The sequence below is a fragment of the Sulfitobacter sp. 1A13679 genome, assembly GCF_043557115.1.
Classification (GTDB): Bacteria; Pseudomonadota; Alphaproteobacteria; order Rhodobacterales; family Rhodobacteraceae; genus Sulfitobacter; species Sulfitobacter faviae.
Genome location: NZ_JBIFFO010000011.1, coordinates 1 through 55,094, shown reverse-complemented (window position 1 = coordinate 55,094; position 55,094 = coordinate 1). Strand labels below are relative to the sequence as shown.

Here is a 55,094-nt window from a genome sequence, read left to right as displayed (position 1 = left end):
TTACGGATATAAAAAGGGGGCCGCGCGGCCCCCTTTTTCATTGTCGCTCAAAGCGTCTGCATTTCCTGCACCTTACCGTCATGGCGCCCGGTCACGGCTGCTTCGGCCAGTACCGCGGCCACATCGGCGCGGTGCGCCTCGCCTTTCTGATCGACGCCGTCCCCCAGATTAACCGCATTAGTCTTTGGGTCATCCGTCAACGCCACGGGCCGCAGGATCGAATGGGTCAGGCCAGAGCCTTGCAGATGTTCATCCGCCGCCTGTTTCGCCTTGAGGTAATGGGTCATCTCGTGATCCTCCGGCGGGTTGTCGGCGCCCACGGAACTCAGCATCACAAAGCGGTCGACCTCGGCCTCGCGGGCCAGATCGACCAGACGCTGCGCGCCTTCGCGGTCGACCTTCTCAGTCATCTCCGGCCCCGTGCTGCCGCCCGACCCGGCGGCGAAAACAACGGCGTCTACACCGTCGCACACACCCGCTTGCAGGTTGGTCAGATCGCCCTTCCGCTCTTCGGTGCCCTCGGGCAGCACAGAGGTATCGGAGCCGTCGCGCACCAGTGCGATGGGCTCGGCCCCGCGATCTTTCAATTCACTGACGAGCAGACGCCCGGTTTTGCCGGTCGCACCGGCGACGAGTACTTTCATGGTCATATGGAACCTCTCGGAATTTAGTTTGATACGGGCGAGCGGCGCCTCGCGCCGCCCGCCTTTTGCCGGTTACGACGGCAGGAAAATCGACTTGGCGTTGACGAACTCTTTCATGCCAAAGCCGCCGTGTTCGCGCCCGTAGCCGGAATTTTTCACCCCGCCGAAGGGCATATTCGGATCGGCGGCGCCAAAGTTGTTGATCCGCACCATGCCGGTGTCGAACTCATCCCGCGCAAGGCGCAGGGCGTGTTCTTCATCCGTGCAGAAGATGCCGCCGCCCAGACCATAGCGGCTGTCATTGGCAATGCGCATCGCGTCTTCGTCATCCTTCGCCCGGATGACCGAGGCGACGGGGCCAAAGATTTCATCGTCATAGGCTGGCATGCCCGGCTTGATCTCGGCCAGAACGGTCGCGGGATAATAGGCACCCGTGCGGTCGGGCACTTCGCCACCGCAGAGCACCTTGGCGCCCTTCTCAACACTCTCTTTCACCTGATCGCGGACGGTTTCAAACTGTTCTTGGCTCGACAGCGGCCCGAGCTTGGTGTCTTCGTCCATCGGATCGCCCATCGGGATCGCCTTCATCGCATCGACATAGGCGCTCACGAAAGCGTCGTAATTCTTCTCGGTCACGATGAAACGCTTGGCCGACACGCAGGTCTGGCCGTTGTTATAAAGCCGCCCCATGGTCGAGAATCTCACCGCCGTTTCGATATCGGCGTCGTCGAGCACGAGATAGGCGTCGTTCGAGCCCAGTTCGAGCACGGACTTCTTCAGATGTTTCGCCGCCTCGGACCCGATATGGCTGCCCGCGCTGTCAGAGCCGGTCATGGTCACGCCGCGCACCAGCTCATGGCCGATCAGCTTGTCGGAGGTATCGTGGTCGATGATGATAACGTTGAACAGGTCTTTGGGCAGGCCCGCTTCTTCGCAAAGCTCTTTCAAACGCAGCCCGCTGCCGGTGCAGATTTCCGCGTGTTTCAGGACGCAGCCGTTGCCGGTCATCAGGTTCGCGGCCAGCACGCGCACGGGCTGGTAGAGGGGGAAGTTCCACGGCTGAATTTGATAGATCACACCGATGGGCTGATAGGTCACCACACCGCGCTTCTTGCCGCCGGCGTGTTTACGCTCTTCATCCTTCAGCATGTCGGGGCCGTTCTCGGCGGTATATTCGAAGATCTGGGCGCAGAGTTCGACCTCGGTCAGCCCGTCTTTGTAGAGCTTGCCGACCTCGCGGGTCATCAGTTCCGACAGGCTTTCCTTATTCTCGCGCAGCTTCTCGGCGATCTTTTTCAGATAGGGCGCGCGTTCGGCATGGGTCAGCTTGCGCCATTCCTTGAACGCCTCATGCGTGGCCTCGACCGCTTGGGTCGCTTCGGTTTCGGACATCACGTCATAGGTGTCGAGCACCTCTTCAGTGGCGGGATTTACCGTATTGATCTTGGGCATTCTAATCTCCTTTATGTCTCGTGAAGCCAACACCACCTGCCACTGCACCGTTCCATCACAGAACCTTGACCGCGACCTTCGCGCGCAGAGGATCGGCAAACCGCTTGCGCCGTATGGGCGTGCTGGCATACACCGGGGCTGCCAAAACAAAGGAGTGCTGCGCATGCGCCGCGTCGTCGTCACAGGGTTGGGGATTGTCTCATCCATCGGAAACAACGCCGAAGAAGTGCTCGAAGCACTGAAAAACGGCACCTCCGGGATCGAAGCCAGCCCGGAGATGGTCGAACACGGGTTCCGCAGCCGCGTGGCAGGGACGCTGAAGATCAATCTGGCCGATCACATCGACAAGCGGACCTTGCGTTTCATGGGGCCGGGCGCGGGCTATGCCTATGTCGCCATGGATCAGGCGATCAAGGATGCGGGCCTCGACGAGGCTCAAATCAGCAACCCGCGCACCGGTCTGGTGGCAGGCTCCGGCGGGCCGTCGACTTCGGCCATGTTCGCCGCGCATAACATTGTGAAAGACACGGGCGCCACCAAGCGCATCGGGCCCTTTGCCGTGCCGAAATGTATGTCCTCGACCGTCAGCGCGAACCTCTCGACCGCGTTCAAGATCAAGGGCATCAACTATTCCATCACCTCCGCCTGCTCCACCTCGCTGCATTGCATCGGCAACGCGGCCGAGCAGATCATGCTGGGCAAGCAAGACGTGATGTTCGCCGGCGGCGGCGAGGAGCTGGAGTGGACGCTTAGCTGCCTCTTCGACGCGATGGGGGCGATGTCGTCTAAATACAACGACGCGCCCGAGACGGCGAGCCGCGCCTTCGACGCGGACCGCGACGGTTTCGTGATCTCCGGCGGCGGCGGCATGCTGGTGCTGGAAGATCTCGACCACGCGCTGGCGCGCGGTGCAAAAATCTACGCCGAGGTGACCGGCTATGCCGCCACCAGCGACGGCCATGACATGGTGGCACCCTCCGGCGAGGGCGGTGAGCGCGCCATGCGTCTGGCGCTGGAAACCCTGCCCGAGGGCCGCAAGGTGGGCTACATCAACGCCCATGGCACCTCGACCCCGGTGGGCGACGTGGGCGAGATCGAAGCGGTGCGCCGTGTCTTCGGTGAGGGCAACACCCCGCCCGTCAGCTCCACCAAGTCGATGACTGGCCACGCGCAGGGTGCTGCCGGCGCGCTTGAGGCGATCTTCTCGCTGCTGATGCTCGACAACGATTTCATCGCCAAGTCGATCAACGTGCAAAACCTCGACCCCGCGCTCGATCCTTCCGAGATTGCGTTGGAGCGAGTGGACAATGCGGGGCTCGATTCCGTGATGACGAACTCCTTCGGGTTCGGCGGCACCAACGGGTCGATGATCCTGTCGAAATACAAGGACTGAGGGCGCGCTATGTCAGGATTGCTTGCAGGAAAACGCGGTCTCATCATGGGTGTGGCCAATGAACGCTCCATCGCTTGGGGCATCGCCAAGGCGATGGCCGAGGCCGGGGCCGAACTGGCCTTTACCTATCAGGGCGAGGCCTTTGGCAAGCGTCTTGAGCCGCTGGCGCAGAGCGTCGGCTCGGACTTCATGGTCGATGTCGATGTGACCGACGACGCCTCGCTCGACCGCGCGTTTGACGAATTGGGCGCGCGCTGGCCGACGATTGACTTCGTCGTGCATGCCATTGCTTTCTCGGACAAATCCGAATTGACGGGACGGTTTTTGAACACCAGCCGGGCGAACTTCAAAAACTCCATGGATATCTCGGCCTATTCCTTCATCGACGTGGCGCGCCGCGCGCATCCGCTGATGAAGGACAACGGCGGCACGCTGATGACGCTGACCTACATGGGCTCGAACCGGGTGACGCCGAATTACAACGTGATGGGCGTGGCCAAGGCGGCGCTTGAAAGTGCGACGCGTTATCTGGCGAATGATCTGGGGCCGGAAGGTATCCGCGTGAACGCGATCTCGCCGGGGCCGATGAAGACGCTGGCGGGGGCTGCCATCGGCGGCGCGCGCAAGACCTACAAGCACACGGATCAGAACGCGCCGCTGCGGTCCAATGCGACGCTCGAGGCTGTGGGCGGCACGGCGGTCTATCTGGCGTCTGACGCCGGCGCCTGCACAACAGGTGAGATCATCCGTGTGGATGGCGGCTTCCACGTGCTGGGGATGCCGCAGGCGGAGCATCTGTAACACGGGATTCGACTAGCCCCGGCCCGGAATCAAGCCGCAGGCGCCGGGCCATCGCCTGCCCGTCCCGTCGGGGAGGCGATTTGGTGAGGCTAGGCGCGCCTTTGCGAGGGCGCGCTCACTTTGCACCATAAAGTGGGACGCATCACCGTCAGGATCGCCACCCCACGGGCAGGCGCTCGCCCTCGATCTCTACCGCAACGCCTCGGTCTGCCAGAGCCACACTTTCATCCCGCCATGCGCAATCGCCGGCCCCTGCCCCTTCCACGGCAGCCCGGTGGCCTTCGCAAGCGGCGGCTCCGAGGTCACCAGCCCGACACGCCAGCCACGGAACCGCGCTTTCAGCGTCTCGCCCAGCGTTCCATAGAGCGGATAAAGCAGCTTCTTGTTGCCGATCCGCCCTCCGTAGGGCGGGTTCACGATCACCAGCCCGGGCGGGCCTTCGGGCGGCTGCACCTCCCCTGCCCCATGGCAGGCGAAGTGGCACCACGCCCCCACCCCGGCCCGGTCGGCATTGGCCGTGCTCATGCGGATCGCGCCCGCGTCCCGGTCAGAGCCGTGGAACCGCACAGCAGGCTCGGCCACCTCCCCCCCAGTGCGCATCGCTTCCCACACCCCGGCATCGAAACTCGCCAAATCCTCGAAGGCGAAGCGCCGCGAGCGCCCGGGCTTCAACCCCGCCGCGATCTCGGCGGCCTCAATCAGGAACGTGCCCGAGCCGCACATCGGGTCGACCACCGGCTCGCCGGGCGCATAGCCGCATGAGCGCAGCATCAGTGCCGCCATGTTCTCGCGCATCGGCGCCTTGCCCACGGCTTCCTTGTGACCGCGCTTGTGCAGCGCTTCGCCGGAGGTATCGAGGCTGAAGATCACCTGATTGTCGTGGATGCGCACCTTCAGCACCAGCGCGGCCTCGGCATCGACAGGGATGCCATGGCTCTCGCGCAGCGCCGTCTCGACCCGTTGGGCTGCCGCCCCGGCATGGTAGATCTTCGACGCCTTGCTGGTCACCTGCACCTTCACCGGCACATCGGTGCGCAGCACATCGGTAAAGGGAAATTTACGACAGCGTTTGTCCAACTGCGCCAGATGGAAGGCCATGAAACCGCCGATCCGCGCCAGCACACGCGCGGCGCCGCGCAGTTCCAGATTGGCGCGCCAGACCTCGGGCCAGCCGCCCTGAACGGTCACGCCACCGGGCTGGGCCTGCGCTGCTGCAAAACCTTTTTCCTGCGCTTCGGCGCAGAGCAAATCCTCAAGCCCGGGCGGGCAGACAAGGAAAATCTCGAATGTATCTGGGGTATCCATGGCCCCTGCATAAGCGCCAATGCGCGGGCGTGCGAGGGGAAAAGACGCCGGAGACGTCTTTGGGGCGTGCCGGGGGGGAAGCCCCCCCGGCCACCGATATCAGGCCGCCGGAGCGATCTTGACCAGTTCGATGTCGAACTGCAGATCCTTGCCCGCCAGCGGGTGGTTGGCGTCGAGCGTGACGGTGGTCTCGTCAACCTCAACCACGGTCACCGGCAGGGCCTGACCTTCGGGGGTCTGCATCTGCAGCTGCGTACCGGGATCGAGCGGGATGTCCGCCGGGATGCCTTCGCGCGGCACGGCCTGACGCATCTCGGGGTTCACGGGGCCATAGGCCTCTTCGCTGGGCACTTGAACGACCTTCTTGTCGCCCTCGGTCATGCCGGGCAGCGCGCTGTCGAGACCGGGGATGATTTGGCCCGAACCCACGACGAACTCAAGCGGGTCGCGGCCCTGCGAGCTGTCGAATGTGGTGCCGTCTTTCAACGTGCCGGTATAGTGAATCTGTACTGTGTCGCCGGATTTGACCTCAGCCATCGGGTGTCTCCAATCTGTAGGGGGAAAAAGGAAGGAGGCCGCGTATCTGCGCGGGTGCTCCAAATTCCGCGACAGCATGAAGATTGTGACTCCGAGAGTAAACCCCCCGTCCGGGTCGATCGCGGAATTCGCCCCTTTTCGCCGCCGCGCCTGCGTGCCACTCTGCCGCGACACGGAAAGGGAGAGCCTGTCAGATGCCCATTACCACCTGCGTTTTCGACGCCTATGGAACCCTCTTCGACGTGGCCGCCGCCGCCCGTGAAGCCGCAGCCGAACCCGCTTTTGCCGCCATCGCCGAGACTTGGCCGGAACTGGCAGAACACTGGCGCCTCAAGCAGTTGCAGTATTCCTGGCTAAGAGCCGTGACCGGGGCGCATGACGATTTCTGGCAAGTCACCCAAGAGGGGCTGGACTGGACGCTGGAAAAGATGAACCTCGCCGATGACCCTGCCCTGCGCGCGCGCCTGCTGGCGCTTTACTGGGAGCTTCGCGCCTATGACGAGGTGCCCGCCATGCTGCGCGCGCTGAAAGACGGGGGCCTGAACACCGCGATCCTGTCCAACGGCGCCCCCGCGATGCTGGACGGGGCGGTGCAATCGGCGGGAATCGGTGATCTTTTGGATGTCTCGCTTTCGGTCGAAAGCGTCGGCGTCTTCAAACCGCATGCGTCGGTCTATGACCTTGTCGGAAAACACTTCGGCTGTGCCAAGGACGAGGTGCTGTTCGTGTCCTCCAACGGCTGGGACGCAGCGGCGGCGACGGGCTATGGGTTCACCACCGCATGGGTAAACCGGGGCGGCGATCCGGTGGACCGGCTGCCGTGGAAACCCGCACATCAGTTGCGCGAGCTGAGCGGCATTCCCGCATTGGCGGGGCTCTGATGCCGCGTTTCACCACCTCCGACGGGCTGTCGCTGCATTACACGGATGAGGGCAGCGGCCTGCCGATCCTCTGCCTTGCCGGTCTTACCCGCACCGGCGCGGATTTCGACTACCTCGCCCCGCATTTGGCTGATCACCGGCTGATCCGCATGGACTACCGCGGGCGGGGCCGCTCGGATTTCGACGCGAACTGGCGGAACTACACGCTCTCGGTGGAATGCCGCGACGTGTTGGAATTGCTCGGGCATCTGGGGCTGGAACAGGTCGCCCTCATCGGCACCTCGCGTGGCGGGCTGAATGCCATGGCGCTGGCGATGATCGCCCATGATCACCTTTTGGGCGTGGCGCTGAATGACGTGGGCCCCGAGCTTGACCCCAAGGGCGTCGAGTTCATCATGGGCTATCTGGGCCGCAACCCCGCCGCCAAGACCTATGAAGAAGCCGCCGCCGCCATGGCCCGCGCCTTCCCCGAGTTTCACGGCGTGCCCGAAAGCCGCTGGCTTGAGGAGGTCAAACGCCATTACAGGGCGACCGAAGACGGGCTGAAAATCACCTATGATCCGCATCTGCGCGATGCCGTGGCCGCCGCAGGCCAGCAAGCTGTTGACCTGTGGCCGTTCTTCGATGCGCTGCAAGGGTTGCCGCTGGTCACGATCCGCGGAGCCAATTCCACCTTGTTCAGCCGCGAGACGCTGATGCAGATGCAGGCCCGCCGCCCCGATATGATCGTGGCCGAAGTGCCGGACCGCGGCCATGTGCCCTTTCTCGACGAACCCCAAGCGCTTGCCGCGCTGCACGAATGGATAGGACAAATCAAATGAACATCGACATGATCCGCGCCGCCGCCGACCGCGCCAAGGGCCATGTGCGGCGCACGCCGCTCTTGAACTCCCCCTTTCTGGACGAGATCGCGGGCCGCCGGGTATGGGTCAAACCCGAATGTTTGCAGCATACCGGCAGCTTCAAGTTCCGCGGCGCGTGGTCGGCCCTTTCGGCCCTACCAAGCGCGCAGCGCGCCAAGGGCGTCATCGCCTATTCCAGCGGCAATCATGCCCAAGGCGTGGCACTGGCGGCCAAGATGCACGGCGCGCCTGCCGTGATCGTCATGCCCGAGGACAGCCCGCGGCTGAAGATCGCCAACACCCGCGCCTATGGCGCCGAGGTGGTGCTCTATGACCGCGCGAATGAGAGCCGCGAGGAGATCGGTGCCGCACTGGCCGAGGAACGTGGGCTCACGCTAATTAAACCCTATGACGAGCCGCAGGTCATCGCGGGACAAGGCACCACGGGGCTGGAAATCGCCCAGCAGGCCGCCGAGGCCGGGATCGAAGCGGCCGAGGTGATCGTCTGCTGCGGCGGCGGTGGCCTGACCTCTGGCATCGCGCTGGCGCTGGAGGCCGAGGCGCCGGGGTTCCGCGTGCGCCCGGCGGAACCGGAAGGCTTCGACGATGCCGCCCGCTCGCTGGTTTCCGGCCGGATCGAGCGGAATGCGACGGCGCTCGGCTCGATCTGCGACGCCATCGTCACGCCTGCGCCGGGGGAGCTGACCTTTCCGATCATGCAGCGGTTGGTGGGGCCGGGGCTGGTGGTGAGCGACGATGAGGCCTTGCAAGCGATGGGTCATGCGTTCAACCGGTTGAAACTCGTGGCTGAGCCGGGCGGTGCCGTGGCGCTTGCCGCGGCGTTGTTCCGGGGCGGAGAGATTGACGGGGACGATGTGATCGTCACCATCTCCGGCGGGAACGTTGATGCGGATATGTTCGCCCGCGCGCTGCAGACGCTGGGGTAACGATTAGGGCAGCGCCGGCACGCGGGGTGGTGCTGAAAGCGCCGCTCCAGGGGGGGGCGGGTCGGCGCTGCCCGGCGTTTCCACCGGGCGGTACCTATTCGAACTGTCCCGTCTTTGACCTCCCGCGTTCGCACGATATGCTGCCCCTCAACGCCGCCCAAAGGAGCCCCCCATGCAGATTTTCGACACCGGCGAGGTGCAACTGCACTACCGCGTCGACGGCCCCGAGGCCGGCGCGCCCGTGGTCTTCGCCAATTCGCTTGGCACCGACATGCGCCTGTGGGACCCGATCCTGCCGCTGCTCGCGCCCGGCCTGCGCATCATCCGCTTCGACAAACGCGGCCATGGCCTGTCCTCCTGCCCGCCCGCGCCCTATTCGATGGGGTCGCTCATCACCGATACCGAGCGGCTGCTCGACCACCTCAAGGTGCGCGACTGCGTCTTTGTCGGCCTGTCAATCGGCGGGATGATCGCGCAGGGCCTCGCAGTCAAACGGCTCGACATGATCCGCGCGCTGGTGCTGAGCAACACGGCCACCAAAATCGGCAACCGCGACATCTGGGATGCCCGGATCGCCCACGTCGAGAAAGGCGGTATCGAAAGCCTTGCCGATGCGGTGATGGAGCGTTGGTTTTCGCCCCAGTTCCGCGCCACGCCGGAACTGGCGCTCTGGCGCAACATGCTGACGCGGCAGCCCGACGCGGGCTATGCGGGCTGTTCGGCGGCGAATTCGCACAGTGATTTCATGACGCCAACCTCCGGTCTACGCCTGCCCGCGCTTGGCATCGCAGGTTCGGAAGACGGCTCAACCCCGCCCGATCTGGTGCGCGAGTTAATGGACCTGATCCCGGCCTCGAAATTCAAATTGATCCGCCGCGCGGGCCATCTGCCCTGTGTCGAGCAACCGCAGGAATACGCAGATACGCTGAACGAATTCCTCGCCAGTGTCGGGCATATCCCGAAGGCGCAGGGCTGATCGTGGCGGCAGGTGTCTCCGGCAGCGAGCGGGCCATGCGCGTGCGCCTCGTGCCGTATTCGCGCCCTATCGCGACGTCCGCCCTTGCCTTTGGCCCCTGCGCGGACCACATCTGACCGAATGCCGCTGCCACTGATCTTTATCCTTGTGACGGTGATGATCGATGCCATGGGCGTCGGCCTGATCTTGCCCGTCATGCCCGACCTGATCCGCGAAGTTCGCGGCGGCGGGCTGAGCGATGCGGCCCTTTGGGGCGGCGTGCTGGCCACGGGCTTTGCCGCGATGCAATTCCTCTTCGGCCCGGTTCTGGGCGGGCTCTCCGACCGTTTTGGCCGCCGCCCCGTCCTGCTGCTGGCGCTGATCGTGATGATGGTGGACTATGGCGTGATGGCGCTGGCGGGCAGCATTTGGCTGCTGCTGATCGGGCGGCTCGTGGGGGGCATCACGGCGGCGACCCATGCCACCGCCTCGGCCTATATGGCCGATATCTCTCCGGCGCAGGACCGCGCGGCGCGTTTCGGGCTGATCGGCGCGGCCTTTGGCGCGGGCTTTGTTCTGGGGCCGCTGATGGGCGGCGTCTTGGGCGAATATGGCACCCGCGCGCCCTTTTGGGCGGCAGCGGTACTGGCGGCGGGCAATGCGGTGCTTGGCTGGGCCGTGCTGCGCGAAACCCTGCCCCCGACACAACGCCGTGCTTTCGACTGGCGGCGGGCCAATCCGCTGGGCGCGCTGCGCGCCCTTGGCCGACTGCCCGAGGTCGGCAGGCTGCTCGCGGTATATTTCATCTACCATGTGGGCTTTGCCGCCTATCCGGCGGTCTGGGCCTATTTCGGGGTCGAGCGTTTTGGCTGGTCGCCGACGATGATCGGCCTGTCTCTGGGCCTTTTCGGCGTGCTGATGGCGCTTGTCCAAGGCGCCTTGATCGGCCCCGTGATCCGCCGCCTGGGCGCGCGCGCCACGGTGATCTTGGGCCATATCTTTGCCCTTGCCGCCTTTGCCGCGCTGACCGTGCTTACCTCGGGTAGTTGGGCGCTGATCATGACCCCGCTCGCCGCGCTGGCCGGGGTGATCCCGCCCGCGCTTCAAGGCATCATGTCGGCCCGCGTCAGCGCCGATGCGCAAGGGGAGCTGCACGGCGCGCTCAGTTCCTCCACCGCGCTGGCGATGATCCTCTCGCCGCTGACGATGACGGGGGTTTTCGCCTATTTTACCGCGCCGGAAGCTGCGCTCTACCTGCCCGGCGCACCCTTCCTGCTGGCGCTTTTGCTGACCCTTGGCGGCTTGGCGATTTTTGCCAGCCGCCCTACCCCCACGTCACAAGGTGAAACTTCGCCGCAGTAGGCCCAATACCCGTCTTGCGCCACCGGCCCATCCGCGTCAAGCTGGCGAAAATTGAAAGAAAGGGACAGGCCATTGCAAACCATCAAAGCCGCCGTCTGCCATGCCTTAGACACACCGCTGAGCGTCGAAGACATCCGCATCAAGGCACCGCAATCGGGCGAGGTCGAGGTGACCTTGGATGCCGTGGCGATCTGCCATTCCGACATTCTGTTTGCCGAAGGCGGCTGGGGCGGCACCCTGCCCGCCGTCTATGGGCATGAGGCCGCAGGCCGGGTCAGCGCGGTGGGGCCGAATGTGCAGGGTCTGGCCGAGGGCGACAGCGTGGTGGTCACCCTGATCCGCGCCTGTGGCAGCTGCCCCAACTGTGCCTCGGGTCAGCCGACGATCTGCGAAACCCCGCAAGCGCCCGAAGGGCCGCTGCAAACGGCCGAGGGCGCACCGCTCGTTCAGGCGATGAACACCGGCGGTTTCGCCGAGAAGGTCGTCGTAGACCGGTCGCAGGCGGTGAAAATCTCGCATGACATTCCCAAAGACGCCGCCTGCCTGATCGCCTGCGGCGTCATCACCGGTGTCGGCGCCGTGGTCAACGCAGCGGGCCTGCGCGCGGGTCAGGATGTGGTGGTGATCGGCGCGGGCGGGGTCGGCCTCAACGCGATTCAAGGGGCGCGCATCGCAGGCGCACGGCGAATCGTGGCGGTCGACATGACCGAAGACAAACTCGCCATCGCCCGCGAATTCGGCGCGACCGACACCGTGCTTGCGACCGAGGCGAAGCCGTGGCGCGCAGCGCTCAAGGCCACAGGGCGCGGGGCGGATGCCGTGATCGTCACCGTGGGCGCGATCCCCGCCTATGAAACCGCGCCGCGCTATCTGGCCGCCGGGGGCCGTGTGATCATGGTCGGCATGCCCCACAGCGGGGCCGAGGCCAGCTATGAACCGGTGGTCCTCGCCGCCCTAGGGCAAGGCATGGTCGGCTCCAAAATGGGCGATGTGGTGATCCAGCGCGACATTCCGTGGATGGTCGACCTCTATCTTCAGGGCCGTCTGCAACTGGACAGCCTGATCTCTGGCCGCTGGCGGCTGGATCAGATCAACGAGGCGATTGCCGACACCAAGACCGGGGCCGCGCGGCGCAATGTGATCGTCTTCGACCGGTCCTAAATCGGCCCCGAGGCGGGCGAACGCTACGGTAGATCGCCGATCAGAAGGGCGCGAAAATCATTCACATTGGTCCCGGTGGGGCCGGTGTGAAACAGGGCGTCAATCGCCTCGAACGCGCCGTAAGCATCGTTGCGCTGCAAAGCGCCGCGCGGATCCACCCCCGCCGCGCGCATGGCAGCCGCCGTGCCCGCCTCCACGAAAGCGCCCGCGTTATCCTCTGACCCGTCGATACCATCGGTATCGGCGGCCAAGGCCGTGATCCCCTCCTGCCCTTCGAGCGCCAGCGCGAGGGACAGCGCAAACTCACTATTCCGCCCGCCGCGCCCTTTGTGGCGCAGGGTCACCGTCGTCTCACCACCTGAAAGGAGCACCAGCGGCGCGGGATGGGGAAAACCGCTTTCCTGCGCCTGCCGCGCGAGGGCCGCATGGACCAGCGCCACCTCCCGCGCCTCGCCCTCGATCGCGTCCGACAGGATCCATGCGTTCACGCCCCGTGCCCGCGCAGCCTTGGCTGCGGCGGCGAGGGACAGGCCCGCAGAAGCGATGACATGGGTGGTCGTGTTGCTCGGCGCGTCCTGAGCAGGCCGCTCCGCCGCCTTTTCCAGAAACGCCATGCAACGGGGCGGCAGCTCAAGCCCCCGCGCGGCCACCTCTTCCAACACCGCCGCCGCAGTACGCCGCCCCGGCACTGTGGGACCAGAGGCCACGGCCCCCGGATCATCCCCCGGCACATCCGAGACGACAAGGCTCACCACCCACGCGGGATGGGCCAGTTCCGCCAGACGTCCGCCGTTGACCGTGCTGAACTGCTTGCGGATGTCGTTCATGACCGAAATCGGCGCGCCCGAGGCCAAAAGCGCCGCGTTCAACGCCTGCAAATCCTCCAGCGTCAGCCCCTCCGGCGGGGCGGGCAAAAGCGATGAGCCGCCGCCGCAGATCAGCGCGATCACCTGATCCTCCGGCCCCAGACCTTGCACCGCATCCTGCAAGGCGCGGGCAGCCTCGACCCCGGCCTGATCGGGCACCGGATGGGCGGCCTCCAGCACCTTAATCCGCTCGCAGGGCGCGCCATAGCCGTAGCGGGTGACCACGACACCGTCATAGGGATGCGGCCAGATGGCCTCGAACGCTTGCGCCAATTGCGCCGCCCCTTTGCCCGCGCCGATCACCACCGTGCGCCCTTTGGGCGGCGGCGGCAGCTGGTCTTTGAGGATCAAATGCGGATCGGCGGCGGCGACGGCGGTGTCGAACAGTTCGGCCAAGAACTGGCGTTTCGGGTCATTGAGGTTGGACATAGGGCACTCCGACTGCTGCGGCGATCATGGCGGCCCGTTGTCTGCTGTCAATCCGGCAGGGGGCGTTCATGCTGAACAAACAGGCAGTTCCGCGCGCCCAGCAGGCCAAAGTCGGGGTCGCTGCACAGGCCCAAGGGCATCGCCGCGCGCCATTTGCTGTGCCGCCCCCCTGCGTTGAAGGCGGCGAGGAAGCTGTCATCTAGCATCCAAGTGTTCTGCTGCGCCACGCCCCCCGTGATGAAGACCCCGCCGCGCGCGCCCATGACCAAGCCCAGATCCCCCGCGACCCCGCCAAGATACTGCACCATCAAAGCAACCGCGCGACAGGCGCTCATGTCCTCCCCGGCCCTAGCCGCCGCGAAAATCGCCGCCGCCCCCTCCAAATGCGCCGCCTCGCCCCGCGCGGAGGCGATGGCGCGATACCAATAGGGCATGCCGGTGCCCGACAGGATCGCCTCGGCCTCGACCGCCAGCCCCTCGCCCATCTGCACCTCGGGCCAAAGCGCGATCAGGGCTTCGAAATAGGCCACTTCCTCGGCGCTATGGGGGGTGAGCCGCAGATGCCCCCCCTCGCCCGGCACCGCCGTGGGCCGCGCGCCCTGCCAGACCAGAGACCCGACGCCAAGGCCCGTCCCCGGGCCGATGATCACCCGCGCCCCTGGTTGCGGGTCGGGCCCGCCCTGAAGATAGGTCACTTTATCCGCATCCAGCGTGGCCAAGGACCAAGCCGCCGCCTCGAAATCATTAAGCAGCAGCACCTTGGCGGGGTCCAAACCGCAGGCCCGTGCCAGATCATCCCGCGAGATGCTGCGCGCCGCATTGGTCATCCGCACCTGCCCGTCGACAACCACCCCGGCCACCGCCATGGCGACCCCTTCGGGCGGGCGGCCCACCTCAGTGCAAAACGCCGCACAAGCGTCGGGCAAAGTGGTCAGCCCGTCGGTGGGGTGGGTGCGGCGTTCTACCACCGCCCCCGCCGGGTCCACCGCTGCGAGGCGCAGATTGGTGCCGCCGATGTCCCCTACCAAATACCACATGTGCCTGCCCTGCTGCCCTTGATACCGGTGCAAGATGGCCCGCCCGCGCGGCCAAGGTCAAACAACAAAACCCGAAAGCCGAGGCTTTCGGGTTTCGCATTTGGGTGCTGTCCGTTTGGATCAATCAGGGGCGATCGGCACCGATGCTTCATCGTCGCCCTCGATGACGTTTTCCTCGTCGACGATCACTTCTTCTTCCGTCTCGGGCGCGGTGGCGACTTCCTCGCCCGTCCAATAGACGATGATCCCGACGCCAAAGATTACCACAAGCGCCATGCCGATCAGGGGCCATTTGTGACGGCTTTCCTGTTTTTTGAGGTTCGTGTCTGGTGGACTCATGATCCGCTCCCTTTCACTGTCTTCGGGCTGTGCCGCGCAGCATTTCGCGCGGTCCTCGTTACCGGGCCAACCCGGCAGACCGCGCCAAAGTTCCCGAAAAGGGAAGGTTTCACAAAAGCGCCATCACCTCTGACATGGCGCGGCGGTAACCCGTCACGATCCGATCCCGCTGCCGGTGCCGCCCGCCCGTCACCGCATGGCGGCCCGCCGACCACAGATCGGTCACCACCCGGTCCTTGGCGGCAAAGGCCAGACCGTCGAGCAATTGGTCGGGCCGCAGCGCGCAGAGGGCCGGGTCTTGGCTGTCGATCGCCACAAGATCGGCCCATTCGCCGACCGCGATCTCGCCCCGGCCCCGGCCAAGCGCCTGCGCCCCGCCACGCGCCGCACCTGTGTAAAGCGCCGCCCCGACCGAACCTTCGTCCGCCACCATCACATTGCGCGCCAAATCCCGCAGACGCTGGGAATATTCCAGCGTGCGCAATTCCTCAGTCAGCGAAATCAACACATTGGAATCCGATCCGATGCCAAATCGCCCCCCGGCGGCGAGGTAGCCCGGCCCGTTGAACGGCCCATCGCCCAAATTGGCCTCCGTCACCGGGCAGAGCCCAGCCACCGCGCCGCTGCGGGCCATGGCAGCGGTCTCACCTTCCGTCATATGGGTGGCGTGGATCAGGCACCAGTTCTCGGCAACCTCGGCATTGGCCAGCAACCAGTCGACCGGGCGCGCGCCAAGCCAAGCGGAGACATCCGCGACTTCTTTGGGCTGTTCGGCGATGTGGATATGGACCGGCACATCGGGATGGGCGGCCAGCACCTCGGTCAACTCCGAAGGGGCCGTGGCGCGCAGCGAATGGGGCGCGATGCCGACGCGGCAATCGGGGGGCAGGTCCCGCACCGCCCGCTGCGCCTGCTCAACCAGCGCGCCGAAGCGCGCCACCCCATTGCCAAAACGCGCCTGCCCCGCCTGCAAGGGCTGCTGCCCCGCCCCGCCATAGGTATAGAGCACCGGCAGATGGGTCAGCCCGATCCCCGTCTGCGCCGCCGCCGCCGCGATCCGGGCCGATACCTCCCCCAGATCGTCATAGGGCGTGCCGTCCGGTTGGTGGTGGAGGTAGTGAAACTCTCCCACGCTGGCGAAACCAGCCTCTTGCATCTCTAGGAAGACGAAGGCCGCGATGGCTTCGATATGCGCGGGCGTCAGATGGGCGGTGAAGCGATACATCAAATCACGCCATGTCCAGAAACTGTCCTTCCCGGCCAAGCGCGTCTCGGTCATCCCGGCCATGGCGCGCTGGAAGCTGTGGCTGTGCAGATTGGCCAGCGCCGGCAGCAGGGTGTCGACACGGGTGTCATCGGCCTGCGGTGCCTGCCCGGTCTCAACCTGCGTCACCCGCCCATCGGCAACCGTGATCCGAACCTCTCGCGCCCATCCCTGCGGCAGTTTTGCATGTGTAGCGAAAATCATTTGACGGCCCTCTGCATTTTTATGTATAGACATATAGCAAATAAAACCGATGTAGAAAAGCGAAACCTTAGGAGGAGGCGATAGGATGACAGCGCAGGATCGGGTCTTGATCGACTTCACGGCGGCGACGATGGATGGCCCACAGCCCTATGGTTTGATCGAAGATGCGGCGATCGCGATTGCCGAGGGCCAGATCGCATGGGTCGGCCCGCGCGATGATCTGCCGCAAGGCTACCGCGACCTGCCCGCCGAATCGCTGGGCCAGCGGCTTGTCACCCCCGGGCTGATCGATTGCCACACCCATATCGTGCACGGCGGCGACCGCGCGCGGGAGTTCGAGATGCGGCTGGAGGGCGCCAGCTATGAGGAAATCGCCCGCGCCGGGGGCGGCATCGTCTCAACCGTCACCGCCACCCGCGCCGCCGATGAGGCAGAGTTGCTGGCCGATGCCCTGCGCCGCGTCGACGTGCTGATCGCCGAAGGGGTCACGGCCATCGAAGTGAAATCCGGCTATGGTCTGGATATCGAGACCGAGCTGCGCATGCTCCGCACCGCTCGCGCCATTGGCCAGCAGCGCCCGATCCGCGTCTCAACCACCTTCCTGGGCGCCCATGCGGTGCCTGCCGAATACACAGGCCGCGCGGATGCCTATATCGACGATGTCTGCCTCCCCGCCCTGCGTGCGGCTCATGCCGAAGGGCTGGTAGATGCGGTCGACGGGTTCTGCGAGGGCATCGCCTTTCAGCCCGCCCAAATCGCGCGGGTCTTTGACGTGGCGCGGGAATTGGGCCTGCCGGTGAAACTTCATGCCGAGCAATTGTCGAACTTGGGCAGCGCGCGGCTCGCGGCCTCCTATGGCGCGCTCTCGGCGGATCATATCGAATATTTGGATGAGAGCGGCGTGATCGCGATGGCCGAGGCGGGCAGCGTCGCCGTTCTGCTGCCCGGTGCCTTCTATACCTTGCGCGAGACCCAAGCGCCGCCCATCGACCTGCTGCGCCGCCATGGCGTGCCGATGGCGCTGGCGACGGATATCAACCCCGGTTCCTCGCCACTGAACTCGCTGCTGCTCGCGCTCAACATGGGCTGCACCCTGTTCCGCCTGACGCCAGAAGAGGCGCTGCGCGGCGCAACGCAGCACGCCGCCCGCGCGCTCGGGCTGGCGGATTGCGGCATGATCCGCCCCGGCCTGCGCGCCGACCTCGCCGTTTGGGACATCAAACACCCGGCCGAGCTTGCCTATCACATCGGCTTCAACCCGCTTCATTCCCGCATTTTCGGAGGCCAATCGTGACCACCCTGACCCTCACCCCCGGCGCGGCCACGTTGGACGATCTGGCCCGCATCTACCGCGAAGAGGCATCTGTGCGGCTCGCCCCCGCCTGCCGCCCCGCGATCGAAGAGGCCCATGCGCGCATCGCTCGGGCCGTGGCGGGCGAGGATGCCGTTTACGGCGTGAACACCGGTTTCGGAAAGCTCGCCTCGGTCAAGATCGCGGCAGAGGATACGGCGGCGCTGCAACGCAACCTGATCCTGTCGCACTGCTGCGGTGTCGGCCCCGCGATCCCGCGCGGCCATGCGCGGCTCCTGATGGCGCTGAAACTGCTGAGCCTCGGGCGCGGTGCCTCGGGCGTGCGGCTGGCGGTCGTGGACCTGATCGAAGCCATGCTGGCGCGTGGCGTGACCCCGGTGATCCCGGCGCAAGGCTCTGTTGGCGCCTCGGGCGATCTGGCCCCCTTGGCGCATATGGCCGCCGTGATGATGGGCCATGGCGAGGCGGAGTTCGAGGGCCGCGTCATGACGGGCGGCGCGGCGCTGGCCGCCGCGGGTCTTACCCCGTTGGAGTTCGGCCCCAAGGAAGGGCTGGCGCTGATCAACGGCACGCAATTTTCCACCGCCTTCGCGCTGGCGGGGCTCTTCGACGCATGGCAGGCCGCGACCTCGGCGCTGGTGATCTCGGCCCTGTCGACGGATGCGATCATGGGCTCCACCGCGCCGCTGCAACCGGAAATTCACGCCCTACGCGGCCACCGGGGCCAAATCGAAGCGGGCGAGACCATGCGCGCCCTGCTCGAGGGTTCGGAGATCCGCGAAAGCCATGTGGCGAATGATGCCCGCGTCCAAGACCCTTACTGCATCCGCTGCCAGCCGCAGGTGACAGGGGCGGCGATGGACGTGCTGCGCATGGCCGCCGCCACGCTGGAGGTCGAAGCCAATGCCGCCACCGACAACCCGCTGGTGCTGACGGGGGCGGACCTCATCGTCTCGGGCGGGAATTTCCATGCCGAGCCGGTGGGTTTCGCCGCCGATATGATCGCCCTCGCCCTGGCCGAGATCGGCGCCATTGCGCAGCGCCGGGTGGCGCTGATCGTGGACCCGGTGCTCAGCTTCAACCTGCCGCCCTTCCTGACGCCGACCCCCGGCCTCAACAGCGGCTATATGATCGCCGAAGTCACCACCGCCGCCCTGATGAGCGAGAACAAACATCTCGCCAACCCCTGCGTCACCGACAGCACGCCGACCTCGGCCAACCAAGAAGATCACGTCAGCATGGCCGCCCATGGCGCGCGACGGCTGGGGCAGATGGTCGAGAACCTGAACCGCATCCTCGGGGTGGAACTGCTCTGCGCCGCGCAGGGCATCGACTTTCGCGCGCCGCTGGCCACCAGCGAGACGTTGCAGCGGGTGGTCGCGCGGGTCCGCGAAGAGGTCGCCACGCTGGAAGAGGACCGCTACCTCGCCCCCGATCTGGAACGCGCGGCACGGATGGTAGCGGGCGGTGAGATCACCCGCGCCGCCGCCTGCGAGATGCCGGGGCTTTCCACATGACCCCCGTTGAGATCACACCCGTCGAGATCACCCGGGGCGACAACCCCATCGTGCTCGGCCTGCCCCACACCGGCACCGACCTGCCCGAGGCCATCCGGCGCGACTTAAATCCGCGCGGGCGGGAACTGGCGGATACCGATTGGCATATCGACCGGCTCTACGACGGGTTGCTGCCCGGCGCGACCACGGTGCGCGCGACCTTCCACCGCTATGTCATCGACGCCAACCGCGACCCTTCGGGCGCATCGCTCTATCCTGGCCAGAACACCACCGGGTTGGTACCGCTGACGGATTTCGACGGGCAAGACATCTGGACCACCCCGCCCGACGCAGCCGAGGTTGAGGCCCGCCGCGTGGCATACCACGCACCCTATCACGCAGCGCTTGAGGCCGAACTGGCCCGCGTCCGCGACCTGCATGGGGTAGCGATCCTCTATGACTGCCACTCGATCCGCTCGCTGATCCCCTTCCTCTTTGACGGCCCGCTGCCCGATTTCAACATCGGCACGAACCTCGGCACCACCTGCGCGCCGGAGATCGAAGCCGCCGTCGCCGAGATCTGCGCCGCAGCACCCGGCTACACGTCCGTCAGCAACGGACGCTTCAAAGGCGGCTGGACCACGCGCCACTATGGCCGCCCCGCCGAAGGGGTCCACGCGATCCAGATGGAACTGGCGCAAAGCAGCTACCTCGGCGCCGAGGCTTCGCCTTGGCCCTATGACCCCGACAAGGCCGCGCGGCTGCGCGTCCATCTGACCGATATCCTGACAACTCTGGCCGCACTGGCCCCTACCCTGAAAGGCACAGCATGAGCGATCCGCGCAAGAACACCCGTGACGTCTATCCCGCCACCGGCACCGAGCTTTCGGCGAAAAGCTGGCTGACCGAAGCGCCGCTGCGGATGCTGATGAACAACCTGCACCCCGACGTGGCCGAAAACCCTCATGAGCTGGTCGTCTACGGCGGCATCGGGCGCGCGGCGCGGACGTGGGAGGACTATGACCAGATCGTCGCCTCCCTGCGCGCGCTGGAAGAAGACCAGACACTGCTGGTGCAATCAGGCAAGCCCGTGGGCGTCTTCCAAACCCATAAAGACGCGCCCCGCGTGTTGATCGCCAACTCCAACCTCGTGCCGCATTGGGCCAATTGGGACCATTTCAACGAACTCGATAAGAAGGGTCTAGCGATGTACGGTCAGATGACCGCCGGATCGTGGATCTACATCGGCAGCCAGGGCATCGTGCAGGGCACCTATGAGACCTTCGTCGAGGCGGGCCGCCAGCACTATGGCGGCGATCTCAAAGGCAAATGGATCCTCACCGGGGGCTTGGGCGGCATGGGCGGCGCGCAGCCCTTGGCCGCGGTCATGGCCGGGGCCTGCTGTCTGGCGGTGGAGTGCAATCCCGACAGCATCGATTTCCGCCTGCGCACCCGCTACGTCGACGAAAAGACCGACAGCCTTGATGAGGCGCTGGCGATGATCGAGCGGTGGACCGCCGCGGGCGAGGCGAAATCGGTTGCACTTCTGGGCAATGCGGCAGATGTCTTTCCCGAGCTGGTGAAACGCGGGGTCCGCCCCGATATCGTGACCGACCAGACCTCGGCCCATGACCCGGTGAACGGCTACCTGCCGCAGGGCTGGACGATGGGCGAATGGCGCGAGAAACGTGAGAGCGATCCCAAAGCGGTCGAAAAAGCCGCCCGCGCCTCGATGAAGGTGCAGGTGCAGGCGATGGTCGATTTCCACACCGCGGGCATCCCAACGGTCGACTATGGCAACAACATCCGCCAGATGGCGCTGGAGGAAGGGTTGCAGAACGCTTTCGACTTCCCGGGCTTTGTGCCCGCCTATATCCGCCCGCTGTTCTGCCGCGGCATCGGCCCCTTCCGCTGGGCGGCGCTGTCGGGCGATCCTGAGGATATCTACAAGACCGACGCCAAGGTGAAGGAAATCCTCGCTGAGGACAGGCATCTGCACAACTGGCTCGACATGGCGCGGGAGCGTATCTCTTTCCAAGGGCTGCCCGCACGGATCTGCTGGGTGGGCTTAGGCGTGCGCCACAAGCTGGGGCTGGCCTTCAATGAGATGGTCCGCACAGGCGAACTCAGCGCGCCGGTGGTGATTGGCCGCGACCACCTCGACAGCGGCTCCGTCGCCTCGCCCAACCGCGAGACGGAGGCGATGAAAGACGGCTCGGATGCCGTGTCGGACTGGCCGTTGCTGAACGCGCTTTTGAACACCGCCTCGGGGGCGACTTGGGTGTCGCTGCACCACGGCGGCGGGGTCGGCATGGGCTTCTCACAGCACTCTGGCATGGTGATCTGCTGTGACGGCTCCGAAGACGCCGACCGGCGGATCGCGCGGGTGCTGTGGAACGACCCGGCGACGGGCGTGATGCGCCATGCGGATGCGGGCTATGACGAAGCGCGCGATTGCGCCCGCGAACACGGGCTGAACCTGCCGGGTATCCTTTAAGCGCTGAGCGCTGCCGCCCACCCGCGGCGGCGGCAGCTTAATAGCGCGTGGTCAGGCGGTGGCCGGGGCGGTAGGACAGCCGCACATAGGTCACCGCCTGCTCCTCCCACCACGTCGACCGCTCGACCGTAAAGACCGGATCGCCCAAGCCGCAGGCGAGGTATTCGCTCAGCCGCTGATCGGCCAGACCGGCGGAGAGGCTGATCTCCACATCCGAAAAGGGAATGGCCGAGATCAGCCATTCGTTCGGCCCGACATCGGTGAAACTCTCCTCCCGCGCCTGCGGCAGGGTGGCGAGGTTGATCCAACGGTCCTCAAATTGATAGGGGTCGCCATCGGCGTAATGCATGCAGACCAGATGCAACGCCTCGCTCCCCGCGCCCAGTTTGAGCCGGGCGCGCAGCCAGTCGGGCGCAGGCTCGACCCGGTGGCTCACCCGCGAATACCGGTAGTCGGCGCCCTTCTCTTCGATCTCGGCCCGGACCAGCGGAATGTCGAAACGGGCCTGCCGCAGGGGGGCCATGCGCACCCGCGTCCCCGCCTTGCGCCGCCTTTCGATGAACCCCTCTTCGGCCAATTCGCGCATGGCGCGGTTGACCGTCGCCCGGGCGCAGCCATAGGTCTCGGCCAGATCGACCTCATTGGGCACAAGGCTGCCCAACGGCCACTCGCCCTTGGTGATCTTTGACAGAATGTCGGTTTTCACATCCCGGTAGGTGACTTTCATAGGGCGGCCTGCTGCGATCATGACTGTTTTACCAAGCATTACACTAGATCAATCCCCAGCCCAAGCGCCCCCCGCGCGCCCCACCCGGAGGGATACCGCCTGAGCCAGGCGCGGGTCTTGCCTCTGCCCGCGTTTGCTGGAAAATTACGCGCCACCTGCCCCCTCAGCCAGAAAGGCCGCCCATGCGCGTTCAGCCCCCGAAAATCCGCACTGCCGCTTTGTTCTTGGGCCTTGGCCTGCTCGCCGCCTGCGGTGGCAAACAGACCGAAGTCGTCGCGGTTCCGGCGGATGAGGTGGAGTGTATGGCCCGCGCGATGTATTTCGAATCCAACCGTTCCAGCCGCGACGGAATGGTGGCCGTGGGGACGGTGGTGCTGAACCGCGTCCACTCCGACGCCTTCCCTGACACGGTCTGCGGCGTGGTCGGTCAGCCCAATCAATTCGCCCCCGGCGTGATGACGAAACCGATGACCGACCGCGGCGCCCCGCTGGCCCGCGCCACGGCACTTGCCGTGCTTCAGGGGGAGCGGCATCCGAAAGTCACCCGCGCAAAATTCTTCCACGCGGCGTGGTACAATGCGAACTACAACAACATGCATTATGTGGTGACGGCGGGGGGCAATGCCTTTTACGAAAAGCGCCGCGCCCATCTTGTGACCGCGCCCAACCCGCTGCCGCCGCTCGAAGGGATCACCCCGCACTAAGGGTCACAAAACCCCGCGGGCGATCAGAATCAGCACGAGGTAACGCCCGCCCTTGGCAAGGGTGACGATCAGCAAGAACCGCCAAAGCGGTTCGCGCAACATGCCCGCGGCCAAGGTCATCGGATCGCCGATGATCGGCACCCAACTGGCCAGCAGGCTCCAATAGCCCCAACGCCGATACCAGCCAGAGGCGCGGGCCATCTGCTTGGCCGAGAAGGGAAACCAGCGGTGATCGGCGAAATGGCTGAGGTAGCGGCCCAGCCACCAGTTCAGCAGCGATCCCAGCACATTCCCCAGCGTCGCCACCAGCCACAACAGCGCCGTGGCATGAGCGCCCGACCACATCAGCCCCAAAAGCACCGCTTCGGATTGCGCGGGGATCAGGGTGGCCGCCAGCAGCGCCGCGAAGAACAGGCTCAGCAGGGCCAGCATGTCAGCGGCAAAAGTGGGCAAAGACGGCAGGGCATGGCGCGTCAGTAAAGACGCCGCGCCCACAGGGCAAGCCGCGCTTTGGGAAAGCGCGCAGGCTTATTTGGTCAGGATCAACTTGCCCGCCCGCGTGATGCGCAGCGTATAGGTCTGGCCGTCCAAGACGATATTCGCGGTCGAGCCATTGGGCACCAAGGCACGGGCATCATGCACGGCCTCTTGGACCGGTGGGGCGGCGGGCGATGGATCGGGCAGTTTTTGCATCAGGCTCATGCCATCTCTCCCATTTGGCGGGCGCGTTGCAGATCGATGAGATGCTCCAGCCCAAAACCGTCGCAGGCTGCGGCATCGTTGCTGCCAAGCGCGATGTCGCGCCAGCTGTTGTTGGATGGGGTCTGTAGCCGGGCATGGGCCATTGGCTCGGGCGTGGTCACGGGTGTCCTCACGGGGCGGGCTCCTTTCCATTGACATCCGGGCTTCCGACGCGCGGTGGCTTGGACGGTTTCGGCGTAAAGTCGTTCATACCCCGGCGAAACGCCCGGGTTCCTTTAACGGCTACTTAATCTGATTATTTTAGTCAAGTATAGAAACCCCGGCCCTTCCGCGTTATTCCGCGTCGATCTTCTGAATGGCGCTAAAGCCTTCGAACTGCGGTGAACCCTCATGCAGCTTGCGGGTCTGTCCCGCCCGCGCATGGGCGGCGCGAAAGGCATCGCTGGTCGTCCAATCCCGAAAATGCGCCTCGCTCTCCCAAACGGTGTGAGAGGCATAGAGGATCGCCCCCTCCGTCTCCGGCCCTTTGAGCATGTGGAAGGACACGAACCCCTCGCTCTCCTTCAGGTGGCTTTCACGGTTCAGCCAAAGCGCTTCGAAAGCGGCGGCATTCTCGGGCAAGACGGTGAAACGGTTCATGGCAAGATACATGGGCCTGTCCTTTAGTTCTCGATCAGGGCGTTGCAGGGGGCGTCGCGCTCGGCGGGCGGGATGAGACGGGTCTCATCGAAAGGCACCGCGGTCTCGGCCTCCACAAAGCCGATGGCATGGGTCGTGACTTCGGGCGCGGCTTGGGCGATGAGGGCGGGAATGCCCCAATCGGTGCGGGCGTGGCCATTGCCGGTGATCACCGCCACCGGCGGGCCGTAGGCTTTGAGCGCGTCGAGCCCGGCGCGGGCGAAGGTGGCGTCGCGGTAGCGCTGCACGGCGACCATCCCGCCCATCATCTCGCGCGGCATGGCCTCGCAATGGGCGGCGAATTGCAATTCCACACGCACAGCCTGCTGATCCTCCGGCAAGGGCTGGTCAAGGCCGAAGCGCGCCGCCTCAGGCCCGAAGAGCGCGGCTGCCCCCTCGCTGTACACGCGCTGCACAGCCTCACGCGGGGCCGCGGCACCGATAATGCGGGCATATCCCAAAGCGTCAAAGATCGGCGCATAGATATCGTAATGCCGCCACCCGCTCGCCGCCCAAGCCTGCGCGATGAGGCTGCGGTCCGCGTCGGCCTTTGCCGCCTCTTCGGCGGTGAGCATTTCAAAGACCACAGCCGTAGGACGCAGCGCCTTCAATGCGGCGGCCTGTTCGAGATGGGCATGGGGATTGTCATGCACCTCGCCCAAGATCACGATCTCGGCGGGGGTGTCAGCCTTCGCGGGCAGCGCCAGCCAGAGCAGCATCGCGGCGCAAAGGCGCTTCGCGCTCACGATTTGCGCTCATCCGTGTCGGTTTTGATTTCGGGGTCGTTGTAATCGTTGGGGTCAAAGTCTTCGGGGTCGAACGGGTCTTCGTCTTCGGCGATGCCGCTGACATGGGTGGTGCCGCTTTCCTCGTCAAAGACCAACCCGTAGTTCGCCTTGCCCTCGCTTTTGTAGCGCCGAAACTCGTGGATGCCTGCGTAGACGAAAACCAGCGTGATCGGCAGCAGAATCAGAAATGCGATAACTTGGGCGTCCATGAACGCGCTCCTTTGAATGCTTGTCGGGGGCCTGTCTCACCATAGGGGGCGCGGGTGGAGGACACTGCGCGCGCGGTGATCCGGCCAAAGATCTTAACGGTCGCTGCGCCAATTGCGCGGCCTGACCAGATGCGGCCCTATCTGAACCGCCTTGTGAGAGAAAGCATTAATCCGCGCAGTTTGTTCCGCAAGCTCTATTTCGCAGGCCCTTGTTTTATTGCGTTCCACCGGCTCTTTGCCCCCCGCACACCTCCTCTTTTGCCCCCTGCGCAGCGGCGGCGGCATCGCACAAGCGCCCATAAAACAAGCACAAACGCGCAGGCTTAGGCAGCCGTTCCGCAAAAAGGGACGCGTTACAAAAGCTTCGTCAAACTTAAACATTCGTGACATTCACCGCTGCGATAGCTCGCCCCGCAAACCCCGGGGGACTTATGCTCGTCATTTCTGAACTGACCAAAACATTCGGCGCGAACACAGCGGTGGCCCGCGCCAATCTGCAGGTCGACAAACCGCAGATGATCGGAATCATCGGCCGCTCGGGCGCGGGGAAATCCACGCTGCTGCGGATGTTGAACCGGCTGACCGATGCCTCCTCGGGGCAGATCCTGTTTCAAGGGCGTGATGTGACCGCCCTGCGCGGCGCGGCCCGGCGCGGCTGGCAGGCGGAATGCGCGATGATCTTTCAGCAGTTCAACCTCGTCCCGCGGATGGATGTGGTATCGAACGTCCTGCACGGCACGCTCAACCGCCGCTCGACGCTCAGCAGCATCTTCAACCTCTACCCCGATGCCGACATCACCCGCGCCATCGAAATCCTCGACCGGCTGGGCATCGCACAGCACGCGCCCAAACGGGCCGAGGCGCTTTCCGGCGGGCAGCAACAGCGCGTCGCCATCGCCCGCGCCCTGATGCAGGACCCGCAGATCATTCTGGCGGATGAACCCATCGCCAGCCTCGACCCGATGAACGCGCAGGTGGTGATGCAATCGCTGCGCCGCATTCACGAGGAAGACGGCCGCATGGTCATCGCCAACCTTCACACGCTGGATACCGCGCGCCGCTACTGCGACCGCGTGGTGGGGATGCGCGACGGCAAGATCGTCTTTGACGGCACGCCCGAGCAGCTGACCACCGGCATGGCCCGCGAAATCTACGGTGCGGACAGCAGCTTTTCCGAAGCCGCCACCTCAACCGAGATCGAAACGCTGGACAAAGTGCCAGCCTGACACGACCCGCCCCAAAGGGCATTTTTTGCAAACGGAGACGACACAATGAAAAAGCTCATCGCCGCCGCCTTGGCAACCACGGCCCTCACCGGCACCGCCATGGCCCAAAGTGCCGAGATCGACGAATTCCGCATCGGCATCCTCGGCGGGGAAAACGCGCAGGACCGGATGAACTCCTACGAATGTCTGCGCGGCTACACCGAAGAGCGCCTTGGCGTTCCGGCCAAACTCTTTGCCCCGGCCGACTATAACGGCGTGATCCAAGGCCTGCTGGGCGGCACGCTCGACATGGCATGGCTGGGCGCCTCGGCCTATGCCGCCGTGCATCTGCAAGACCCCGAAGCGGTCGAGCCGGTGCTGGTCAAGATCAACCTCGATGGCTCCTACGGCTATCACTCCATCGGTTTCGCGCGCAAAGATGCGGGCATCAACAGCCTCGAAGACATGCAGGGCAAGGTCTTTGGCTTTGGCGATCCGAACTCCACCTCGGGCTACCTGATCCCCTCCATCGAAATCCCCCAGACGACCGGTGCCACCATGGAATCCGGCGACTACTTCGGCGAAGTGAAATTCACCGGCGGCCATGAGCAGACCATCGTCGCGGTCAACAACGGTGACGTCGACGGCGGCGTGACATGGGCCGACGGTCAGGGCAACTGGGAAGACGGCTACAACTCCGGCGCGCTGCGTAAAGCCGTGGACGCGGGCCTCGTCGACATGAACGATCTGGTGGAAATCTGGCGCTCCAAGCCGATCCCCGAAGGCCCGGTCGTGCTGCGCAAGGCCCTGCCTGAAGAGGTCAAGGCGACGATGACCCAACTGGTGGATGAGTTGCACGAGAAAGACGCCGATTGCGCCTACGGCGTGGCCGCGGGCGAGAGCCTTGGTTTCGATCCGATCGCGCATGACGCCTATGTCTCCATCGTCGAAGCGCGCAAGGCGAAATCCAACTGATCGCAGCGATTACAAGACATCTGGCAGGTCCCGACAACGATTGTCGGGGCCTGTCGTCATAGGGGGACGACAGATGCACCAGACCACCACCGCACCGCAGATCACGGCGGATTACCTTGCCCACACCCGACAAAAGCGGGTGATGAACATGATCCTGCTGGTCGTTTTCCTGACCCTGCTGATCGGCGGTTTCGGCACCGCCAATGCCCGCAACGCGGGCGGGTTCTGGAACGGGCTGCCCAATATCTTTGACTTCCCCGCCGATGTGCTGGGCGAAGCTTGGGAGCGCATCCATCTGCTGCCCGGCTATTTCGTGAAATACCTCCCCTCTCTGATCGAGACGGTGAACATCGCCGGGGCCGCCACGCTGATCGGCGCGCTGCTGGCCTTCTTTGCTGCCCTTCTGGCCACCCGCGGCCTTGCCCCGGCCCCGTGGCTCGTGGCCCCGCTGCGCCGCCTGCTCGACGTGCTGCGCGCGGTGCCTGAAATTGTCGTCGCGCTGGTGCTGATCTTCCTTCTGGGCGGCGGCCCGGTGCCCGCGATGATCGCCATCGCGCTGCATACCGTGGGCGCGCTCGGCAAGCTTTTTTCCGAGGTGAATGAGAACGCCTCTCTTAAACCTGTCGACGGCCTTGCCTCCGTCGGGGCGGGCTGGCTGCAACGCATGGTGCTGGGCGTCGTGCCGCAGGTCGCGCCCAACTACCTCTCCTATGCGCTGCTGCGGTTCGAGATCAACATCCGCGCCTCGGCCATCCTCGGCTTCGTCGGCGCAGGCGGCATCGGCTATGACCTGCGCAACACGATGTCTTGGGGCCAAGGCAAATTCGACGAGGCGGCGGCGATCTTTCTGCTGCTCTTCGGCACCATCATCATCGTCGACCAAGTCTCAAGCCATTTCCGCAACCGGCTGACCCATGGCCGCGCCTATAAGGACAAGGGAGCCATCCTATGACCGACCTTACCGCTTCCACCCTCCCCGCCCAGCAGGTCGCCAGCCGCAGCTTCCGGCGCAAACGCATGGCGAGCCTTGCCGCTCCGGTGCTGATCCTTGCCTATCTCACTTACGTCTTTTTTGCCTTCGACGTGGCAGGGCTGGGTGACCGCATCAACGTGTCGAACATGAAGACGCTGGTGGCCGACAGCTATAGCTACAAAACCCATGTCGCCCGCGACAACCGCAACGGCGAGATGGAGATCGCCATCGAAGGGGAGCGCAAGGGCCGCTATGCACCCGGCACCGCCCCCGATTGGGTCACCTTGGGCGAGACTTCTATCGTCGAGCTGGGCAACGGCCATACCGTCGAACTGGGGCCAGAGGTGCGCTATGACGTGCCGGGCTACGGGCTGATCACCGCCACGCCGGGGCGCAGCGGCGTCAACGCCACCCTGCCCGATGGCCCCTTGCCCGCGTGGATCAACGCCTCGAAAAACCGTCTTGCCGTGACCACGGAGGCAGGCCGCCTCACGATCACCCGCAACCGCGCCGAGGTGTTCCGCTATTTCAACGGGTGGGAGCTGTTCTTCTTCACGCTCGACAGCCCCTACTACGGCATGTCCCCGCTTGAGCTGTTGCGCAGCGGTGAATACGGCGCGATCTGGCAGGACTTTTGGACCAACAAGATGTGGCGTCACGGCGATGTGGCTTGGGCGCTGGTCGAGACCGTTCTCATGGCCTTCCTCGGCACTTTTGGCGCGGCGATGATCGCCCTGCCGCTGGGTTTTTTGGCGGCCAAGAATTTCTCTCCGCTTGGCGCGCTGCGCTTTGCCGCGCGGCGGCTCTTTGACTTCCTGCGCGGGGTCGACGGGCTGATCTGGACCATCGTGCTGTCTCGTGCCTTTGGCCCCGGCCCGCTGACCGGCTCGCTCGCAATCCTGCTGACAGACACCGGCACCTTCGGCAAAATCTTCTCCGAGGCGCTTGAGAATGTGGATGACAAACAGATCGAAGGCATCGCCTCCACCGGGGCCGCCCCCGTGCAACGCTACCGCTTTGGCGTCATCCCGCAGATCACCCCGGTTCTGCTGAGCCAAGTCCTCTACTATCTGGAGTCCAACACCCGCTCTGCCACCATCATCGGCGCGATCACCGGGGGCGGCATCGGCCTTTTGCTGACCCAAGCGATCATCACCCAGAAAGACTGGGAAGAGGTGAGCTATTACATCGTGCTGATCATTCTGATGGTCGTGGCGATGGACAGCTTCTCGGGGTGGCTGCGCCGCAAACTGATCGCGGGCAATGAGGCGGGCCACTGATGGCGCGTCTCAAAGCGGATGCGCCCTTCCTTCACCCGGACTGCGAAGTGACTGACACGCAGTTCGGGCGCTATGTCGAGATCGGGCGCGCCACGCGCCTCGCCCATTCCGAAATCGGGGATTACTCCTATTGCGACCGCTGGTGCGACATCGCAAACTCGCAAGTCGGCAAGTTCAGCAATATCGCCGCCAGCGTGCGCATCGGGGCCACCGATCACCCGATGGAAAAGGCCAGCCTGCACCACTTCCACTACCGCGCCGGAGACTACTTCGACGGGGCCGAGGATGACGCTGACTGGTTCGCCCTCCGTCGCAGTCGCCGCACGGTGATTGGCCATGACACATGGCTGGGCCACGACGCGCAGGTCCGGCCCGAGGTGACCATCGGCCATGGCGCGGTGGTGGCAGGCGGGGCCATCGTCACCCGCGATGTCGCCCCCTATATGATCGTCGCCGGCATCCCCGCCAAACCGCTGCGCCGCCGCTTTTCCGAAAGCATCGCCGCGCGGATGGAGGAATTGGCGTGGTGGGATTGGCCCCATGATCGCTTGCACGCGTCATTGAAGGATTTCCAAACCCTGCCCGCCGAAGCGTTTCTTGAGAAATACGGCTAGTCGCCGGGGTTGAGCGTCAGCGTCACCCGGTCACCCGCGAACCAAGTCACCCCATACTCCACCGGCATGCCCTCGGGGTCCACGTTGATCCCCGCCGAGCGCAGGATCGGCGCGCCTTCGGACAGCCGCAGATGCAGCGCCTGCGTGGCGGTGGCAAGCTTCGCCGTCAGCCGGGTCGAGGCGCGGGTGTAATCCGCCACCCCGCCCTGCGCCAAAGCCGTGGTGACCGAGCGGCTGGCCTCAAGCGCCGCCAACAGGTCAGGAAACCGCGCGGCGGGAAAGATGCTGCGGAAGATCGCGATGGGCTGCTCATCGGCCAGTGACAGCCCCTCATAGACATGCACCTGCGCCTCGCCTTCCAGCCCCAACTGCGCGGTCTCATGGGCCGAGGCGGCGCGTGTCTCCAAGGTCAAAACCTCCTTGGCTGGCACCCGCCCCGCCGCCGCGAGGTTCTGGTGAAAGCGCACCCGTTTGCCGATGGGATAATCCGTGGGCCGCTGCGCCACGAAGACCCCCGCCCCCCGGCGGCTATAGGTCAGCCCGCTCTCGTTCATGTCGCTGATCGCGCGGCGCACCGTGTGGCGATTGACCCCAAAGCGCGCCGCCAACTGCGCCTCGGTCGGGAGCCGGTCACCGGGGGCGTATTTCCCCGCGGCGATGTCATGGGTCAGGGCGGCGGTGATGGTTTTCCAGATCGCAGTACGGGCCATGTCGCAGAAGTTTCACATATCCAAGCTTGCGCCAGCGGAAGGCCAGCGGCTAATACTTGTCTAGTTGTATAGTAGATTAGACAAATGCACAAGGTGTCTAGATGACGGTTGAAACCAAGGAAAAGACCCGCGACAGGCAGGCGTGGATGGGCCTGCTTGCACGGGCCGAGGCCCGCGATCTCGCCCGGCTTTGGGAGGGCTTCGGCCCCCTGCCCGCCCATGAGGTGCTTCGCGCGCCTGAGATCGGCGGCGTCATGCTGCGGGGCCGGATGGGCGCTGTGGGCGATACCTTCAACATGGGTGAGATGTCGGTCACGCGCTGTTCGGTCCGGCTGACGGATGGGCCAGACGGCCACGCCTATGTGCAGGGCCGCAGCCGCGACAAGGCGCTGCAAGCAGCCCTTACCGACGCGCTGATGCAAGGCGATGCGGCGGATGAGGTCCGCGCCAAACTGCTCGACCCGCTGGCCGAGATCGAAAGCCAGCGCCGCGCCAGCCGTGCCGCCAAGGCCGCCGCCACCAAGGTCGACTTTTTCACCATGGTCAGAGGAGAAGACTGATGCAGACCCTATCGCTGACAGGTGGGTTTCGCGACGCGCCCAAAGACGCCGCTTTTGCCTTTCGCGCGGTGATGAACGCCATGGCCAAACCGGGGGAGATCAACAGCGTGACCGGGGCCGAACCGCCTGCGGGTCTCTCCACCGCCGCCGGGGTTGTCCTGCTGACGCTTTGCGACCCCGAAACGCCGCTCTACCTCGCCCCCGGTTTCGACCGGCCCGAGTTGCGCGACTGGATCACCTTCCACACCGGCGCGCCCTTCGCCCCCGCAACTGCGGCGCAATTCGCCTTGGGCGCATGGGACGACCTGCCGCGCGGCGACTTCCCCCTCGGGACCGCCGCCTACCCCGACCGCTCTGCCACGCTGATCGTCGAGGTGGATGATCTGCGCGGCGATGGCGCGACCCTCTCCGGCCCCGGCATCAAAGACAGCGCGGCACTGTCGCTGCCCGAGCGCGCCGCTTTTCAGCAGAACGCGGCGCTCTTCCCGCGTGGGCTGGATTTCATTTTCACCTGCGGCGACCGTTTGGCGGCGCTGCCCCGAAGCACAAAGGTGTCCTGATGTATGTAGCGGTAAAAGGCGGCGAGCGGGCGATCGACAACGCCCACGCATGGCTCGCCGAAGAGCGGCGCGGTGACGCAAAGGTGCCGGAACTCAGCGTCGCGCAAATTCGCGAGCAGATGACGCTGGCGGTGAACCGGGTGATGGCCGAAGGCTCGCTCTATGATCCCGACCTCGCCGCGCTGGCGATCAAACAGGCGCGCGGCGACCTGATCGAAGCGGTCTTCCTGATCCGCGCCTATCGCACCACCCTGCCGCGGTTCGGTGCCTCGCGCCCGATGGACACCGGCACCATGGCCTGCGACCGCCGCGTCTCGGCCACCTTCAAGGATGCGCCGGGCGGGCAGGTCTTGGGGCCGACCTTCGACTACACGCACCGGCTGCTGGATTTCAAACTCGCCGCCGATGGTGAGGTGCCCCCGGCCCCCGAAGCGCCCGAGGCCGAACCGCCCGCGGAGACGCCGCACATCATGGAATTCCTCGACCGCGAAGGGCTGATGCAGCGCGACACGGACAGCAAGACCCCGCCGCGCGACCTGACGCGCGAGCCTTTGGAACTCCCCGCCACCCGCGACCTGCGCCTGCAAGCGCTGACCCGCGGCGACGAGGGCTTCGTGCTCGGCATGGCCTACTCCACGCAACGCGGCTATGCGCGCAACCACGCTTTCGTCGCGGAACTGCGCATCGGCAAAGTCGCTGTCGAAATGGATATTCCCGAACTGGGTTTCGCCATCGAGATCGGCGAGGTCGAGCTGACCGAATGCGAGACGGTGAACCAATTTGCAGGCTCCAAGACCGAGCCGCCGCAGTTCACCCGCGGCTATGGGCTGGTCTTTGGCATGTCCGAGCGCAAGGCGATCTCCATGGCGCTGGTGGACCGGGCATTGCGTTGGGAGGAGTTGGGCGAAGACAACCTCGGCGCGCCGGCGCAGGACGCGGAATTCGTGCTCTATCACGCCGACAACATCCAAGCGACAGGGTTCTTGGAGCATATCAAACTGCCCCATTACGTCGATTTCCAATCCGAACTCGAACTGATCCGCAAACTGCGCCGCGAGGCGACAGCCGCGGCGCAAGACGCACCACGGGAGGCCGCGGAATGAACCCTGCCATGACACAGAGTGACCAAGACAGGCATGAGGACCGGGGCATGAACGACTACAATTTTGCCTATCTGGACGAGCAGACCAAGCGGATGATCCGCCGCGCGATCCTTAAAGGGCTGGCGATCCCGGGCTATCAGGTGCCCTTTGCCAGCCGCGAAATGCCGATGCCTTACGGCTGGGGCACCGGCGGGGTGCAGGTGTCTGCCGCCGTGCTGACGCCTGAGGATACGTTCAAAGTCATCGACCAAGGGGCCGACGACACGACCAACGCCGTCTCGATCCGCCGCTTTTTCCAAAAGACCGCTGGCGTCGCGGTGACCGAAGCCACGACCGAGGCCAGCGTCATCCAAACCCGGCACCGCATCCCCGAAGCCGCGCTGCGCGAGGATCAGGTGCTGGTCTATCAGGTGCCAATCCCCGAACCGCTGCGCTTTCTTGAGCCTTCGGAAGTCGAGACCCGCAAAATGCACGAGCTGGAGGAATACGGGCTGATGCATGTGAAACTTTACGAAGACATCGCCCAGCACGGCGCGATTGCCACGGCCTATGCCTATCCGGTCAAGGTCGAGGGGCGCTATGTGATGGACCCTTCGCCAATCCCGAAATTCGACAATCCGAAACTGGAAATGGCCGCGATCCAACTCTTCGGCGCGGGGCGCGAGCAGCGGATCTATGCGCTGCCGCCCTATACGCAGGTCGTCTCGCTGGATTTCGAGGACCACCCCTTTGAGGCGAGCAAGGCCGACCATCCCTGCGGCCTCTGCGGGGCCGAGGACAGCTATCTTGATGAGTTGATCGTCGATGACGCAGGCGGGCGTCTGTTCATGTGTTCCGACACGGATTATTGCGCGGCCCGTCAGGCCGCCGGGCATCGCGGAGCGGATGCGGCACCTGTGGTGGAGGGCATGGCATGACCCCCTTACTGCAAGTCGAAAACATCGCGAAATTCTATGGCGCGCGGATTGGCTGCACGGATGTGAGCTTTGATCTCTACCCCGGTGAGGTGATGGGCATCGTCGGCGAAAGCGGCTCGGGCAAGTCGACGCTGCTGAACACGCTGGCGGGGCATCTGACGCCGGATCGCGGGGCGGTGCGTTTCGACACCCATGCCGATGGGCTACGCGACACGGTGACGATGAGCGAGCCGGAGCGCCGGATGCTGTCGCGCACCGATTGGGCCTTTGTCCACCAGCACGCCCGCGACGGGCTGCGCATGAACGTCAGCGCGGGCGGCAATGTGGGTGAGCGGCTGATGGCCGTGGGCGCGCGGCATTACGGCGACATCCGCGCCAGCGCCACCGATTGGCTGGGCCGGGTGGAGATCAACGAGGACCGGATCGACGACCGGCCCTCGGCCTTCTCTGGCGGGATGCAGCAGCGTTTGCAGATCGCCCGCAACCTCGTGACCGGGCCGCGGCTGGTCTTCATGGACGAACCCACCGGCGGGCTGGACGTAAGCGTTCAAGCGCGGCTGCTCGACCTGCTGCGCGGGCTTGTGCGCGAGATGGGGCTGAGCGCCATCATCGTGACCCATGATCTGGCAGTGGTGCGGCTCTTGGCGGGTCGGTTGATGGTGATGAAGGATGGCCGTGTGGTGGAAACCGGCCTGACCGATCAGGTGCTCGACGACCCGCAGCACGGCTATACGCAGCTTTTGGTCTCTAGCGTGCTACAGGTGTGAACATGCAAAGAAAACCATTCAATTTCAGAATTATACCGAGCAAGGCTAAACCATGATACGCGTGGAAAATGTAAGCAAATCTTTCACTCTGCATAATCAGGGCGCTGCGGTGATCCCGGTGATGCGCGACGGTGAGTTGACCGTGGCGCAAGGCGAATGCGTGGCGCTGACCGGGGCGTCGGGCGCCGGGAAATCGACGCTGATGCGGATGATCTATGGCAACTACCTGACCGCCTCGGGCCGGATCATGGTGGGCGATCTGGATGTCGCCCAAGCCGCCCCGCGCGAGATACTGGAGCTGCGCCGTCATGTGCTAGGCTATGTCAGCCAGTTCCTACGCGTCGTGCCACGGGTGGCAACGCTGGATGTCGTGGCCGAGCCGCTGCGCGCGGTGGGCAGCAGCGAGGGCGAGGCACGGGCGCGGGCCGGAGAATTGCTCGCACAACTCAACATCCCCGAACGACTTTGGCAGCTCAGCCCCACGACCTTTTCCGGCGGGGAGCAGCAGCGGGTGAACATCGCGCGCGGCTTTGCGCATCCCTACCCCGTCCTGCTGCTGGACGAGCCGACGGCGAGCCTTGACGCCACCAACCGCGCCACGGTGCTGGCGCTGATCGAAGAGGCCAAGGCCCGCGGCACGGCGATTTTGGGCATCTTCCATGACGAAGCCGCCCGCGACCAAATCTGCGACCGCGAAGTGGACGTGACCCGCTTCACCCCCGGGCTGGCCGCATGAGCGGGCGTTTCATCGCGGTGGTGGGGCCATCGGGCGTGGGCAAGGACAGCGTGATGGCAGCGCTGGCGGAAGCGCGGCCCGACCTCTTCCTCGCCCGCCGCGCCATCACCCGGCCCAGCGAAGCGGGCGGCGAAGACTTCGACGGGATCGACGAGAACACGTTCCTGCGGCTGGAGGCGGAAGGCGCCTTTGCCCTCAGCTGGGCCGCGCATGGGCTGCGCTATGGCATTCCCATCGCGGCCGATATGGCGCTGGCCGAGGGGCGCGACGTGCTGGCCAACCTCTCGCGCGCGGTGTTGACCGAAGCGAAGCTCAGGTTTGACCGGTTCGAGGTGCTGTCGCTCACCGCCGCGCCCGAAGTGCTGGCCGCGCGGCTGCGGGGCCGTGGGCGCGAGAGTGAAGCGGAAATCACCGCCCGGCTGGCCCGCGCCGAACGGGCCTTGCCCGACCATATCGCCGCCATCGAGATCGACAACTCCGGCCCGCTGAAGCAGACCGTGGCACAGGCGCTGGCGGCGCTTTATCCCGAAAGGGCCGCGCGGTGAACCTCATGGAACATACCGTCTTCGGCCTGCCCCACCACCGTCAGGCTGTTCAGCACGAAGGGCCGTGGCAGATGCGGCGTGATATAGGGGGCGAGCGCTGCGGTGACCTGCGGCAGATCGCCCTTGGGCAGTTTGCCGGTCAGGGTGATGTGAAAGCGGAACGCCTCCATCACATAAGGGTAGCCCCATTGGCTGAGGTTGGCCTCTTGCACCGGGGTCAGATTGGCCTGACGCCTGCGGGCCAGTTCGGCCTCGGTCGGCGGCGCGCGGAAAGTATCGAGGCCGCGCACCACCTCGGCGGCCATGGCGTTGAGCGCGGCGGTGTCCCCCGCGGGCGTCAGCGCCAGAAACCGGCCCAGCGGGGTGAGCGCCAGCCCATCCAGCGTGACGGGCGCAAGCCGCTTGCAAAGCGTCTTGAACTCGGTCAGCACCCCGTCAGCCGATGCGCCTTCGGCCAGCACGAACGGCGGTTTGATCGTCGCATGCAGCCCGTATTTGCGCGGCGTTTCGGTCAGGGCGGCCACGTCCAGCCCCGCGACCTCAGGATGCGCCACGGCACGCCCGCGCGCCAGATCCCACCCCAGCCAAGCGGCCCCAGCCTCGGCCAATGCGCCCTTGGGCGTGTAATAGATCGCGTAGCGGTCGAACTTCATTCATCTTCTCCCTGCATCCATAGATGCGCAACAAGCGTGACCTTCACATGACAAAAGAAACCATTCTCGCCAATGCCAAAATCATTCTGCCCGATGCGGTGATCCCCGGCAGCGTGGTGCTGCGCGACGGGGTGATTGCGGATATCGCCGAAGGCTCCGCCGTGCCACAGGGGGCGGTCGATTGCGAGGGGCGCTACCTCGCCCCCGGTTTGGTGGAACTGCACACCGACAACCTTGAGCGCCATATGAAGCCGCGGCCCAAGGTCGACTGGCCACACCGTGCCGCAATCATTGCCCATGACCGCGAGTTGGCGAGCACCGGCATCACCACCGTGTTTGACGCGATCCGGGTGGGGTCGATCCTGTCGGACGCAGGGCGCAAACGTTACGGAAAATACGCCCGCGACATGGCCGATGAGATCCTGATGATGCGCGACAGCGGCGCGCTGGCGATCAGCCACCATATCCACCTGCGCGCCGAGATCTGTTCGGAAACGCTGGAGGAGGAACTGGCCGAGTTTGGCCCCGACGACAAGGTCGGCATCGTCAGCCTAATGGATCACACCCCCGGCCAGCGGCAATTCCGCGACGTGCAAAAATTCGAGGACTACGTCTGCGGCAAGAACGGCCTGCCGCGGGAGGATTTTGGCGATTACGTTACCTTCCTACATGGATTGCAGGACCGGCTTGGCGCGAAACATGAAGCGGCAGCGGTGGCGGCGGCGGCGCGCTATGGCGCAGCGCTGGCCAGCCATGACGACACCACCGCCGAACAGGTCGCGACCAGCTATGCCCATGGCGTGCGGCTGGCCGAATTCCCCACCACCCGCGAGGCGGCAGAGGCTTGCCATGCCCAAGACATCGCCACGATCATGGGCGCGCCGAACCTCGTGCGCGGCGGCTCGCATTCAGGCAATGTCGCGGCCAAGGAACTGGCGGAACTGGATCTGCTCGATATCCTGTCGTCCGACTATGTGCCCGCAGCCCTTTTGCTGGGCGCGGTGCAACTGGGCAACCTATGGGGCGACATGGCACGCGGGCTCGCCACCGTGACCCGCACGCCCGCGCATAATGCAGGGCTGACCGACCGGGGCGAGATCGCTCTGGGCGCGCGGGCCGATCTGATCCTCTTTGACATCATGAAAGACGCGCCGATCCTGGCTTCGGTCTATGCCATGGGCAACCGCGTGGCGTGACGGCGCCCTGCCCCCTGCGCATTCGCCGGTCCCGGCGGGTGCGCCTCCCTTTGATCTGCGCAAAAACCCGCCCCTTGTACGAATGTGGCTTTTTGCCCTCGTCTTGTCCCTCCATAAGGCTAGGTTAAACAAATCTGCATTTTGCAGTAACAATTTAGCCGGTCATCATGGCCGACAAGTTTGAGGAAAGTGGTGCGAGAAGCATTCAGATTGGCGAGTGATCGCCTTGGCCAGATCGTCGAAGATGCGGCCAGCGAAGTTTACCTGTTTTCAGTCGAAGATTTCACCTTCACCCTCGCCAATCGCGGCGCGCGGGAGAACCTTGGCTATTCGATGGATGAGCTGCGCGGCATGGCGGCTTGGGACATCAAGCCCGAACTCTCGCGCGAGGCGTTTCTGGAACTCGTCCAACCGCTGCTGAGCGGTGAGAAGACGACGCTGGAATATGAGACGATCCACCAACGCAAGGACGGGTCGCGCTATAACGTGCTGACCCATCTGCAATTGATCATGACTGAGAATGACACGGTCCTCTACGCGGCCATTCAGGACATCACGAAACAGAAAGAGGCCAACGCGGCGCTGACCAAGGTCTCGGCCCGGCTGGACGCGATCCTGAGCAACACGACGATGGCCATCTTCATGATGGACGACAAACAGCAATGCGTTTTCATGAACCGCGCCGCAGAAGAGCTGACCGGCTATCGGTTCGAGGAAACCGCCGGCCGACCGCTGCATGATGTGATCCACCACACCCATCCCGACGGGCGGCATTTCCCCATCGAAGACTGCGCCATCGACCGCGCCTTTCCCGAGAACCACCAGACCCAAGGGGAAGAGACCTTTGTCCATAAGGACGGCAGCTTCTACCCCGTGGGTTTCACCGCCTCCCCGATGAAGGACGAAACCGGCAAAACCGTGGGCACGGTGATCGAGGTGCGCGACCTGCGCGAAGAACTGCGCGCCCGCAATGCCGAGATCGAGTTCAACAACGCGCTGAAAACCAAGATCGAAGAGGCCATGGCCGAGCGGGACCGGCTTGAGGCGCAATTGGTGCAGGCGCAAAAGATGGAAGCCGTGGGACAGTTGACCGGCGGCATCGCGCATGACTTCAACAACCTGCTGCAAGTGGTGGGCAGCAACCTGCAACTTCTGTCGAAAGAATTGCCCGAGGGCGACGCCAAGCGGCGGTTCGTCGACAATGCCATGGCGGGCGTGTCGCGCGGGGCCAAGCTCACCGCGCAGTTGCTGGCCTTTGGGCGGCAGCAGCCCTTGGAGCCGAAACCGCAGAACCTTGGCCGATTGGTGCGGGGCATGGACGACATGCTGCGCCGCACGCTTGGCGAGGGGATCGAGGTCGAGACGGTGATCTCGGGGGGCCTGTGGAACTGTCTTGTCGATCCGGCGCAGTTGGAAAACGTGATCCTAAACCTCGCCATCAACGCGCGCGATGCAATGGCCCATCACGGCAAGCTGACGATCGAAGTGGGCAATGCCGCGCTGGATGATGCCTATACGCAGAACCATCCGAACGTGGCGCCGGGCCAATATGTCATGCTGGCGATTACCGATACCGGCGCGGGCATCCCGCCCAAGATCATGGAGAAGGTCTTTGACCCCTTCTTCACCACCAAGGAGACCGGAGAGGGCACGGGGCTGGGCCTCAGCATGGTCTACGGTTTCGTCAAACAATCCGGCGGGCACATCAAGCTTTACAGCGAAGAGAAGCAAGGCACGACCGTGCGGGTCTACCTGCCACGCACACAGCGCAAGGAGGAAAGCGCCCCGCTGCCCGCCACCACCGACACGCCCACCGGCCGTGGCGAGGTGATCCTTGTGGTCGAAGACGATGCCGCCGTGCGTGAGACTGCCGTAGATCAACTGCGCGATCTTGGCTATGACGTGCTCACCGCCGAGAATGCGGACAGTGCGCTGGCGATCGTGAAAAGCGGGGTCCAGATCAACCTGCTGTTCACCGATGTGGTCATGCCCGGCAAAATCCGCAGCCCCGAGCTTGCCCGCGAGGCCAAGGCGCATCTGCCGAATGTCGGCGTGCTCTTCACCTCGGGCTACACGCAGAACGCCATCGTTCATGCCGGACGGCTCGACGAAGGGGTCGATCTGCTGAGCAAACCCTACACCCGCGAACGGCTGGCGCTGAAAATCCATGAGATCCTCTCGCGCCAGACCAGTGCCGAGACCGCCCCGCCAGTTGCGGAGGCCGCGCCGAGCACCGATGACGCGCCGAAGGTGCTGCTGGTCGAAGACGATGCGCTGATCTGCATGGCCACGGCGGATATGCTCTCTGATCTGGGCTATGTCGTGACCGAGGCCGACAGCGTCGCCGCCGCCGAACGCAGCCTTCAGGCAGAGCGGTTCGATGTCATGTTCACCGACCTTGGCCTGCCCGATGGCTCTGGCATGGAACTGGTGCGGCATGTGACGCAGCTGCGCCCCGAAATCGCCGTGATCATCGCCTCAGGCGCCGATCCGCGGGAATATGCCGAAGGCGATGCAGAGGCGGCGCGCTATGTCAGCTTGATGAAACCCTATGACGAACATTCGTTGAAACGGGCGTTGGAGCAGTGCAAGGCGGCGGCGGAATAAGGCGGCTAGGATCAGCCCGGTTTTCGATCTATGAGGAAGAAAACAAAAGAGAGGCAGATCATGCGCAGCATTACATTCGCAGCCGTTTCCACCGCTATGTTCATCGCTGGTTGCGCGGGCGTGGCCAGTGACCGCGTCATGGTGCACCGCACCGGGCCGGATGAGCTTTTGAAACTGCGGTCCGGGCCGGGCTTGGACTTCGGGATTATCATGGGGCTGCCCGACGGCACCGTCCTGAACCGCCGGGACTGCGTGACCGAGATCGGACAATTGTGGTGCCGCGTCTCACTCGCCGATGCGCCTGAGGTGCAGGGCTATGTCTCGGCGGATTATATCTCTGACATTTGATTTATGAACTCGGGTGGCCCGTTTGCAGGGCCGCCCCCAGCCGACGGGCGCATCGCTCTGACTGCGCTGCCGCCTCCCAAGTCGATTTTCGCGCGCCTTGCTCTATCTCAGCCCTTCACACCCTTTTTCGAAGTCGCTGAAATATCTCAAGAGTAAGGAAAACCATGTGCCGCTTCCTCGCCTATATCGGACCTGAACTGCCAATCGAGTCGCTGCTCCTTGCGCCTGAGAACAGCCTGCTGAACCAAAGCCTCGACCCGGAACTGCACCCAAGCCTGCAATTGGCCGGATGGGGTTTCGCCGCCTGGAGCGACCATCTGCTGCATCCCGAAGCGCCGCTGCGCTACCACCGGCCCAAGGCCGCCTTTCACGACGACAACGCCAAATCGGTGATCCCTAGCCTTCAGGCCCATACCCTGCTGTCGCATATCCGCGCGGCCTCTTATGACGCCAGCGTGGTGCAGGCCGATGAGAACTGCCACCCATTCTCCTTTGACCATACGCCGTGGATCATCGCCCAGAACGGCGCCCTGCCCCACTGGCGGCAGTTGCAGCGTGAACTCCTGCCCCATTGCAAAGACCAATACCTCACCCAGATGCGCGGCACGACGGATACGGAATTCCTCTATGTGCTGCTGCTGTCCCTGCTGGAGGGCGACAGCGACGAAGACGTGCAGCGCGGGTTTGAAAAGCTGTTGCAGGTGATCTGCAAGGCTGCCCGCGACCTCGACCTCGCCGCGCTCACCAAACTCAAGATCGCGCTGGTCAGCCGGGAGCGGATCATCGGCGTGAACTTTGGCTGCGGCCATGAGGGCGAGACGGATGTCACAGGCGATTGGCAAAAGCTGCGGGACGAGAACCTGCCCCTGTCGATGCTGCTTGAGCCGATCTACCTGCTTACTGGGGCGAATTTTCGGGACTATGCGAACACCTATGACATCGACGCCTGCCCCGAAGGGGAGGCGACCTCGGCCATCCTCGCGTCGGAGCCTCTGACCGAAAACGCGGAGGAATGGCTGAAGATCGAATTCGGCGAGATCGTGTTTCTGGAGCGGAAGGACGGGCTGATCCGCAAAACGGTCCGCAAGCTCGACGTGTAACTTTCAGCCATAGGAGCAGTCCATGACCGATCGTTTCCAAAACTTCGCCGACCTCTCCGCCGAGATGGCCGCAGGCGTCGATTACCGCATCCGAGCCGAGGACCGGGGCAGCGCGGTCGTCATTCTGGCCCCGCATGGCGGCACGATCGAACCCGAGACGGGCCTGATCGCCGAGGCCATCGCGGGGCGCGACCTGTCGCTCTATGTCTTCGAGGCGCTAAAGCTGGGGGCGCATGGGGATTTTCACATCACCTCGCACCGTTTCGATGAGCCGCAGGCGCTGGCACTTGTCGGCGGCGCCGAGGGCGCCATCGCAGTGCATGGCCGCAAAGACGATGGCACAGAAACCGTATGGCTTGGCGGGCGGGACAAGGCGATGCGCGGGGCCATCGGCTCCGCCCTGCGCGGGGCGGGCTTCGGGGCGGAGGTAAACACCACCCTGCCCGGCCTGCATGAGACGAACATTTGCAACCGCACCCGCAAGGGCGCAGGGGTGCAGCTTGAACTGCCCCGGTCGCTGAGGCGCCATTTGGCGGAGGATTCGGATTTGCTTGAGAGGTTCAGCCGGGCGGTGCGTGCCGCACTCTAGCCGAAAGCGGCAGGCCCGGCTGGCGGGCCTGCCGAGGGGGCTTAACCCTTTTTCTGGAACAGGATCACCAGCAGCGCCAAAAGCGACGAGCCCAGCATCAAGAGCAGCGACACGGCGTTCAGCAGCGGGGTCGACCCTTCTTTCAGCCGGTCGAACATGGCGATGGTCAGCGGCGCGTCGGAGCCCACAAGCATCAGCGTGGTGTTGAAGTTCTCAAAGCTCATCAAAAACGCCACCACCACGGCCCCGACCATCGCAGGCGCAAGGAAGGGCAGCGTGATCGTGCGCACCGCCGTCAGCCGGTCCGCGCCAAGGTTCAGCGCCGCCTCTTCCAAGGTCCGGTCGAATTTCTGCAACCGGGCCGAGATCACCAGCGTGGCGATGGTAGTGATAAAGCTGAACTGCCCAAGGATGACCAACAGCAGACCGGGGCGCAGCGCCTGAATGTCAATCTGCGCCAAGTCCCAAACGCCATTGGCCAGCGTCGAGGAGAAGACCAGCACCGAGATGCCCAGCACGATGCCGGGGATCACCAGTGGCAGCAGCATCAGCACATAGAGGAACCCCTTGCCGCGGAAATCATAGCGGTTGAACAGGAAGGCGTTGGTCGTGCCCACGCATACGGAAAGCACCGCCACGCAAAGCGCCACGAAGGCCGATGTGCCCACCGCGCGAAGAATGCCGCGTTCGTGGAAAACACCGATCTGCGGACGCTCCTCGCCGAAGAACCAATTCCATGTGAACCCCTCCCACGGAAGAGACGGGAACTGGCTGTCGTTGAAGGCGAAGACCGCCACCACGGTCAGCGGCAGGGCCAGATAGAGAAAGAACAGCGCCACATAGCCACCATAGACAATGCGAAAGCTGCGCGATTGCGGGATTGTCGGGATCATTGGATCACCCCATCGTTTCCTTGAGGGTCCGGCCCGTCAGCCAGAGCATTCCCCAGACGATCACCGAAGACAGCACCAAAAGCATAAAGCCAAAGGCGGCGCCCAGCTCCCAATTGGAGCGCACGATGAACTGGTTATAGATCATTTCGGTGAACCACAGACTGTCCTTGCCGCCCAGCATTGTCGGCGTCAGGTAGTTGCCCAAGCTCAGCATGAAGACCACGATACAGCCCGACACGATACCGGGCATGGCATGGGGGATAATGATCTCACGCAAGACGGAAAGCCCGCTGCCGCCCAGATCATAGCCCGCCTCGATCACGCTGTCGTCGAGGCTTTCCAGCGTGGTGACAAGCGGCACCACCATGAAAAGCATAGAGGTATAGACCAGCCCCACCATCATCGTGGCATCGGTGTAAAGCAGCTCGACCGGACGGTCGGCCAGCCCCACCCATTGCAACAGGTTCGAGACGAGACCCGTCTCGCGCAGCAGGATCATCCAGCCAAAGGTGCGCACCAGTTCGGAGACGTAAAACGGGATCAGGCAGAGCAGGAACAACACCTGCTGCAAGCGCCCCTTCGCCATTTTGGCGATGTAATAGGCCACTGGAAAGGCGATCAGCAGCGTCAGCGCGGTGGCCAGCACCGACATCACCGCCGTGCGCCAGAAGGTGCGCAAGTAAAGCGGTTCGGTCAGCGCCTTTTCATATTGCGCCAGACTGGTTTCATAGACGCCAAAGCTGATCCGCTCGCGTAGCGAAATCAGCAGCATGTCGATATGCGGGATGATGATCAAAAGTCCCAGCCACAGCACCAAGGGCGTCAGCAGCAGGTAGAATGTCAGTCGGGATTGGCTGCGCATCACGCGACCCCAAAGCAGGTCGCCTGCCCCGCGCCCCAGCCGATATGCACCACGTCGCCGCGTTTCAGGCTTGAGAACTCCCCCGATTGCGGCAGCGTGACTTCGAGCGTCTCACCCACATCATCCTGCACCAAGACGCGGGAAGCCGCGCCGTTGAACAGCAGGCTGGTGACGGTGCCCTTTAGCTGATTGTCGAACCCCGACAGCGCATCGGCACTGGCAGCCAGCCGAATGGATTCGGGCCGCACGAAAATCTCGGCCTTTGCCCCTTGGACAAGGCCCACGCCGGTGGCGCGCATGGCAAGCCCGCTGTCGGTGCGCAGTTGCAGGGCGTCGCCCTCCACCCGTTCGATCCGGCCCTTCCAGCGGTTCGATTCCCCGATGAAACCGGCGACGAAGGGCGTTTCGGGGCGGTAGTAGAGGTCTTGACCCCGGCCCACCTGCTCGAACTGACCATTGCTCATCACCGCGATCTGGTCGGACATCACCAGCGCTTCGGATTGGTCGTGGGTGATATAGACGAATGTCGTGTCAAAGGCAGCTTGCAGCGATTTCAGCTCAACCTTCATATGTTCGCGCAGCTTGAGGTCCAGCGCCCCCAGCGGCTCATCCAGCAGCAGCACGTCAGGCTCCAACACCATGCAGCGCGCGATGGCGACCCGTTGTTTCTGCCCGCCCGAAAGCTCATCCGCCTTGCGCGCGCCGATGCCCGGCAGGCCGATCCGGTCAAGCGCCTCGTCGACTTTACGCGCGATCTCGGCCTTGGGCATGCCGCGACGGCGCAGCCCGTAGCCGATATTTTCGGCAATCGTCATCATCGGGAAAAGCGCCAGATGTTGGAACACCATGTTCACCGGGCGCTTGTTCGGCGGCGTATCGAGCACCGAGCCGCCCTTGATCCGAATGTCACCAGAGGTGGGGTCGAGAAACCCCGCGATCATCCGCATGATTGTTGTTTTGCCGCAGCCCGAAGGCCCGAGGATGGAGAAGAAACTGCCGGGCGGCACCGTGAAGGAGACGTTGTTAACAGCGGTGGTATCGCCGAACCGCTTAACGAGGTCGACGCATTCCAGATCTGGGGTCATGTGTATTCCGTATAAAGATGCGACACCCCCGAAATGAGGGTGCCGCTCGTAGGGTCAGTTATCAGTTGGCAGCTTGGACGCGGTCCAGCACTTCGCCTTCGATGGTTTCCAGACCGGCGGGCACCGGCGGATACCATTTGATATTGTCGACGGCTTCTTGCGGGAAGCTGTTCTGATACTTGGCTTTCAGGCTGTCTTCGGCAAACTCATCCGCGCCTGCGGAGGCCGTGAAGTTGCCCGCCGCTGCGGTGATCATCGCCGCGACTTCCGGCTGCATGACGAAGTTGATCCACTCATAGGCCACATCGTCGGCCTGCCCTTTGGCGGGCAGAACGAAGGTGTCGATCCAGCCCAGCGCACCCGAGGCCGGGGCCACAAAGGTGATGTCGGCGTTGTCGTCGTTCAGCTTCCAGCCGCCGGTGTCCCATGCCATCGAGGCGGTCACTTCGCCCGAGCGCAGCAGGTTCATCAGCTCATCGCCGCCGCCCCAGTAGGTTTTGACGTTCTCTTTACATTCGATCAGCTTCTCTTCGACCTTGCCCATGATCTCGGCATATTTTGCCTCGTCGTCGTAGGCGGCAAAGGGGTCTTCACCCATGGCGAAGGCGAAACCGATGAGCGTCGGACGCTTCAGGCGGTAGGACACTTTGCCCGCCACTTCGGGCGCGCAGAGGTCGGTGTAATCCTTGACCGTGTCACCCGCTTCGGCGGTGTTCATCACCAGACCGGAGGTGCCCCAGACATGCGGCACGCCATAGACGTCGCCGTTCACGGTGGTGTTGGCCATGGTCGCGTCGAGCATGGAGGGGATGAAAAGCTCTTTGTTCAGCTTGGAGACATCGATCGGCTTGTAGATGCCGAATTCCATCTGCGGCCCCATGATGCGGTCTTGCGAAGGCTGGGCGAGGTCGAAACCACCGCCGCCCGTGGCGCGCAGCTTGGCGATCATCTCTTCGTTGTTGGATTTCGTGACTTCGACGGTATGGCCGGTCTCTTCTTCGAATTTCGCGACCACGTCCTCAGGTGCGTAGCCGCCCCATGTCAAAAGGCGCAGCGTGTCGGCTTGGGCCACGGAGGCGAGCCCCGCCAGCATGGTGCCGGCCAGCAGAATGGTTCTTGTCATGGGAAATCCTCTTTCTAGTGTACTCATTGTCGGCAGAATGCGCGCGTTAGACCAGTTGGTCAATTTATACTTCGGCGCATCGCGGCTCCTTGTGGCCTGAGAGTGCAAAAGATTTGTGACAGTGGCGGAAAATGCCGTTTGTTTTAGCAGGGTTGCTTTCGGCGGCAGCAGCCATGCGCCGGGGGGCTGACGGAGCCGCCTGCGCTTTCGGGGACAAAGGGAATTGCACCTTTTCGCGGTCCGGGCCGCCCATTTTACAAGGTGATCCACAGCCCCGCGCCCCTGCTCCCGACCCCTTACCTTTACCCAAAAGACACAGGTAGTTCCTCGCCAAAATCATGCCTCTTGAGATTCCTGACAGTTTCTATAAGGAATCGCCGCAACGCCGTCCGGGGGGCGCTTTTCCGGGTCCGGGCCGTTTGAGTAAGGGGAAATTTGATGAAGCCGACACATGCATTTGCTTGCCTTGCCGCGGGGATGATTCCCGTCGCTGGCCAAGCGCAGAGCAATAACGACGAAGCCTTTCTGGGGACCATCGTTCTTGAGATGCCAGCCGTTCCGGGGATGGAAGACGATGACATCTCAATTTCCAGCGAAGGGCTGGCGCTGAGCAACCCCGCCGATCTGTCCGAGCTTTTCGTGGCCGAGCCCACCATCGCGGTCGGCAGTTCGATCCCGATGTCGCAGAAGGTCTATGTGAACGGGATCGAGGAGAACAACCTCGCCATTTCCATCGACGGCGCGCGGCAGAACAACAAGGTGTTCCACCACAATACCACCACGCTGATCGACCCCGCGCTGCTGAAAGCCGCCCGCGTCGACCCCGGCGTAGCCCCCGCCGATGCTGGTCCCGGCGCCTTGGGCGGCGCGCTGGCCTATGAGACCAAAGACGCGAGCGACCTGCTGGCCCCGGACGAGACCTTTGGCGGGCGCTACAAGCTGGAATACGACAGCAACGGCGACATCTTCTCGAACAGCCTGTCGGTCTATGGCCGCGAGGGCGGGTTTGAATACCTCGGCTTTGCAAAGGTCGCCGATGGCGGGCTGCGCGAAGATGGCAATGGGGACGAAATCATCGGCTCCGGCACCGATCTGCTCAGCGGGCTGGGCAAACTGGCCTATGAGGCGCAAAGCGGCGACCGGGTCGAGCTGTCTTACGAACGGGTGGTCGACGATGAAATCCGGCCCTACCGGGCGAACCTCGGTGCCATCGTCGGGGGCCGCCCGCTTCCCGCAGACCGCCCCTATGATCTGGAGCGCACCAATATCGTCCTGAGCTACAGCGACACCACGCCGACGGCGATGTGGAACCCCACCGCGCGGCTGGCCTATAGCGGGACCAAACTGGTCAACGACGAGTCGGCGCTGTCGACCAATTCGATCACCAGCGGTGAAACCATGAGCCTAAGCGGCGAATTTTCAAACCGTTTCGCACTGAGCTGGGGTGAGTTGAACGCAGGTCTCGACTTCTACTCCGACGAAGCCGATCTGGACTATCTCGCCCTCTCCTCCGGCGCGCGTGAGGCGGCGACGGAGAAGCTCAGCAATATCGGTCTTTTCGCCCAAGCGCGGATGGAGCCCAGCAGCAATACGCGGCTGTCCTTCGGGGCGCGGGCCGATTTTCAGGATTTCGAGGGGACCGACGGTTCCTCGCAGTCTGAATCGGGCCTCTCGGGCAATATCTCGGGCGAATATGACGTCTCGGACGACCTGACGATCAGCGCGGGCTATTCCCATGTCTGGGGCGGTCTGGAACTGGCCGAGAACTATATCCTCAACCCCGCGTGGGACTATGGTTCCGGCATCGAGGAAGTCACCGCCGATAACCTCTACCTCGCCGCGAATTACACCATGGGCGCATGGGTCCTCGACGGTAAGCTTTTCGCTACCAACATCGACAACGCCCGCGCCGCCAGCTATCGCGGTGGCCCGGCCTTCACTGCGGATGTGCAATCGCGCGGCTTCGAACTGGGTCTCGGCACCGCATGGGAAGATGGTTTCTTCCGCGCTGGCTTTGCCCGCATCGACACCGAGATCAATGGCCGCTCTGCCGACTCCTACTACGGCAACTACCTGACCATGCCGATGGGCGATTTCCTGACCTTCCAAGTGGCGCATCGTTTGAACAACGGGGTTCTCTTGGGTGGCGATGTGCAGGTGGCCTTCGACTTTGACGACACCTATGACGCCGCCACAGGCGGCAGCGGGCCGGAGTTGGACGGCTACACGATCGCCAATGTCTTTGCCGAATACACGCCCAAGCGGATGGACAACCTGACCCTGCGCGCCGAGGTGAACAACCTCTTCGATGAGCAATACAGCAGCCGCGCCACCTATGGCCAAGAGTTCGTGGGCGAAGTGGAGCCGCTGACCGAGCCCGGCCGCTCTATCCGCGTCAGCGCCGAGATCGTCTTCTGATCTAAGGCAATGCTTGGCTGAACTCCGGTTTGGCCCTTTACCCGGCGCCGATTACGGCGCCGGGATTTTCTGTGAAGGGTGGTCTATTCGACCGTCCAAACCATGTTCTTTTCCGTTTCCCGGAAGGCGAAAGTTTCAAGATGCCGGTCAATGACACTATGCAGCGCAGGCACCATCTCGGGATCGTCGAGCGCCGCCGTGACAGTGAGGCCCTTGCTGTCCGCCGTCATATAGGCCGTGCCCATTTCAAAAGCGGCCCAGCCCTTTTCACTGTCGTAAGATGTCTCGATCTTATGGCCGAAATGTTTGCACAGCTGCTGCAAGTATTTCGAGCCGTTCTCGGTTTGGTAAAATCCTGTGGTCGTCGGCATGGCGCTCTCTCCGGATGCATTTTCTGCCTTAGTCCTAAGCCGGGCCATGGAAATGGTAAACACCGCCCTGGCTCCCCCTCCTCCCTGATGAAAGAGTTACCGCTATGATCAAACCCCTTGCCCTTCTGGCCCTGCTTCTCGCCACACCCACGCTGGCCGAGACCGTGACCGTCGACACCGCGCGCGGCCCCGCCGAGGCACCGCTCACCCCCGCGACAGTCGCGGTTTACGATCTGGCGGCCTTCGACAGCCTCACCGCGCTTGGCGTTGCGCCGCAGGGTTTGGTGCGCCCGGTCTATCTGTCCTATCTTGAAGAGGCGGCAGCGGGGACCGAGGTCATCGGCTCTCTTTTCGAGCCGGATTACGAAGCGCTTTTTGCCCTGAACCCCGACCTGATCATCGCCGGGGGCCGGAGCTCCGAACAGGTGCCGGAACTGGCGCGGATCGCACCGACGCTGGACATGACCATTTGGCAAGACACCATTGGCGAAGGGCTGACCCGGCTGGAAGCCTATGGCAAGATCTTTGACAAAGAGGATGAGGCCGCAGCCCTGACGAGCGCCTTTCAAGACAAGCTCACCCAGACCAAAGAGGCGTTGGCGGGCAAAGGCCGCGCGCTAATCGTGATGACCAACGGCCCCAAGATCAGCGCATATGGGGCCGGCGGTCGCTTTGGCTGGCTGCACGAGGCGCTTGGCCTGCCCGAAGCGGTCGAGGGTGTCGAGATGGCCAACCACGGTGAGGCGATCAGCTTTGAGTTCATCCGCGAGGCTAACCCCGACATCCTGCTGGTGATCGACCGGATGGCGGCCATCGGTCAGGAAAGCGAAGGCGCGCGTGCGACGCTCGACAACGCATTGGTGCATGAGACGACTGCATGGGAAACCGGCCAAGTCGTGCATCTGAGCGCCGCGCCCATCTACATCGCAGGCGGCGGCATCCAGTCGATGACCCGCACGCTGGATGAGATCAACGCCGCCCTGACGGAGCAGTAAGCCCGTGGCGCTCGCCCTTGCCTGTCTCCTTGTGGTCCTATCGGTCGCCTCGCTTTTCGTCGGGGTGATCGACCTGTCCTGGGCGGCGCTTTGGTCTGATCCGGCGGCCTTGGAGCTGCTGGTGGTCAGCCGCGCGCCGCGCACCATCGCCGTGGTGATCTCGGGCGGGGCTTTGGCGGTGAGCGGGGCCATCATGCAGATGCTGGTGCGCAACCGGTTCGTCGAACCGATGACCGCGGGCACGGGCCAAGGCGCGGCGCTTGGTATCCTTTTGGTCACCCTCTTCGCGCCGGGGGCCTCCATCTTCGTTAAGATGGTTCTCGCCTCCCTCACCGCCCTTGCGGCGGGCGCGGGGTTTCTGGCCATCGTGCAGCGCCTGCCCCCAACCCAGCCCTTGCTGGTGGCGCTGGTGGGGCTGATCTACGGCGGCATCCTTGGGGCGGCGGTCACCTTCATCGCCTATCAGGCGGACCTGCTGCAATATGTCGAGATCTGGATGAACGGTGAGTTCTCCGGGGTGTTGCAGGGCCGGTATGAGTTGCTTTGGCTGGTGGCGCTGGTGGCGGCGCTGACCTATCTCGCCGCCGATCAATTCGCGATCATCGGCATGGGCCGCACGGCCAGCATCAACCTTGGCCTGAATTATGGGCAGACGATGGTGCTGGGGCTGCTGGCCATCTCCATCGTCACCGCCCTGACCGTGGTGACAGTGGGGCTGATCCCCTTTGTCGGGCTGGTCGTGCCCAATATCGTGGCCCGGCTGGCAGGCGACAATCTGCGGCGGAGCCTGCCGCTCACTGCGATGACCGGCGCGGGCCTCGTGCTGCTGTGCGACATTCTCGGACGGCTGATCCGCTATCCTTATGAGATCCCCGTGGGCACGGTATTCGGCGTGGTGGGCGCCCTGCTGTTCCTGTGGTTGCTGCATGGGCCCAAACGCCATGTATCCTAAGCGTCTTTGGTGGCTTCTGGCGCTGCTGGGCCTCTGCATCGCGCTCTATCTCGGACTCGGCGCGCGGGGGAACTGGGGCTTTGTCCTATCGTTTCGCGCCAATAAATTGATCGCCCTGCTGCTGGTCGCCGTCTCCGTCTCGACCGCCACGGTGCTGTTCCAGACCATCACCCGCAATCACATTCTGACCCCTTCGGTCATGGGGTTCGATGCACTTTATCTGCTAACGCTGACGGTGCTGATCTTCGTGCTCGGCGGCCAGACTTTTACCCAACTCCCCGAAATCGCGCAGTTTCTGGTGAACAGCCTCCTGCTGATGGGGGCCGCACTGGCGCTTTTCGGCACGCTCTTGCGCCGCGGCGGGCATGATCTGTTTCGCATGATCCTGACGGGCATCATCTTTGCCGGGCTCTTTCGTTCGGTCTCAAGCTTTCTGCAACGGGTCATCGACCCCAATGAATTCATGGTCGTACAGGCCAATGCCTTTGCCCGTTTTGGCCGCGTCGACACGCCCCTTCTCACCCTCGCCGCCCTCTTGACCGGCGGCGCGCTGGCCGCCGCTTGGCGGATGCGCCACCGGCTCGACGTGCTGTCGCTGGGCGATGAAAGCGCCGTTAACCTTGGCGAAGACCCGAAGCGAGGCATGTTCCAAGTGCTGGTCCTCGTGTCGATCCTCGTCTCGGTCTCGACCGCGCTGGTGGGGCCGATGGCCTTTCTCGGCCTCTTAGTGGTCAGCGTGGCGCGGCAGATCACTCCGGTGATGTTTCATAGCGTCATGCTGCCCTCGGCGGGACTGGTATCGGCCATCACGCTGGTCGGCGGGCAGATGGTGCTGGAGCGCGCCCTGCGCTCCTCGACCCCGCTTGTCGTCATTGTCGATGTGCTTGGCGGCCTTGTCTTTCTAATCCTGCTGCTGCGGAGGAAACCCAGATGATCACCATCCGTGACCTGAACCATGACCGGGACGGCAAGCCGACCCTGCGCGAGATCGATCTGACCTTGCAGAGCGGCGGGATCACGGCGCTGATCGGCCCCAACGGCGCGGGGAAATCGACGCTCCTGTCGCTGATAGCCCGGCTGATCCCGCTTCAGCACGGACAGATCATGGTCGATGACCTGCAAATCGGCGCCTGCGCGAACGACGCATTGGCCCGACGCTTGGCCATTCTGCCCCAAACCAGCGATGCGGCCCCCCTGCTGACGGTTCGCGAGTTGGTAAGCTTTGGCCGCTACCCCTACCACAAGGGCCGCCCGAGCGCGGAAGACCGCGAAAAGGTAGAGGCAGCACTGGCGACCTTCGACCTTGCCCCCCTCGCCGAGCGCCGCCTCGACACGCTGTCAGGCGGTCAACGCCAGCGCGCGCAGGTGGCCATGACCTTCGCGCAGGAAACGGATTATATCCTGCTCGACGAGCCGCTTAACAACCTCGACATCGCGGCCTCGCGCGGCCTGATGCACACATTACAAGACCTCGCCCGCACCCATGGCCGGACCATCGTGATCGTGCTGCACGATATCAATTACGCCGCCGCCTACGCCGATCAAATCGTGGCGATGAAGGACGGACGGATCACGCATCACGGCGCAGCGCGCGAGGTCGTGACGGATGCGATGCTTTCGGAGGTTTATGGGACCTCGGCTCGGGTGCATCGTATTGGGGATACGGTTGTGGTGGCTGTTTGAGGGGGGGGCGATTGGCTAATGCCGCATCCCATTTTTGCGCTGCAGGAAAGGAGCGTTCTATCCCCTCCTGAGAACGAGAAAAGCCGCCTAAGTAGGCGGCTTAATCTAATTCTTCTCTAGGAGAAGTTGGCTCCGGCGGTAGGGATCGGAGCGAATTTCGGATCTAGGCATTCAAGATTTTGTTATTGCTCACTTTTAAATCCATCGAAGCATGCTCATTTTTCTATATGTGCAACCAACTGTGCAACCATTTGTGAAACTTTTCAAGCCGTGGACCAATCGCCTCGAAGCCGCGGTGCTTAGCTATTGCCGTGGCTGGACCGAAGGCTTTCAGACCCGTTGATGCGCGCCGGTCAACAACCGAATTTCGGCAATTCGTGTTTTTTCCGCATAAGAGTTCTGAAATGCGATCGGCTGAAAACTCACGCTCTTCGACCATCGTTACTGCGATCCGAAGGATATCTTTTCGGTAGGTCTGGATGATCTTACGGGCGATCTCCTCCGCGGCTCCTAAACAATTCTCCACATCGGCGTTTGCAGCGTGTGCGGTTCCGTACCGCAGTGTGATATCGATCGGAATGTGCGCAAGCTGAGTACCCAAGCCCCATTCAAATAGGGCGCGGCCAGCGAGGCGCGTTGCTTCGGCGAGGTCCGAGCTGGGCCCAAGCCCGGCTCCGTTAGAAACACTGCCCAGGATAACCTGTTCCGCAGCCCGCCCGGCCATCAGCGTCGCAATACGGTGCCGGACAGTTGTTTGGCATTCCAAGGGGCTTTCCGGAATTTCAACGGATCCGCCAGTGTTTGTCAGCACAGCCTTTCTGGCGGGCGGAATGCCGAGATGATGGGCAACGACGATGTGACCGGCCTCGTGGACAGCCATACGCCAGAGCAGGTATTGATCATGAGGCCGTGCGATCCTTGATGCGGCATCCTGCAGGTGTTGGTCTTGCAATTCAACGGCTTCTGATCGAGCCAATCCGAGCGCTTCGCGAACAATTCCCACAACCTGGGCTCCGGATGCTCCCAACAGCTGATTTGCGATGGGCGCAAGGTCAAACTGGCCTTCGGGCTTTCCGATTGCCTTCGCGAGAATGCGGATGATCGCAGCGCGTTCCGGATGGCCGATCTGCAAGTGGGTGTCGAAACGTCCGGTGCGGATGATCGCCGGGTCAATCATATCGCGGTAGTTCGTGGCCCCCATCACCACCACGCCCGGCGTGTCGTTGAGCACGGACAGGTGTTCGAGCAGCCCATTGACCACGCCGACAATGTAATCGTTTCGGCGGCTAGGCACGTTCCGGTGGGTGAAGGAGTCCAACTCGTCGAGAAAGAATACACTGGGGGCGTTCCGGATGGCTTCGTTAACCTTGTCAGACAGTGCGCGAAGCATGTCACCTTGATGGCCATGCCGCTGACAATCGGAATAGCTTGTCGAGATCAGAGGCACCTCAAGGGAACCCGCCAATGCCGCTGCGAGCAACGTTTTACCGTTTCCCGGCGGGCCATACAAAAGGACGGAAGCGGGGACCTCTGACCACGCCAGGTTTCTGGAACGCCACGCTCCGATGTCAGCGACCAAACGATCCATGCGGTCGCGTGCGGCGTCATTCAGCACAACATCTTCCAAGGTTTTTCCGGTAGGTTTCCGGAGGCGGGCCGCTGCGTGATCATGCCCCATAGCGTGGTGTAACTCGCGGCTGGCCGGGCGCTTTCGACGGCCGAGCTGATCAGTCCGTCTGAGT

The 55,094-nt window shown here is 64.0% G+C and carries 58 protein-coding genes; 35 read left to right on the top strand and 23 right to left on the bottom strand.

Annotated features, from left to right (window positions below; genetic code table 11):
- Positions 1-47: 47 nt before the first annotated feature.
- Both ACGYLA_RS10420 and ACGYLA_RS10415 read right to left on the bottom strand, forming a co-directional pair.
- Positions 48-650: an SDR family oxidoreductase gene (locus ACGYLA_RS10420; RefSeq protein ID WP_394432243.1), complete on the bottom strand. Its 603-nt coding sequence runs from the start codon at positions 648-650 to the stop codon at positions 48-50.
- A 66-nt stretch (positions 651-716) separates the two neighbouring features.
- Complete coding sequence (locus ACGYLA_RS10415; protein WP_394432241.1) at positions 717-2,096, bottom strand: NAD-dependent succinate-semialdehyde dehydrogenase; 1,380 nt, start codon at positions 2,094-2,096, stop codon at positions 717-719.
- Positions 2,097-2,259: 163 nt separating this feature from the next.
- Between ACGYLA_RS10415 and fabB the strand changes: the two genes are divergently transcribed.
- Positions 2,260-3,489 carry a beta-ketoacyl-ACP synthase I gene (fabB, locus tag ACGYLA_RS10410; RefSeq protein WP_394432239.1) on the top strand — a complete coding sequence of 410 codons (1,230 nt, stop codon included), beginning with the start codon at positions 2,260-2,262 and terminating at the stop codon, positions 3,487-3,489.
- 9 nt (positions 3,490-3,498) lie between these two features.
- Positions 3,499-4,290 (top strand): enoyl-ACP reductase, encoded by a 792-nt coding sequence (locus ACGYLA_RS10405; RefSeq protein ID WP_394432237.1) that lies wholly within the window; start codon positions 3,499-3,501, stop codon positions 4,288-4,290.
- Between the two features lie 189 nt (positions 4,291-4,479).
- On the opposite strand, the gene ACGYLA_RS10400 is transcribed toward ACGYLA_RS10405, so the two are convergent.
- Entirely contained in the window at positions 4,480-5,595 is a 1,116-nt protein-coding gene (locus ACGYLA_RS10400) for a class I SAM-dependent RNA methyltransferase (RefSeq protein WP_394432235.1), read from the bottom strand.
- A 99-nt stretch (positions 5,596-5,694) separates the two neighbouring features.
- The gene (locus tag ACGYLA_RS10395; protein WP_394432233.1) at positions 5,695-6,132 is read right to left on the bottom strand and encodes a peptidylprolyl isomerase; all 438 of its coding nucleotides are present in this window, start codon (positions 6,130-6,132) and stop codon (positions 5,695-5,697) included.
- A 194-nt stretch (positions 6,133-6,326) separates the two neighbouring features.
- On the opposite strand from ACGYLA_RS10395, the gene ACGYLA_RS10390 reads away from it, so the two are divergent.
- The 6 genes from ACGYLA_RS10390 (at position 6,327) to ACGYLA_RS10365 (ending at position 12,280) form a co-directional block, all read left to right on the top strand.
- The gene (locus ACGYLA_RS10390; protein ID WP_394432231.1) at positions 6,327-7,013 is read left to right on the top strand and encodes a haloacid dehalogenase type II; all 687 of its coding nucleotides are present in this window, start codon (positions 6,327-6,329) and stop codon (positions 7,011-7,013) included.
- Positions 7,013-7,834, top strand: a complete 822-nt coding sequence (locus tag ACGYLA_RS10385; protein WP_394432229.1) for an alpha/beta fold hydrolase — start codon at positions 7,013-7,015, stop codon at positions 7,832-7,834. Before ACGYLA_RS10390 ends, ACGYLA_RS10385 begins: the two co-directional genes overlap by 1 nt.
- A complete protein-coding gene (locus tag ACGYLA_RS10380) occupies positions 7,831-8,802 on the top strand; it encodes a threonine/serine dehydratase (protein WP_394432227.1) in 972 nt (323 codons plus the stop codon). The genes ACGYLA_RS10385 and ACGYLA_RS10380 overlap by 4 nt, the downstream gene beginning before the upstream one ends.
- A gap of 172 nt (positions 8,803-8,974) precedes the next feature.
- Entirely contained in the window at positions 8,975-9,778 is an 804-nt protein-coding gene (gene pcaD / locus ACGYLA_RS10375; protein ID WP_394432225.1) for a 3-oxoadipate enol-lactonase, read from the top strand.
- Positions 9,779-9,898: 120 nt separating this feature from the next.
- Complete coding sequence (locus ACGYLA_RS10370; protein ID WP_394432223.1) at positions 9,899-11,119, top strand: TCR/Tet family MFS transporter; 1,221 nt, start codon at positions 9,899-9,901, stop codon at positions 11,117-11,119.
- Between the two features lie 72 nt (positions 11,120-11,191).
- Positions 11,192-12,280 (top strand): zinc-binding dehydrogenase, encoded by a 1,089-nt coding sequence (locus ACGYLA_RS10365; RefSeq protein WP_394432221.1) that lies wholly within the window; start codon positions 11,192-11,194, stop codon positions 12,278-12,280.
- A 23-nt stretch (positions 12,281-12,303) separates the two neighbouring features.
- On the opposite strand, the gene ACGYLA_RS10360 is transcribed toward ACGYLA_RS10365, so the two are convergent.
- From ACGYLA_RS10360 to ACGYLA_RS10345, 4 genes are all read right to left on the bottom strand, one after another.
- On the bottom strand, positions 12,304-13,575 hold the full coding sequence (locus tag ACGYLA_RS10360) for a glycerate kinase (RefSeq protein ID WP_394432219.1): 1,272 nt from the start codon (positions 13,573-13,575) through the stop codon (positions 12,304-12,306).
- 47 nt (positions 13,576-13,622) lie between these two features.
- Complete coding sequence (locus ACGYLA_RS10355; protein WP_394432217.1) at positions 13,623-14,612, bottom strand: ROK family protein; 990 nt, start codon at positions 14,610-14,612, stop codon at positions 13,623-13,625.
- Positions 14,613-14,732: 120 nt separating this feature from the next.
- Positions 14,733-14,951 (bottom strand): hypothetical protein, encoded by a 219-nt coding sequence (locus ACGYLA_RS10350; protein ID WP_209217373.1) that lies wholly within the window; start codon positions 14,949-14,951, stop codon positions 14,733-14,735.
- 109 nt (positions 14,952-15,060) lie between these two features.
- On the bottom strand, positions 15,061-16,419 hold the full coding sequence (locus tag ACGYLA_RS10345) for a formimidoylglutamate deiminase (protein ID WP_394432215.1): 1,359 nt from the start codon (positions 16,417-16,419) through the stop codon (positions 15,061-15,063).
- An 85-nt stretch (positions 16,420-16,504) separates the two neighbouring features.
- Between ACGYLA_RS10345 and hutI the strand changes: the two genes are divergently transcribed.
- Genes hutI through hutU form a run of 4 tightly spaced genes read left to right on the top strand, consistent with a single transcriptional unit; the run spans position 16,505 to position 21,724 of the window.
- Positions 16,505-17,713: an imidazolonepropionase gene (hutI, locus tag ACGYLA_RS10340; protein WP_394432213.1), complete on the top strand. Its 1,209-nt coding sequence runs from the start codon at positions 16,505-16,507 to the stop codon at positions 17,711-17,713.
- Entirely contained in the window at positions 17,710-19,248 is a 1,539-nt protein-coding gene (gene hutH / locus ACGYLA_RS10335; protein ID WP_394432211.1) for a histidine ammonia-lyase, read from the top strand. The genes hutI and hutH overlap by 4 nt, the downstream gene beginning before the upstream one ends.
- An 11-nt stretch (positions 19,249-19,259) precedes the next feature.
- Entirely contained in the window at positions 19,260-20,060 is an 801-nt protein-coding gene (gene hutG / locus ACGYLA_RS10330) for an N-formylglutamate deformylase (protein WP_394432328.1), read from the top strand.
- Entirely contained in the window at positions 20,057-21,724 is a 1,668-nt protein-coding gene (gene hutU, locus ACGYLA_RS10325) for a urocanate hydratase (RefSeq protein ID WP_394432209.1), read from the top strand. The genes hutG and hutU overlap by 4 nt, the downstream gene beginning before the upstream one ends.
- Before the next feature lie 37 nt (positions 21,725-21,761).
- Here hutU and ACGYLA_RS10320 read toward each other — a convergent pair whose 3' ends face one another.
- On the bottom strand, positions 21,762-22,451 hold the full coding sequence (locus ACGYLA_RS10320) for a UTRA domain-containing protein (RefSeq protein WP_394432207.1): 690 nt from the start codon (positions 22,449-22,451) through the stop codon (positions 21,762-21,764).
- Positions 22,452-22,633: 182 nt separating this feature from the next.
- On the opposite strand from ACGYLA_RS10320, the gene ACGYLA_RS10315 reads away from it, so the two are divergent.
- The gene (locus tag ACGYLA_RS10315; protein WP_394432205.1) at positions 22,634-23,155 is read left to right on the top strand and encodes a cell wall hydrolase; all 522 of its coding nucleotides are present in this window, start codon (positions 22,634-22,636) and stop codon (positions 23,153-23,155) included.
- Between the two features lie 3 nt (positions 23,156-23,158).
- Here the strand turns inward: ACGYLA_RS10315 and ACGYLA_RS10310 are convergent, their stop codons facing one another.
- From ACGYLA_RS10310 to ACGYLA_RS10285, 6 genes are all read right to left on the bottom strand, one after another.
- Positions 23,159-23,587 (bottom strand): YqaA family protein, encoded by a 429-nt coding sequence (locus ACGYLA_RS10310; RefSeq protein ID WP_394432326.1) that lies wholly within the window; start codon positions 23,585-23,587, stop codon positions 23,159-23,161.
- Positions 23,588-23,683: 96 nt separating this feature from the next.
- On the bottom strand, positions 23,684-23,857 hold the full coding sequence (locus tag ACGYLA_RS10305) for a hemin uptake protein HemP (protein ID WP_394432203.1): 174 nt from the start codon (positions 23,855-23,857) through the stop codon (positions 23,684-23,686).
- Positions 23,854-24,030, bottom strand: a complete 177-nt coding sequence (locus ACGYLA_RS10300) for a hypothetical protein (protein ID WP_156505605.1) — start codon at positions 24,028-24,030, stop codon at positions 23,854-23,856. The genes ACGYLA_RS10305 and ACGYLA_RS10300 overlap by 4 nt, the downstream gene beginning before the upstream one ends.
- A gap of 160 nt (positions 24,031-24,190) precedes the next feature.
- On the bottom strand, positions 24,191-24,508 hold the full coding sequence (locus ACGYLA_RS10295; protein ID WP_394432200.1) for an antibiotic biosynthesis monooxygenase family protein: 318 nt from the start codon (positions 24,506-24,508) through the stop codon (positions 24,191-24,193).
- Positions 24,509-24,519: 11 nt separating this feature from the next.
- Positions 24,520-25,281 carry a ChaN family lipoprotein gene (locus ACGYLA_RS10290; protein ID WP_394432198.1) on the bottom strand — a complete coding sequence of 254 codons (762 nt, stop codon included), beginning with the start codon at positions 25,279-25,281 and terminating at the stop codon, positions 24,520-24,522.
- Positions 25,278-25,532 (bottom strand): hypothetical protein, encoded by a 255-nt coding sequence (locus ACGYLA_RS10285; RefSeq protein ID WP_209217383.1) that lies wholly within the window; start codon positions 25,530-25,532, stop codon positions 25,278-25,280. Before ACGYLA_RS10285 ends, ACGYLA_RS10290 begins: the two co-directional genes overlap by 4 nt.
- 431 nt (positions 25,533-25,963) lie before the next feature.
- Between ACGYLA_RS10285 and phnC the strand changes: the two genes are divergently transcribed.
- The 5 genes from phnC (at position 25,964) to ACGYLA_RS10260 (ending at position 30,579) form a co-directional block, all read left to right on the top strand.
- Positions 25,964-26,758, top strand: coding sequence for a phosphonate ABC transporter ATP-binding protein (gene phnC / locus ACGYLA_RS10280; RefSeq protein WP_394432196.1), 795 nt, complete (start codon positions 25,964-25,966; stop codon positions 26,756-26,758).
- A gap of 45 nt (positions 26,759-26,803) precedes the next feature.
- A complete protein-coding gene (gene phnD, locus ACGYLA_RS10275; protein ID WP_394432194.1) occupies positions 26,804-27,712 on the top strand; it encodes a phosphonate ABC transporter substrate-binding protein in 909 nt (302 codons plus the stop codon).
- Between the two features lie 73 nt (positions 27,713-27,785).
- On the top strand, positions 27,786-28,664 hold the full coding sequence (gene phnE / locus ACGYLA_RS10270; RefSeq protein ID WP_394432192.1) for a phosphonate ABC transporter, permease protein PhnE: 879 nt from the start codon (positions 27,786-27,788) through the stop codon (positions 28,662-28,664).
- Positions 28,661-29,965, top strand: coding sequence for a phosphonate ABC transporter, permease protein PhnE (gene phnE / locus ACGYLA_RS10265; protein ID WP_394432190.1), 1,305 nt, complete (start codon positions 28,661-28,663; stop codon positions 29,963-29,965). The genes phnE (ACGYLA_RS10270) and phnE (ACGYLA_RS10265) overlap by 4 nt, the downstream gene beginning before the upstream one ends.
- A complete protein-coding gene (locus ACGYLA_RS10260) occupies positions 29,965-30,579 on the top strand; it encodes a chloramphenicol acetyltransferase (RefSeq protein WP_394432188.1) in 615 nt (204 codons plus the stop codon). The genes phnE (ACGYLA_RS10265) and ACGYLA_RS10260 overlap by 1 nt, the downstream gene beginning before the upstream one ends.
- Here the strand turns inward: ACGYLA_RS10260 and phnF are convergent.
- Positions 30,576-31,289, bottom strand: a complete 714-nt coding sequence (gene phnF / locus ACGYLA_RS10255) for a phosphonate metabolism transcriptional regulator PhnF (protein WP_394432186.1) — start codon at positions 31,287-31,289, stop codon at positions 30,576-30,578. The genes ACGYLA_RS10260 and phnF overlap by 4 nt on opposite strands.
- A 101-nt stretch (positions 31,290-31,390) precedes the next feature.
- Here phnF and phnG point away from each other — a divergent pair, with 101 nt between their 5' ends.
- Genes phnG through phnN form a run of 7 tightly spaced genes read left to right on the top strand, consistent with a single transcriptional unit; the run spans position 31,391 to position 36,477 of the window.
- Positions 31,391-31,849, top strand: coding sequence for a phosphonate C-P lyase system protein PhnG (gene phnG, locus ACGYLA_RS10250; RefSeq protein ID WP_394432184.1), 459 nt, complete (start codon positions 31,391-31,393; stop codon positions 31,847-31,849).
- Positions 31,849-32,409, top strand: coding sequence for a phosphonate C-P lyase system protein PhnH (phnH, locus tag ACGYLA_RS10245; protein ID WP_394432182.1), 561 nt, complete (start codon positions 31,849-31,851; stop codon positions 32,407-32,409). The genes phnG and phnH overlap by 1 nt, the downstream gene beginning before the upstream one ends.
- Positions 32,409-33,512 carry a carbon-phosphorus lyase complex subunit PhnI gene (locus ACGYLA_RS10240; RefSeq protein ID WP_394432180.1) on the top strand — a complete coding sequence of 368 codons (1,104 nt, stop codon included), beginning with the start codon at positions 32,409-32,411 and terminating at the stop codon, positions 33,510-33,512. Before phnH ends, ACGYLA_RS10240 begins: the two co-directional genes overlap by 1 nt.
- Positions 33,513-33,559: 47 nt before the next feature.
- Positions 33,560-34,429: an alpha-D-ribose 1-methylphosphonate 5-phosphate C-P-lyase PhnJ gene (locus ACGYLA_RS10235; protein ID WP_209217597.1), complete on the top strand. Its 870-nt coding sequence runs from the start codon at positions 33,560-33,562 to the stop codon at positions 34,427-34,429.
- Positions 34,426-35,196, top strand: coding sequence for a phosphonate C-P lyase system protein PhnK (gene phnK / locus ACGYLA_RS10230; RefSeq protein ID WP_394432178.1), 771 nt, complete (start codon positions 34,426-34,428; stop codon positions 35,194-35,196). Before ACGYLA_RS10235 ends, phnK begins: the two co-directional genes overlap by 4 nt.
- Before the next feature lie 52 nt (positions 35,197-35,248).
- Entirely contained in the window at positions 35,249-35,932 is a 684-nt protein-coding gene (gene phnL / locus ACGYLA_RS10225) for a phosphonate C-P lyase system protein PhnL (RefSeq protein WP_394432176.1), read from the top strand.
- On the top strand, positions 35,929-36,477 hold the full coding sequence (phnN, locus tag ACGYLA_RS10220; protein WP_394432174.1) for a phosphonate metabolism protein/1,5-bisphosphokinase (PRPP-forming) PhnN: 549 nt from the start codon (positions 35,929-35,931) through the stop codon (positions 36,475-36,477). Before phnL ends, phnN begins: the two co-directional genes overlap by 4 nt.
- Here the strand turns inward: phnN and ACGYLA_RS10215 are convergent.
- Complete coding sequence (locus ACGYLA_RS10215) at positions 36,453-37,130, bottom strand: DUF1045 domain-containing protein (RefSeq protein WP_394432172.1); 678 nt, start codon at positions 37,128-37,130, stop codon at positions 36,453-36,455. The genes phnN and ACGYLA_RS10215 overlap by 25 nt on opposite strands.
- A gap of 47 nt (positions 37,131-37,177) precedes the next feature.
- Here ACGYLA_RS10215 and ACGYLA_RS10210 point away from each other — a divergent pair, with 47 nt between their 5' ends.
- The 5 genes from ACGYLA_RS10210 to ACGYLA_RS10190 all read left to right on the top strand — a co-directional run bounded on the left by ACGYLA_RS10210 (position 37,178) and on the right by ACGYLA_RS10190 (position 42,970).
- The gene (locus ACGYLA_RS10210; RefSeq protein WP_394432170.1) at positions 37,178-38,326 is read left to right on the top strand and encodes an alpha-D-ribose 1-methylphosphonate 5-triphosphate diphosphatase; all 1,149 of its coding nucleotides are present in this window, start codon (positions 37,178-37,180) and stop codon (positions 38,324-38,326) included.
- A 210-nt stretch (positions 38,327-38,536) separates the two neighbouring features.
- Entirely contained in the window at positions 38,537-40,933 is a 2,397-nt protein-coding gene (locus tag ACGYLA_RS10205; protein WP_394432168.1) for a PAS domain S-box protein, read from the top strand.
- Between the two features lie 60 nt (positions 40,934-40,993).
- The gene (locus tag ACGYLA_RS10200; protein WP_209217398.1) at positions 40,994-41,281 is read left to right on the top strand and encodes an SH3 domain-containing protein; all 288 of its coding nucleotides are present in this window, start codon (positions 40,994-40,996) and stop codon (positions 41,279-41,281) included.
- Positions 41,282-41,445: 164 nt separating this feature from the next.
- Positions 41,446-42,381 (top strand): class II glutamine amidotransferase, encoded by a 936-nt coding sequence (locus ACGYLA_RS10195; protein ID WP_394432166.1) that lies wholly within the window; start codon positions 41,446-41,448, stop codon positions 42,379-42,381.
- Between the two features lie 22 nt (positions 42,382-42,403).
- Positions 42,404-42,970 carry a poly-gamma-glutamate hydrolase family protein gene (locus tag ACGYLA_RS10190; RefSeq protein WP_394432164.1) on the top strand — a complete coding sequence of 189 codons (567 nt, stop codon included), beginning with the start codon at positions 42,404-42,406 and terminating at the stop codon, positions 42,968-42,970.
- 41 nt (positions 42,971-43,011) lie between these two features.
- On the opposite strand, the gene ACGYLA_RS10185 is transcribed toward ACGYLA_RS10190, so the two are convergent.
- The 4 genes from ACGYLA_RS10185 to ACGYLA_RS10170 all read right to left on the bottom strand — a co-directional run bounded on the left by ACGYLA_RS10185 (position 43,012) and on the right by ACGYLA_RS10170 (position 46,933).
- Complete coding sequence (locus ACGYLA_RS10185; protein ID WP_394432162.1) at positions 43,012-43,863, bottom strand: ABC transporter permease; 852 nt, start codon at positions 43,861-43,863, stop codon at positions 43,012-43,014.
- Positions 43,864-43,867: 4 nt separating this feature from the next.
- Positions 43,868-44,725 carry an ABC transporter permease gene (locus tag ACGYLA_RS10180; RefSeq protein WP_209217402.1) on the bottom strand — a complete coding sequence of 286 codons (858 nt, stop codon included), beginning with the start codon at positions 44,723-44,725 and terminating at the stop codon, positions 43,868-43,870.
- Positions 44,725-45,810 carry an ABC transporter ATP-binding protein gene (locus ACGYLA_RS10175; RefSeq protein ID WP_394432160.1) on the bottom strand — a complete coding sequence of 362 codons (1,086 nt, stop codon included), beginning with the start codon at positions 45,808-45,810 and terminating at the stop codon, positions 44,725-44,727. Before ACGYLA_RS10175 ends, ACGYLA_RS10180 begins: the two co-directional genes overlap by 1 nt.
- Before the next feature lie 61 nt (positions 45,811-45,871).
- Positions 45,872-46,933 carry an extracellular solute-binding protein gene (locus ACGYLA_RS10170; protein WP_394432158.1) on the bottom strand — a complete coding sequence of 354 codons (1,062 nt, stop codon included), beginning with the start codon at positions 46,931-46,933 and terminating at the stop codon, positions 45,872-45,874.
- Positions 46,934-47,371: 438 nt separating this feature from the next.
- Here ACGYLA_RS10170 and ACGYLA_RS10165 point away from each other — a divergent pair, with 438 nt between their 5' ends.
- On the top strand, positions 47,372-49,351 hold the full coding sequence (locus ACGYLA_RS10165) for a TonB-dependent receptor domain-containing protein (RefSeq protein ID WP_394432156.1): 1,980 nt from the start codon (positions 47,372-47,374) through the stop codon (positions 49,349-49,351).
- An 83-nt stretch (positions 49,352-49,434) separates the two neighbouring features.
- Here ACGYLA_RS10165 and ACGYLA_RS10160 read toward each other — a convergent pair whose 3' ends face one another.
- Positions 49,435-49,722 carry a DUF2218 domain-containing protein gene (locus ACGYLA_RS10160; protein WP_394432154.1) on the bottom strand — a complete coding sequence of 96 codons (288 nt, stop codon included), beginning with the start codon at positions 49,720-49,722 and terminating at the stop codon, positions 49,435-49,437.
- Between the two features lie 104 nt (positions 49,723-49,826).
- On the opposite strand from ACGYLA_RS10160, the gene ACGYLA_RS10155 reads away from it, so the two are divergent.
- From ACGYLA_RS10155 to ACGYLA_RS10140, 4 genes are read left to right on the top strand one after another with little or no spacing between them, the layout of a single operon-like run.
- Positions 49,827-50,717, top strand: a complete 891-nt coding sequence (locus ACGYLA_RS10155; protein WP_394432152.1) for a siderophore ABC transporter substrate-binding protein — start codon at positions 49,827-49,829, stop codon at positions 50,715-50,717.
- A 4-nt stretch (positions 50,718-50,721) separates the two neighbouring features.
- On the top strand, positions 50,722-51,669 hold the full coding sequence (locus tag ACGYLA_RS10150) for an ABC transporter permease (protein WP_209217408.1): 948 nt from the start codon (positions 50,722-50,724) through the stop codon (positions 51,667-51,669).
- Positions 51,659-52,603 carry an iron chelate uptake ABC transporter family permease subunit gene (locus ACGYLA_RS10145; protein ID WP_394432150.1) on the top strand — a complete coding sequence of 315 codons (945 nt, stop codon included), beginning with the start codon at positions 51,659-51,661 and terminating at the stop codon, positions 52,601-52,603. The genes ACGYLA_RS10150 and ACGYLA_RS10145 overlap by 11 nt, the downstream gene beginning before the upstream one ends.
- A complete protein-coding gene (locus ACGYLA_RS10140) occupies positions 52,600-53,352 on the top strand; it encodes an ABC transporter ATP-binding protein (RefSeq protein ID WP_394432147.1) in 753 nt (250 codons plus the stop codon). Before ACGYLA_RS10145 ends, ACGYLA_RS10140 begins: the two co-directional genes overlap by 4 nt.
- Positions 53,353-53,575: 223 nt before the next feature.
- Here ACGYLA_RS10140 and ACGYLA_RS10135 read toward each other — a convergent pair.
- Positions 53,576-55,094: AAA family ATPase (locus tag ACGYLA_RS10135; protein ID WP_394432144.1), on the bottom strand; the 1,519-nt coding region annotated here is incomplete at its 5' end.

Coding starts and splice junctions, on each gene's coding strand:
- ACGYLA_RS10140 (WP_394432147.1), top strand. CDS start 52,600: ATGATCACCATCCGTGACCTGAACCATGACCGGGACGGCAAGCCGACC.
- ACGYLA_RS10145 (WP_394432150.1), top strand. CDS start 51,659: ATGTATCCTAAGCGTCTTTGGTGGCTTCTGGCGCTGCTGGGCCTCTGC.
- ACGYLA_RS10320 (WP_394432207.1), bottom strand. CDS start 22,451: ATGAAAGTCACCTACCGGGATGTGAAAACCGACATTCTGTCAAAGATC.
- phnH (WP_394432182.1), top strand. CDS start 31,849: ATGCAGACCCTATCGCTGACAGGTGGGTTTCGCGACGCGCCCAAAGAC.
- ACGYLA_RS10175 (WP_394432160.1), bottom strand. CDS start 45,810: ATGACCCCAGATCTGGAATGCGTCGACCTCGTTAAGCGGTTCGGCGAT.
- ACGYLA_RS10210 (WP_394432170.1), top strand. CDS start 37,178: ATGACAAAAGAAACCATTCTCGCCAATGCCAAAATCATTCTGCCCGAT.
- ACGYLA_RS10195 (WP_394432166.1), top strand. CDS start 41,446: ATGTGCCGCTTCCTCGCCTATATCGGACCTGAACTGCCAATCGAGTCG.
- ACGYLA_RS10395 (WP_394432233.1), bottom strand. CDS start 6,132: ATGGCTGAGGTCAAATCCGGCGACACAGTACAGATTCACTATACCGGC.
- phnL (WP_394432176.1), top strand. CDS start 35,249: ATGATACGCGTGGAAAATGTAAGCAAATCTTTCACTCTGCATAATCAG.
- ACGYLA_RS10185 (WP_394432162.1), bottom strand. CDS start 43,863: ATGATCCCGACAATCCCGCAATCGCGCAGCTTTCGCATTGTCTATGGT.
- ACGYLA_RS10155 (WP_394432152.1), top strand. CDS start 49,827: ATGATCAAACCCCTTGCCCTTCTGGCCCTGCTTCTCGCCACACCCACG.
- ACGYLA_RS10180 (WP_209217402.1), bottom strand. CDS start 44,725: ATGCGCAGCCAATCCCGACTGACATTCTACCTGCTGCTGACGCCCTTG.
- ACGYLA_RS10170 (WP_394432158.1), bottom strand. CDS start 46,933: ATGACAAGAACCATTCTGCTGGCCGGCACCATGCTGGCGGGGCTCGCC.
- ACGYLA_RS10350 (WP_209217373.1), bottom strand. CDS start 14,951: ATGAGTCCACCAGACACGAACCTCAAAAAACAGGAAAGCCGTCACAAA.
- ACGYLA_RS10315 (WP_394432205.1), top strand. CDS start 22,634: ATGCGCGTTCAGCCCCCGAAAATCCGCACTGCCGCTTTGTTCTTGGGC.
- ACGYLA_RS10260 (WP_394432188.1), top strand. CDS start 29,965: ATGGCGCGTCTCAAAGCGGATGCGCCCTTCCTTCACCCGGACTGCGAA.
- ACGYLA_RS10370 (WP_394432223.1), top strand. CDS start 9,899: ATGCCGCTGCCACTGATCTTTATCCTTGTGACGGTGATGATCGATGCC.
- phnE (WP_394432190.1), top strand. CDS start 28,661: ATGACCGACCTTACCGCTTCCACCCTCCCCGCCCAGCAGGTCGCCAGC.
- ACGYLA_RS10420 (WP_394432243.1), bottom strand. CDS start 650: ATGACCATGAAAGTACTCGTCGCCGGTGCGACCGGCAAAACCGGGCGT.
- phnF (WP_394432186.1), bottom strand. CDS start 31,289: ATGGCCCGTACTGCGATCTGGAAAACCATCACCGCCGCCCTGACCCAT.
- ACGYLA_RS10385 (WP_394432229.1), top strand. CDS start 7,013: ATGCCGCGTTTCACCACCTCCGACGGGCTGTCGCTGCATTACACGGAT.
- ACGYLA_RS10240 (WP_394432180.1), top strand. CDS start 32,409: ATGTATGTAGCGGTAAAAGGCGGCGAGCGGGCGATCGACAACGCCCAC.
- ACGYLA_RS10390 (WP_394432231.1), top strand. CDS start 6,327: ATGCCCATTACCACCTGCGTTTTCGACGCCTATGGAACCCTCTTCGAC.
- ACGYLA_RS10415 (WP_394432241.1), bottom strand. CDS start 2,096: ATGCCCAAGATCAATACGGTAAATCCCGCCACTGAAGAGGTGCTCGAC.
- ACGYLA_RS10165 (WP_394432156.1), top strand. CDS start 47,372: ATGAAGCCGACACATGCATTTGCTTGCCTTGCCGCGGGGATGATTCCC.
- ACGYLA_RS10345 (WP_394432215.1), bottom strand. CDS start 16,419: ATGATTTTCGCTACACATGCAAAACTGCCGCAGGGATGGGCGCGAGAG.
- ACGYLA_RS10360 (WP_394432219.1), bottom strand. CDS start 13,575: ATGTCCAACCTCAATGACCCGAAACGCCAGTTCTTGGCCGAACTGTTC.
- ACGYLA_RS10285 (WP_209217383.1), bottom strand. CDS start 25,532: ATGGACGCCCAAGTTATCGCATTTCTGATTCTGCTGCCGATCACGCTG.
- pcaD (WP_394432225.1), top strand. CDS start 8,975: ATGCAGATTTTCGACACCGGCGAGGTGCAACTGCACTACCGCGTCGAC.
- ACGYLA_RS10405 (WP_394432237.1), top strand. CDS start 3,499: ATGTCAGGATTGCTTGCAGGAAAACGCGGTCTCATCATGGGTGTGGCC.
- phnD (WP_394432194.1), top strand. CDS start 26,804: ATGAAAAAGCTCATCGCCGCCGCCTTGGCAACCACGGCCCTCACCGGC.
- phnE (WP_394432192.1), top strand. CDS start 27,786: ATGCACCAGACCACCACCGCACCGCAGATCACGGCGGATTACCTTGCC.
- phnN (WP_394432174.1), top strand. CDS start 35,929: ATGAGCGGGCGTTTCATCGCGGTGGTGGGGCCATCGGGCGTGGGCAAG.
- ACGYLA_RS10305 (WP_394432203.1), bottom strand. CDS start 23,857: ATGAGCCTGATGCAAAAACTGCCCGATCCATCGCCCGCCGCCCCACCG.
- fabB (WP_394432239.1), top strand. CDS start 2,260: ATGCGCCGCGTCGTCGTCACAGGGTTGGGGATTGTCTCATCCATCGGA.
- ACGYLA_RS10215 (WP_394432172.1), bottom strand. CDS start 37,130: ATGAAGTTCGACCGCTACGCGATCTATTACACGCCCAAGGGCGCATTG.
- ACGYLA_RS10160 (WP_394432154.1), bottom strand. CDS start 49,722: ATGCCGACGACCACAGGATTTTACCAAACCGAGAACGGCTCGAAATAC.
- ACGYLA_RS10200 (WP_209217398.1), top strand. CDS start 40,994: ATGCGCAGCATTACATTCGCAGCCGTTTCCACCGCTATGTTCATCGCT.
- hutI (WP_394432213.1), top strand. CDS start 16,505: ATGACAGCGCAGGATCGGGTCTTGATCGACTTCACGGCGGCGACGATG.
- phnG (WP_394432184.1), top strand. CDS start 31,391: ATGACGGTTGAAACCAAGGAAAAGACCCGCGACAGGCAGGCGTGGATG.
- ACGYLA_RS10355 (WP_394432217.1), bottom strand. CDS start 14,612: ATGTGGTATTTGGTAGGGGACATCGGCGGCACCAATCTGCGCCTCGCA.
- ACGYLA_RS10190 (WP_394432164.1), top strand. CDS start 42,404: ATGACCGATCGTTTCCAAAACTTCGCCGACCTCTCCGCCGAGATGGCC.
- hutU (WP_394432209.1), top strand. CDS start 20,057: ATGAGCGATCCGCGCAAGAACACCCGTGACGTCTATCCCGCCACCGGC.
- ACGYLA_RS10295 (WP_394432200.1), bottom strand. CDS start 24,508: ATGTATCTTGCCATGAACCGTTTCACCGTCTTGCCCGAGAATGCCGCC.
- ACGYLA_RS10400 (WP_394432235.1), bottom strand. CDS start 5,595: ATGGATACCCCAGATACATTCGAGATTTTCCTTGTCTGCCCGCCCGGG.
- ACGYLA_RS10235 (WP_209217597.1), top strand. CDS start 33,560: ATGAACGACTACAATTTTGCCTATCTGGACGAGCAGACCAAGCGGATG.
- phnK (WP_394432178.1), top strand. CDS start 34,426: ATGACCCCCTTACTGCAAGTCGAAAACATCGCGAAATTCTATGGCGCG.
- ACGYLA_RS10310 (WP_394432326.1), bottom strand. CDS start 23,587: ATGCTGGCCCTGCTGAGCCTGTTCTTCGCGGCGCTGCTGGCGGCCACC.
- phnC (WP_394432196.1), top strand. CDS start 25,964: ATGCTCGTCATTTCTGAACTGACCAAAACATTCGGCGCGAACACAGCG.
- ACGYLA_RS10380 (WP_394432227.1), top strand. CDS start 7,831: ATGAACATCGACATGATCCGCGCCGCCGCCGACCGCGCCAAGGGCCAT.